Genomic DNA, 56,717 nt, shown 5'->3' on the forward strand with positions numbered 1-56,717 from the left:
GATTTCGCGCGGGAGATGAGCGCTCGCTCGAAGAGGTGTACCGGCGCTGGTCGCCGGTCGTTTACACACTCGCTCTCCGCTCGCTCGCGGACACCTCGGATGCCGAGGACGTCACCCAAAAGACCTTCGTCGCCGCCTGGACCGGACGCGAATCCTACGATCCCGCAAAGGCCGCCCTGGCAACGTGGATCATCACGATCGCAAAGCGCCGCATCGCCGACACGCACGAGGCTCGCGCCCGGGTCAGGCGCTTGCAGGAGCAGCTGGAACGGGTGACACATCCGGATCACCTGGTGGCCGCGCCATCCGTCGACCTGGCCGAAACTCTGCTCGTGGCGCAGGAGATCGAACGACTGGAACCGGATGCTCGGGCCGTCGTGCGACTCGCCTTCTTCGACGACCTCACCCACCAACAGATCTCAGCCAGACTCGATATGCCTGTAGGTACCGTGAAGAGCCACATCCGCCGAAGTCTGACCCGAATGCGCACCAGATTGGAGGCCGTCGATGTCGCACCGTGACCCGAACAATGAGTCGCACCTCGACCCTCACCTTGACCCCGAACAGCTCGCGCTGTTGGCGATGGGCGAACCGGTGGCTTCGGATGCGGATGAGGACCACATCGCGGCGTGTCCGGACTGCCAGCACGAACTCGGCGAGCTGCGCCACGCAGCCCTTGTCGGGCGATCGGCGATCGACGCCGGCGAGATGCTGACCCCGCCCGAGCGGGTGTGGGACGCGATCCGCGACGAGGTCGGTCTGTCGGCGCCGGATGCTGAGCCGGGCTTAGCCGCCCCTCGCACCGGACCGGCGCACGCCGCACCCCGACGGCGTCGTGGCGGACTGGCCACGGCCTGGGTGCTGGCGGCGTCGCTGGTCGTTGTCGCCGGTGTGGCTGTCGGCGGCTGGGCGATCGGGCAGCGCACGGCCGTGGTCGAGGTGGCCGCGGCATCCCTCGACGCATTCCCCGACCACCCGGGAGCCGTGGGTGCCGCCGTGCTGGAAGAGACGCCCGACGGCACGCGGATGGTGCGGGTCGAGCTCGAGGCAGATCGGGCGCCGGATTCGTACCGCGAGGTCTGGCTGATCACGAAAGATGCGTCGGCGCTGGTGAGTCTCGGAGTGCTCGATGGCACCGAGGGCACCTTCACGGTGCCGGCCGAGATCGATGTGTCGCAATATGTGCTGGTCGATGTGTCGAACGAGCCCGACGACGGCCAGCCCGGCCACTCCGGTGATTCGATCGTGCGCGGGGAGCTCGGTTTCCTCTAGACCGGGGACGGCCCGGAGGCTGTAAACTAGGGGAGTCCGGTTTTGGTGTGAGCCGAATCGGATGTGGTAATTAAACAGCGTGCGACAACGGCCCCTTCGCAAGAAGGACCATGGGGATGATCGGTTTCGACATCGCCTGCGAACCTGCGAGAAGCGGGCCGAGGATGCAGGGTTATCTCGTTAACGATCTCTGCAAAACCATAAGTGCCGAAACCAAGCGCACTGACTTCGCCCTCGCTGCCTAAGCGAGCCCGATAGTCCGTCAGACCGTGTGTGATCCCGACACGGACCCTGGCGTCATTTAGGGATCTTGCTGTGTGACGGCGCCTGAACGTCACGCGGGACTTTTCTCAGGCTGGGCTCGTCTACCTAGATGCTTGTGGCAAAGGTAGGAGCCGAGCAGAACGTCAGCACAAGCTACGCCCGTAGAAGGCGCAGAATCACAGTGATGGACGGGGGTTCGATTCCCCCCATCTCCACATTGGTCGTTGTCGCACGTTGGGGGGCCCGGCCTCCGCGCGCTTTATGCTCGCGGGGGCCGGGCCCCTTTTTTGTTTGGTCCGGCTCCGCTGTCACAGATCGACCTTCGCGAGCCAATACAGCGTCGATTTGAGACAGCCGAAGCACCCGACCGTCCTCATTGGAGGCCCGCCATGCCCGACCCGCGCCGCAAGCTCATCTCGACCGGCACCCTTTCGCTCGCGCCGGCCGACGCACCCGAGAAGTGGGCGGTCCGTGCGTCGGAGGATGCGCCCGCCGTTGAGGCGCGCTGGGGCGACTGGGTCCGTCTGGCCAAGCGAATTCTCGACGCTGACGCCCTGTCGCGCGAGCTCGAGGGGCGCGGCGACGCCTGGGATCTGGGTCACGCCGCGGGAGCAGCGGATGCCTCGGGCAGCGATACCCCGAATCCTTTCCGCTGACCAAGCCGGTATCGTCCCGCCTATGCGCATCGTGGTGTCGGGAACCCATGCGAGCGGCAAGAGCACCCTCATTTCAGACTTTGTGCTGAGACATCCGGAGTATGTCGTTCTGCCCGATCCGTTCGAGGGACTCGATGAAGCGGATGACGCGCCGAGCGCGAGTATTTTTGCGGCACAACTGCGCATCGTGGCCCAGCGACTTCATGAATTCGTGCCGGGCGAGAAGGTCATCGCGGAGCGTGGACCGATCGACTTTCTCGCCTACCTTCTGGCGACTGCCGAGCTGTCGGGTGTTCCCCTCAACGATGAGTTGCTCGACCGAGCGGTGCAGATGACGTCTGTGGCCCTGGCAAACGTTGATCTGCTGGTGCTGCTCCCGCTCACGGCGCGCGATGAAATCCACGTGGGCAGTGACGAGCACCTCGCGTTGCGGTCTGGGATGGATGAGGTGCTTCGGGAACTTGTCGACGATCCGGATGTCGTGGGTGAGCCGCCCGTGCTCACGGTCGAGATCGCGGGGGATCCCCATGCTCGGCTTGCGGCGCTGGAGGCGCTGGTGCTGCGGGGGTGAGCCGTGCGGGCTCGGGCTGGTCGGGTCTACATGATCAAAGGCTGCGGATACGCCTGAGTGGTTGACGAGCGCCGCGGCGGGGCCCGGGCGTTTCGTCTCGGCGCTGCGCGCCTCGCTCAACGGGCGGCGGCATCAGGCGGCATATAAGTCGCGGGCATAGCGTTGGCGTTCACGGATCCGGGTGCAGAGCCCCCGGCATCCGGGTCGCATATCCCGCGGCAGCACATCAGCAACACAAGGAGCACCACCATGCGCGCACTCATCCACTCGACCTTCGGCGAAGCCAGCGATGTCCTCGAGGTCGTTGAACGGTTGATTCCCGAGCCCAGCGCGGGTGAGGTGCGGGTGCGCACGGTGCTGTCGCCCATCCACAACCACGACCTGTGGACGATTCGCGGCACCTATGGCTTCAAGCCCGACCTGCCCGCTCTGGCGGGAACCGAGGCGCTCGGCGTCGTCGACTCGGTCGGCGAGGGCGTCGATCAACTGCAGATCGGGCAGCGTGTCGCCACGGGCGGCACCTTCGGTGTGTGGAGCGAGTACTTCGTGGCCAAGGCGTCCGGACTCGTTCCCGTGCCCGACTCGGTGAGCGACGAGACGGCCGCGCAGATGATCTCGATGCCGTTCAGCGCGCTCAGCCTGCTCGAATACCTCGATGTGCAGCCGGGCGAATGGATCGTGCAGAACACCGCCAACGGTTCGGTCGGCAAGCTCGTCGTGCAGTTTGCGGCGGCGCGTGGCGTGAACGTTCTCGGCCTGGTGCGGCGCGATGCGGGCGTCGACGAACTCGGTGCTCTCGGCATCCGGAACATCGTTTCGACCGAGAGCGCGGACTGGCGCGAACGTGTCGCAGAGATCCTGGGCGACGCGGCCCCGCGCGCGGCGGTCGACTCGGTCGGGGGATCGGCGGCCGGCGATCTGCTGTCACTGCTCGGCGAGGGCGGCACGCTCGTGTCGTTCGGAGCGATGGGGTCGGACAAGCTCGAGCTGTCGTCGGGCGACCTCATCTTCAAGCAGGCGACCGTCAAGGGATTCTGGGGCAGCAAGGTGAGCCAGTGGATGGATGCATCGAAGCGTGGCGCGCTCTTCGGCGAGCTCGTTGAGCGCATCGGATCCGGTGAGGTCACCTTGCCCGTGGGTGAGGTGTTCGAATTCACGGATGCTCGGGCCGCTGCGGCCGCGAGCGACCAGCCCGGGCGCGCGGGCAAGATCCTGCTGCGCTTCTGACGCGACGGCTGGTCCCTTCGACAGGCTCAGGGACCGGGGGAGCGGCTCGGCTGCCGTGGGGTGATATCCGAACGAGCGGGAAAGTACCTATACGCATAGGTTGGATATCACGGCGTGCACGCGGCAGGCCTGAATAAGGAGACCCACCTACATGGATCCGTTCCTGCTCATCGCGATCGCCGTCGGCGGCGGAATCGTCTTCGTCGTCCTGATCATCATGTTGATCCTGTTCCGGCACTGGTACCAGGTGCCGCGTGCCGACGAGGCCATCGTCATCGTCGGTAAGAAGGCCCGCGACAGCACCGAGGGCGAAGCCAACAAGATGACCGTGATCAGCGGTCGCGGCGCCCTCGTCAACAAGCTCACGCAGCGCTCCGACAGGGTCTCGTTGCGCTCGCGGCAAATCAAGTTCGAGCCGACCGCGCAGACGATCAACGGTGTCACGATCGACCTCACCGGCGTCGCGCTCGTCAAGATCGGCTCGACTCCCGACCAGGTGCGCCGCGCGGCCGAACGTTTCGCTTCGCAAGACGAGGCCATCGTCATCTTCACCACGGAGCAGCTCGAGGGTGCCCTGCGCGGTGTCGTCGCGAAGCTCACGGTCGAGCAGGTCATGCAGGACCGCCAGAAGCTCAGCGACGAGATCGCCGAGGGCATCTCGGGCGACCTGCTCGCGCAGGGCCTGGTGCTCGACTCGTTCGCGATTCAGGGCATCACCGACAAGAACAACTACATCTCGGCGCTCGGTGCGGTCGAGGTGCAGCGCGTGCGCCGTCAGGCGGACGTCGCCGAGATCGACGCCCAGCGCGAGGTCAAGAAGCGTCAGCTAGCCGCAGACGAGGCGAACCTGATCGAGCAGACCGCGCTCGACAAGAACAAGGCTGCCGCTCTCTCGGAGGTCGGTCGCGCCAACGCGCTCGCCGAGCAATCCGAGAACCTGGCGCGTGCCGAGGCCGAGCAGGGCGTCCTCTTGCAGGAGGCCAACAACACACAGGCTCGCCTCGACGCCGAGGTCAAGAAGGTCGCCGATGCCGACAAGTACAAGCAGCAGACGGATGCCGAAGCCCAGGCTTACCAGCAGCAGACCGCCGCTGACGCCGAGGCCTACAAGCGCCAGAAGAACGCCGAGGCCGAGCGCAAGGTCGCCCAGGAACGCGCGGATGCCGAGGCATACGCCGTGAACGCGCAGGCCCAGGCCCGCGAGGCAGCAGCATCCGCCGAAGCCGCCGCGGTTCGCGTGCAGGCCGAAGCCGACGCGCTCGCCGTGCGCGTTCAGGCCGAAGCCGAGTCCGAGTCGATTCGCCTGCGCGGTACCGCGACGGCCGAGGCCATCGCTGCGGAGGCCGAAGCGCTCCGTGAGAACCAAGACGCGATCCTCGCAAAGGAGATCATCGGGCAGCTGCCGCAACTCATGGCCGAGTTCGCCAAGGGTTACCAGAAGGTCGGCAACATCACGCTGATCGGTGGCGACACCGCCGGGACCCACATGGCGCGCGAGCAGTCGACGAGTCTGTCGGCGACCTTCGAGAGCGTGAAGGCCGCGACCGGTCTCGACCTGAGCGCGATCATTCAGGGACAGGCGCTCGGGCGAGGCATCGCGGAGGGCTCGGCGGCCGCGGCAGCCGCTCCCGCGACCGTCACCTCGGGATCCGACTCCGCCGGGGCCTGATCGCCGGGCGGACGGATCCCTTCCGGTGGACGACATCGAGCTGGCGCGGATTGGCGCAGGATCCGTCACGCTCCACGATGCCCGGCGCAAGGCGAGATGGACCGTCGATCTCGAGCCGTTCGAGATCGGCGTGTTCGCCGTGACCGAAGAGCAGATGGCGGAAATTCTGGGCGAGACATCCGTCCACCCGCGGCGGCCGGCGGTCGAGGTGAGCTGGCTGCGGGCCATCCGCTTCTGCAATGCAGCATCGGAGTGGGAGGGTCTCGATCCGGCGTACTCGTTCGAGGGACAGGATGTCTCGTGGCATGTTGATGCGGACGGCTACCGCCTGCCGACCGAGGCCGAGTGGGAGTTCGCGTGCCGCGCCGGCTCGACCGGCGCGCACTACGGGCCGCTCGCCGAGGTCGCCTGGACGAGCGGTGACGGAACGACGACACCGCAGAACGTCGGCGGCAAGCTGCCCAACCTGAACGGCCTGTTCGACACCCTCGGCAACGTCTGGGAGTGGTGCTGGGACCTGCTCGATCCCGGTCGTTATGGGGACTACCGTGTGTTCCGCGGCGGCGGTTACGCAGACGATGCATGGAGCGTGCGGGCCTCAACGCGACGGGGTGGGCCGCCGCGGGCGACGCACGAGGACGTGGGATTTCGCCTCGCTCGGGGCGGTTTCGACTCTGTCGATTCCGCGCAGGGGTGGTCGGCCGCCGTCGACCACGAGCGTGCGGATCTGGATGGGCCGCTGCCGTCAGGCTGGACACCGCTCGGCCGGTGAGCGGGCGGGCGTGTGCCGCACCTTATGAGTGTGGGCGGCCCGCGGCGTGCATCCGAAAGGAACAGTGGGGCCTGTGTGCCCTGATGTGGCCGAAAAGAGCCTCGGTGAGCGGGTCGTTCCTCTCAGATGTTCGGCCTGCCCGGCCAACGAACCTCGGAACGACTCACGTAGCGTGGAGAGATGAGCGGATATCGACGGCCGGACATCCCGGCGCGGACCTTCGTCGATGGCGCGGGAAGCGTGATCGCCTACGGATCGCGTTGGGGCGGCGGATCCCCGCCCGACGACACGTACTCGGTCATCAGCAATCCGGAGCGGTTCGCTCCTTTGCACGTTGTCACCGATGCCCTCATCGAGTGGCTCGCGGCCACCTATGACGTGACGGTTGAGGACGACCTCGCGCTCGCTGCCGAGCTGATGCATCCGCAGCCCGACGTCGTGCGCGCCGTGCGGGTGGCGCCTCGGGATGACGCATCCGCCGCCCTGGTCTTCGCCTTCACGGCCTTCCCCGGGGTGATCGTGCACGCCGGGCTGCTTCATGACTTCAGATTTCCGTCGTGTGGCTGCGATGCCTGCGACGAGATCTGGGCTCCATGCGCGGACGAATTGGAGGGGACCGTCGAGAGAGTCGTGGCGGGCGACTACAGCGAACGGATCCGGCGAGACACGGAGTTGGGGCTGCAGTATTCGCTGAGCGGGTCCGGTCCGGGAGGACGATCAGGCAGCACACGCTTTGAGGGCGAGCCCCTCGAGCGCATCGCCGCGGCGGAGAAGGTTTTGGCTCAGGCCTCCCGCTGGGCGCCGTGGCCGACGCGGCCCGTGTAGCCCCGTTGCGGGTCCGGCTCGCGTGGCTAAGTTCACCTAGCGTGGAGGGATGGAGGGAACTCGTGAACAGCAACGAGGTCGGCTCGGTTGTGCTCGTAGTGATCGGCGTGGTCATGGTCTCGGCCGGCGTGCTGATGATCTGGCTCGGGCGCAAGAGCCGCAACGGGACGCTGAACCGTAACCACATCGCCGGAGTGCGGACCGGCCTCACACTCTCGTCGGATGTCGCGTGGTACCCGGCTCAACGCGCAGCGGCCCGCAACACCGGGATTGCTGGGTGGGGCTCGATCGTCACCGGCGCAACCACCGTCGCGTTGAGCTTGTTCAGCCTGCCATTCAGCACCCGGATGCTGCTCGCTCTATGCCTCACGCTTGGCGGTGCAGCGTGGCTTCTCGGCTGGGCCATCGCGGGTGCGTTCGCGGCCCGACGCGCCGCTCGTGACGCGGTGGACACGCCCTGACTCGGACTCGCACAGCCGCCCCCATGGCGGGCGCGTAACCCGGGCTCGATCTGGCCGTGCGTAAATCTGAAAGGAATATCGGATATGGATGGCGCCGGATCTCCCGTGTGGGGCCTATTTTCGGTGGACGTTCCTTTCAGGTTTGCGCTGGCCGGGGCTGATCAGGGCAGATGTGGGCGTCTGGGGCTCCCGGGCGCACATCCGAGAGGATCGCTGGGGCTGCCGGGCGAACATCCGAGAGGAACGCCGGGGCTGCTGCCGCGCGTGAGGGGCCCAAGCCGGGCCGTCCAGGCAGGTCGCACCTCTCGCATGTTCGCCCTACGCGGGTATCGGCCCTTGAGTGGCAAGTTTGACCCTCACGTACGGCAGGAACTCGCGCGGGATCACCGCGGTCGCGACGAGGTCTGGTCCGAGACGCACCCCCACCGCATAGACGAATGGATCGGTATCGATTTCGTATGCGGGGGTGGCGCGTCCGTCGACGACGACGGATGCGCCGCGGTTGACCGACGCCTCGGTGGCCCGCCAGGAACCCTCGTGGGCGGGCCGACCCGCCTCCAGCCCCAGCTCTTCACGGAACCGGTTCATCAGGATGTGGTTCGTGTGATGTACCAGCTGGGCCTCGAGCGTCGTGTATTCGCTGTGGTCGCGGTACCAGGATGTCCGAACCGCCTCCCAGAGCAGCGGGTATCGCATCCGTTCGACCATCTCGAGCAGCCAGGCCGGCCGTGGCCACGGAGGATCAACGTCGAGTGAGGCCCGCGTCTGTTCATCGAGCTCGGCGAGGTTGACCGAGTCGTCGCGGTCGTCGGGGTTGCGCCAGAGCGTATAGCTGATGCTCACGGCATCGTGTGAATGGCCGCGGCTGCCGTCCGCCGCTTCTAGGCCGTATCCGTCCCAGTCCTCAAGAGCCGGCTGCACCACCAAGCCGATGACGGCGAAGGGAAGCTCGCGCACTCGAGCGGCATGTTCGCGGCGCGGGTCGGGGGCATCTTCGGGCAGGTGTCCAGTGATAGGCACCCTTCGAGACTCCGGGACCAGGCGCAGGCGCGCAAGGCCCAGCGCCAAGATCAGGCGGGCAGCTCGATGACGAGCAGCCCCTCCTTCGTGTCGGCGACGGCGACCCATCCGTCGCCGAAGAGGAATGTCATCCCGTAGCCGTCATCGTCGGTCGCGACGGTCGTATCGGGATTCTCGGTGATGTACACGCCCTCGGCCGATTCTTCGGCCACCCAACCGCCCTCGGTCAGTTCCGCCTGGGCCTCTTCGGCATCCGCCGGGTCGATACCGGACCAACCGTAGATCTGCACGCTGGCTGTGACGGCGCCGGCGGCGCCCCAGATACACCACAGTCCGTCGGCGATTTCGCGCGACCCGATGCGGAAGACATCCTCCTGTGGCTCCCAACCCGCCTCGACGAACGCGGCGACGACGTCGGGCGCGATGAGCGTTTCGCAGGTGAGGTCTTCGGGCCGCGCGACGGGCTCGATTGCGGTGGGCGTCGGCGTGGGGGTGGCGCTCGGGGCGGCACTGGGCGGCGGTGCGGATGGCGCAGCATCCGGTGTGGGAGCGCATCCGGACAGCACCAGTGCGGCCACGAGCGCCGCGGCGCCGAGGGCCGTGCGGGAACGGTGGAACGCGCGGGAACGAGTCATGGCGTCCAGATCAGGCACCCGGGGTGGGGGAGTGGACGAAATCGAGGAAGTCTTGGTGCAGGATGCCGTTGGTCGCCATCACGGAACGTGCTGAGAGTGTCTGCTCGCCCTCGAAAGACGTGACGCGCCCGCCGGCTTCGGTAACGATCGGCACGACGGCGGCGATGTCGTATTCCTGCACGCCAAACTCGGCGACGAACTCGAGGCGCCCCTCGGCCAGCAGCATGTAAGGCCAGACATCGCCGTACCCGCGGTCGCGCTTGACGCGACGGGTCAGCGCGATGAGCGCGTCGAGGTGCCCGGTCTCGTCCCATTGCGCGATGCTCTGGAAGCTCACGCTGGCCTCGTCGAGCGTTTCTATCGCCGATACGCGCAGTGCTCGCTCGCCCTCTTCGGGGGTGTTGGTCCAGGCTCCGAGACCCTCGGCGCCCCACCAGCGTCGGCCGATCGCGGGGATTCCGACCACGCCGACAACGGGAAGCCCATCGACCGCGAGAGCGATCAGGTTGCCCCACATCGGGATGCCGCGCACGTAGTTCGCGGTTCCGTCGATCGGGTCGATGATCCACTGGCGGCGGCTGTCGCCCGTCGTGCCGAACTCTTCGCCGAGGATTCCGTCACCTGGCCGCTCGTTGGCAAGGATGTCTCGGATCGCGCGTTCGGCGGCCAGATCCGCCTCGGACACGGGCGACGCATCGGGCTTCGTCTGCACGTCGAGGTCGACGGCGTCGAATCGTGCCATCGATGCCGAAGCCGCGGCATCCGCGAGTCGGAGGGCGAGGGAAAGGTCGTCGGCACGCGAGTAATCGGTGTGCGCGACGCCGGGGACGGGCGACGTGGGGGAAGTCACGGGCCCAGGATACCGGCGCTTGCCTGGACGATTCGCGAGTGACGTAACCGTGATGGTAATGTTGACCCTCGGTTCGCCCGGCTCCACCTGGGCGGACCTCTGCACCTCTAGCTCAATCGGCAGAGCAACTGACTCTTAATCAGTGGGTTCTCGGTTCAAGTCCGAGGGGGTGCACTGGGAAGCCTCTGAGATCTCGCCATCTCGGAGGCTTTTCTCATGCCCGGGCTCACCCGGCGGTGCTCGCTTACGGCCGGTCAGCGGGTATTTCATATCGGGGTCGGCGCGTCTTGCGTGTCATTCGGTCCGAGCCGATCGGGCCACGCGAGCTTTCCACTCCGTGACACGACTCGACCGACACACCGCTTGTGAAGGTATGAATCAGATAGCCGCGACGGCGCGGACGGAAAAGGGGAACCCATGAAGATCGCGCGATGGGATCACGCAGGCGCGATCGGCGAGGGGTTCGTCATCGACGACGCGGTCGTCGCGTTCCCGGAGGCGCACACGGTCGAGAGCGTTCTGAGTGAGGGCCTCGACCACGCGCATGAACTGTTCGCCCGTGCTCATCATGTTGGCGTGCCGCTTGCAGAGGTAACTCTGCAAGCGCCGTTGGTCCCGTCATCCGTCCGCGATTTCGCGACGTACGAGGAACACCTCGAAGGCATGACGGCGGATGCTGCGGGCCAGGGCCATGTGTCCGATGCCTGGTACGAGGCCCCGCGTTTTCGCTTCAGTAATCGCCACATGATCTTCGGTACGGGGGCGACGATCCGGCCGCCGGCGACCGAGCGGCTCGATTACGAGCTCGGTGTCGCGGCCGTGCTGGGTGGTGAGTCCGGAATGGATCTCACGCCGGAGGAAGCGGCCTCCCGGATCTTCGGATACGTGATCACCAACGACTGGTCGGCGCGAGACATCCAGTTCGCTGAGATGCAGGCACGACTGGGGCCCGTGAAGGGCAAAGACTTCGCCACCTCGATCGGCCCCTGGATCGTGACGGCCGACGAGGTCGCAACGCGGACGACGCCGGACGGATTCCTGGCGCTCCGCGCGGAGGCGTACGTGAACGGTGAGCTGACGGGGACGGACCTCGTCTCCAACATGGCCTGGACGTTCCCCGAACTCGTCGCGTACGCCGCTCGTGCGTCCCGGGTGCTGCCCGGAGATGTGTTGTGCGCTGGGGCGACGGGCAACGGCGGAAGCCTCGGCGAGCTGTGGGGTCTTGCCGGGGGAGCGCTCACCCCGCCACCGCTTCGACGCGGCGACGAGGTGGTTTTTCGCGTCGAGATGCTCGGCGAACTCTCGGGCACGGTCGGAGAGCCGTTCCCGGCGCGAACACTGCCTGCCGCGCGACGCCGGCCGAAACCTCGGGCTCGCGCGGTCTGAATCGCCCGGCTGGCGCGCGCGATCAGGGCTTGAGCAGGACCTTGATGGCGCGACGCTCGTCCATCGCGGCGTAGGCCTCGGCGACCTCGTCCAGAGGCAGGGTCAGGTCGAAGACGCGACCCGGCTGCAGACGGCCGTTCCAGACATCCGGCAACAGCTCTTCGATGTAGTTGCGAACGGGCGCGACGCCTCCACGCAGGGCGATGTTGGCGCCGAACAGGGCGCCGACCGGCACCGAGTTGCCCTCGGCGGGAACGCCCACGAACCCGACAGTGCCGCCGGGGCGGACGGTCGCGATGGCCTGGTCCATGCTCTCGGGGGTGCCGACGCACTCGAGAACGGCGTCGGGCCCGATGTCGTCGAACAGGGCCTTGGCGGCGGCGATGCCCTCTTCTCCGCGCTCGGCGATGACGTCGGTCGCGCCGAATTCGCGGCCGAGTGCCTGACGGGATGCGTGGCGCGACATGAGGACGATGCGCTCGGCGCCGAGCCGCTTCGAGGCGAGGACCGCGCAGAGGCCGACGGCGCCGTCACCGATCACGACGGCGGTGCTACCGGGGCCGACCCCGCCGGACAGTGCGGCGTGGTGACCGGTGCCGAAGACATCCGACAGCGTCAGAAGGTGGGGGATCAGATCCTCAGACGGATACTCGGGGGTCTTCACGAGGGTACCGTCGGCGTGCGGCACGCGGACGAACTCGCCCTGGGCGCCGTCGGCGAAGTCGCCGAAGTGATCGCGGGAGCCCCACCAGGAGTGCTCGAGGCACGAGGTCGAAACGCCGTTGCGGCAGTTCACGCACGTCATGTCGCAGTCGTAAAAGGGCGCAATGACGAAGTCACCAACGGCGACCTTCTCGACGTCGTCGCCGATCGCCTCGACCACGCCGACGAACTCGTGCCCGATGCGCGAGCCCGGTTTCGGGGCGCGAACGCCGCGGTAACTCCACAGGTCCGAGCCGCACACGCAGGCCGCGACCACGCGAACGATCGCGTCGCGACCGGTGCTGAGCACGGGGTCGGGCACCTCTTCGATTCGGACATCGCCGGCTGCATAGATCGTCGTGGCACGCATGATCTCAGCCTACGGCGCGTGCCATGGCGCGCGGCAGGTGCGGGATCCGTTCCGTCCGCACGACCCACGGCGGGACACGACGGCGAGCGGTGCCGATTGCCCGCGTGTGGGGACGGAAGTCGGGCGGATGGCACGCGCGCTCACGGCAATTGTCGGGTCAGCGCCCCGCGGCCGCGATGCGGGTTGAGAGCTGATGTGCGTGCGCCAACAACGTGCGGCCGAGACCGGCCAGGCGGTCCGGCCCGAAGCGGAACTCGACCCCGGTCAAGCTCAGCGCCCACTCCGGATGCCCCGCACGGTTGAACACCGCGGCGCCGATGCCCCAGCTGCCTTCGACGATCAGGCCCGGGTTGACGGCGTACCCGCGGTCGCGGGTCTCGGTCAGTCGGCTACGCAGGGGGCCGACCCGGTGCGTCGGACCCCACCGCCTCTCCAAGTCCGGATGGCGCTCGAGGTACGCATCCACGTCGTGCTCAGGCAGGAACGCCAGGATCGCCAGTCCCGCCGAGGCGACACCGAGCGGGAACCGAACCCCCTCGCTGAGGACGAAAGACCGGATGGGGAAGGCCCCTTCCTCGCGGAGCAGGCAGACCGTCTCGTCGGCCCGACGCACCGAGAGGAACGCGCTCTCTTCGGTCTTGACCGCGAGTGAGCGGACGATGTCGCGGGCGAGCGTGGTGATGTCGTATCGGGCCGCGGCCACGGTTCCCATCAGGTAGAGCTCGGGCCCCGGCATCCATCTCGCCGTCTGCGCGTCCTGATCGACGAGGCCCTCCGCCCGCAGCGCCGAAAGCAGCCGATGCGCCGTCGAGCGCGAGAGGTCCGCCTGGCGCGCGAGCTCGGCCGTCAAGCCACCGACGGCGCCCGCCGCCGTGACGAGGCGCAGGAGGTGTGCCGCGCGGCTGATCGCCTGCGCACCGGGTACGGCTCGGGTCTCCATAATGTGGACGGTAGCTGCGACGGCACCCACATCGCAAGTCATTGTTTGCCGTCGATCGGCCGGCAAGACAGGCTGGAAGAGGGTTCGAGGGACCGGATTCATCGGGCGCAATCCGTCCGGATTGTGGACACCGCGAATCCGACCTCGGGATCAACCCCCGGCGAACGTGCAACGAAGGAGTACGCGTGATCGACAAACAGGTGGCAACGGCGGCCCGCGCGGTCGTCGACATCCCGGATGGCGCTTCGCTCGCCGTCGGCGGCTTCGGGCTCTCGGGCAACCCCATCGCGCTCATCGAGGCGCTGCTCGCCCAGGGCACGACGGATCTCAGCATCGTCAGCAACAACTGCGGCGTGGACGACTGGGGGCTCGGGGTGCTGCTGAACGCCCGCCGCATCCGCAAGATGACGTCGTCGTACGTGGGTGAGAACAAGGAGTTCGAACGGCAGTTTCTCTCCGGTGAGCTCGAGCTCGAACTCACACCGCAGGGCACTCTTGCCGAAAAGCTCCGCGCGGGCGGCTCGGGCGTCGCGGCGTTCTACACGCAGACGGGCGTCGGCACCCAGGTTGCCGAAGGTGGGCTGCCGCGACGTTACGACGGATCGGGCGGCGTTTCGGTCGCGTCGCCGCCGAAAGATGTCCGCGTCTTCGACGTGGCGGGCGAACCGCGCGAACACGTCCTCGAAGAGGCGATCGTGACGGACTTCGCTCTCGTCCACGCTCTCCGCGGTGACCGGCACGGCAACCTGATCTTCAACAAGACGGCCCGCAACTTCAACCCGCTCGCGGCGATGGCGGGTCGCGTCTGCATCGCCCAGGTGGAAGAACTCGTCGAGCCCGGCGAACTCGACCCCGACCAGGTGCATCTGCCCGGGGTGTACGTGCACCGCATCGTCGAGGTCGGCACCGACATCGAAAAGCGCATCGAGCGTCGCACGGTGCGCGCCGGTTCGGAAGGGAACTGACATGGCCCTCGATCGCCTGCAGATGGCCGCGCGTGCCGCCGCCGAGCTGACGGATGGCTCGTACGTCAACCTCGGGATCGGCCTGCCGACCCTCATCCCCAACTACGTGCCGGATGGCGTCACGGTCGTCCTGCAGTCCGAGAACGGAATCCTCGGCGTCGGACCCTACCCGGTTGACGCAGATGTCGACCCCGACCTGATCAACGCCGGCAAAGAGACGGTGACGACGCTCCCTGGCTCGTCGTTCTTCGACTCCGCGACGAGCTTCGGCATGATCCGGGGCGGCAAGATCGACGTCGCCGTGCTCGGTGCGATGCAGGTCTCGAGCACAGGCGACCTGGCCAACTGGATGATTCCCGGCAAGATGGTCAAGGGACCGGGCGGTGCGATGGACTTGGTGCATGGTGCGGCGAAGGTCATCGTGCTGATGGAGCACGTGGCGAAGGACGGTTCGGCGAAGATCGTCGACGTGTGCTCGCTGCCCCTCACCGGGCGCGGCGTGGTCGACCGCATCATCACCGACCTGGCCGTGATCAATGTGACCCCCGACGGCCTCGTACTGGTGGAGGTGGCGCCCGGCGTGACGGTGGCCGAGGTGATCGCGGCGACCGAGCCGCCCCTGACGGTTTCGCCCGCACTGAAGGAGCACGCATGAGCGAGGCAGCGCACGAAGAGCAGCCCCACGACATCGTTATCGTCGCGGCCGCCCGCACCCCCCAGGGGCGGTTGAAGGGCCAGCTCGCGTCGTTCACCGCACCTCAGCTCGGTGGCTTCGCCATCCGCGGCGCGCTCGAGAGGGCGGGGATCGCGCCGGATGCCGTCGACGCCGTCGTCCTCGGACAGGTCCTGTCCGCCGGGTCGGGCCAGAACCCCGCACGCCAGGCCGCTCTCGCGGCGGGCATCGGGTGGGATGTGCCCGCGTCATCCGTCAACAAAGTCTGTCTGTCGGGTCTCACGGCGATCATCGACGCCGCGCGGATGATTCGCGTCGGCGACGCGGAGGTCGTGGTTGCCGGGGGCATGGAATCGATGACCCGCGCACCCCACCTGCTGATGGGTTCGCGTGACGGCTGGCAGTACGGCAGCGTCGAGGTGCTCGACCACATGGCCCTCGACGGATTGACCGACGCGTACGACGACGAGAGCATGGGTGCGTCGACCGAGCGCCACAACGAGCGGTTCGAGGTGACGCGCGAGCAGCAGGATGCCGCGTCCGCGCGGTCGCATCAGCGCGCGGCGGCCGCGACCGAGGCGGGCGTCTTCGTCGACGAGATCGTGCCGGTCGAGGTGCCGCAGCGGCGGGGGGACCCTGTGCTCGTGACGGCGGATGAAGGCATCCGTCCCGACACGACCGTCGAGACGCTCGGGCGGCTGCGACCCGCGTTCGCCGCGGGCGGGTCGATCACGGCCGGCAATTCGTCCCAGATTTCCGATGGCGCGGCCGCTGTTGTGCTCACGCACCGCGTTCACGCCGAGGCAAAGGGTTGGCCCGTGCTCGCCGTCGTCGGTGCGAGCGGCCAGGTCGCCGGGCCCGACAATTCTCTGCACGCGCAGCCCGCCCGGGCAATCGCGAAGGCGCTCGAGAAACAGGGACTGACCGCGGCCGACCTCGACATCGTCGAGATCAACGAGGCATTCGGTGCGGTCGTTGTGCGCTCGCAGGCCGAGCTGGGCCTCGGCGACGACGTCGTCAACGTCCACGGCGGCGGCATCGCGGTCGGTCACCCGATCGGCGCATCCGGCGCACGGCTCGTCGTGCACGCGGTGCATGAGCTCGGCCGGCGGGGGAGCGGCACCGCGGCTGTGGCGCTGTGCGGTGGTGGGGGCCAGGGCGAGGCGCTCATCCTCACGCGCTGAGCGGAGCGTCGGAAGCGCGGTGCGCGAGATCGCCCGTTGTTGCCGAGAGCGCCGGTTGGTGGCGCGCGACAAGAGGCGATCTCGGCGGTAGGCGGCGGGCTCGGTGGCACGAGAGGCGGGTGGGTAGTGTGCCGATGTGAGCAACGCAGGCACCGGCCCCGACATCCACCCCCTCCGCCCCTCCGACCACGACGAGTGGCTCGCCCTGTGGCAGGCGTACATCGCCTTCTACAAGGCATCCGTTCCCGATGACATCACCGAACTGACGTTCGAGCGCATCACGAGCGCGAATGTCGAGATTCACGGCGCGATCGCGCGGGATCAAACGGGTCGGGCAGTCGGTATCGTGCACTGGCTGACGCACCCGGCCACGTGGTCGCGCGTGCCGTACGTCTACCTCGAGGACCTGTACGTCGAGTCGGGGGTTCGCGGCGGCGGGATGGGGCGCGCCCTGATCGGTCATGTGGAGCAGTGGGCGCGCGGGCACGGTGCCGCCAAGGTGTACTGGCTCACCCACGACACGAACGCGACAGCGCGCGGGCTGTATGACCTTGTCGCAACACACACGGGCTTCGTCCACTACGAGATTCCGCTCGCCTGAGCCGGATGCGGGGCTGACTAATTGCGGATGCGCTTCTTCAGCAGCTTCGCCTCGTCGCCGTGCACGGGGGAATCGTCGGCTATCAAGTGGCCGCGGGATGCGCGCCGCTTGTCGACGATCGCGCCGATTGCGAGCGCTGCCGTGATTCCCCAACTGAGCCACGCCAGCGCCTCGCGCCAGGTGAACTCGCTGTCACGCGCACCGCGCAGCAGCGTGATGCCGCCGGTGACCGCAGAGATGAGGCCTGTGCCGAAGAGGTACTTGCGCATGTCCCCAACGCTACCGAAGGTCGGTGCGCCGCGCTCACGGTTGACATTTCGCCGCCGGTGCCCGCCGCATCCGTTCGCCCGTCTTCCCTCTGTGTCGCCCGTGCGCCGCGCCCTCCTGCCCCGAAACACCCCCATTGTCGCGAAACACCCGGGGTCGAGGGGTGTCTCGACGCACATTGGGTGTTTCGCCGAAGTAGGCGGGCGCAGGTGCGGGAAGGATGCTGGGGCCCGGTGCACATGGAGAGACGGATGCCTCGGGCCGGGCATCGTCGACGCGCCAGATACCCTGGAGGAAGCACGCATGCCCGTCCCGATGCTCGTGAGAGGCCCCCGTGACGACCGATCTGCCCGATCGCGCCGACTTCGTCGTCGTCGCTAATCGACTGCCCGTCGACCGCGCCGAGGATGGTGAATGGCGGCGCTCGCCGGGAGGACTCGTGACGGCCCTCGAGCCGATGATGCGCCGTGCCGATGGTGCGTGGGTGGGATGGCCGGGTCAAGCCGACCTCGAGCTGGAACCTTTCGAGTTCGAGGGCACGCACCTCGTGCCCATCGTGCTCAGTGCCGAGGACGTCGAGCTGTACTACGAGGGATTCTCGAACGACACGATCTGGCCGCTCTATCACGACGTGATCGCGGCGCCGCGCTACAGCCGGCTGTGGTGGGAGGCCTACGTCCGCGTCAACAAGCGCTTCGCCGAGGCCACCGCCGCCGTGTCCGCTGAGGGCGCGACGGTCTGGGTGCAGGACTACCAGCTGCAGCTCGTGCCCAAGATGCTGCGCGAGCTGCGCCCCGACCTGACGATCGGCTACTTCCATCACATCCCGTTCCCGGCATATGGGCTGTACTCGCAGCTGCCGTGGCGCAAACAGGTGCTCGAGGGTCTGCTCGGAGCGGATGTCATCGGGTTCCAGCGCGTCGCGGATGCCGGAAACTTCGCCCGCGCCGTGCGGCGCCAGCTTCGCTACGACACCAAGGCTTCGGGGATCTCGGTGCCCGTCGGTGACGGCCGCACCCGAATCGCCCTCGCGAAGGCCTTCCCGATCTCGATCGACGCCGAGTCCTACGCCGAGCTCGCGCGCTCGCCCGAGGTGCAGGCGCGGGCGATCGAGATCCGCGAGGGCCTCGGCAATCCGCGGAAGATCCTGCTGGGTGTCGATCGCCTGGACTACACGAAGGGCATCCGGCACCGGATGAAGGCGTTCGGCGAGCTTCTCACCGACGGCAAGCTCGACACGTCCGACGTGACGCTCGTGCAGGTCGCGAGCCCGAGCCGCGAGCGCGTCGTGGCGTACGCCCAATTGCGCGACGAGATCGAGCTGACGGTCGGGCGCATCAACGGCACGTTCGACACGATGGGCCACACGGCCATCCGTTATCTCCACCACGGCTATCCCCGTGAAGAGATGGTCGCGCTGTTCCTCGCCGCCGACGTCATGCTCGTCACGGCGCTTCGCGACGGAATGAACCTCGTCGCCAAGGAATATGTCGCCTCGCGCATCGACAATCGCGGCGTGCTCGTGCTGAGCGAGTTCGCCGGCGCGGCCGACGAGCTCGGCAGCGCCCTGCTCATCAACCCGCACGACATCGAGGGGCTCAAGGAGTCGATCATGCGCGCCGTCGAGATGCCCGGAGCGGAACAGGGACGCCGCATGCGTTCGCTCCGCCGCCGGGTGTTCGAGCACGATGTCGAGGCCTGGTCGCAGAGCTTCGTTGCGGCTCTCGATGCCGCGCGTCGTCGCGACCGGGGCCCGGCTCCGAGAGAGGTGGCACCCGCATGAGCATGGACTCAAGCGAGATGACGACCGACCTGACGGCAGCGCTCGAGCCGCTCGCCGCAACGCCCGTGCTGCTCGTCGCGCTGGACTTCGACGGCACACTCGCGCCCCTCATCGACGAACCGATGGCCGCTCGTGCACTGCCCGTGTCCAAAGAGGCGATTGCGAGCTTGGCGGCACTGCCCGACACGGTCGTCGCCTTCGTCTCGGGACGGATGCTGGCGGATCTGCGCGTCATCGGCGAGCACCGCGACGACTCACCGATCTATCTCGCCGGATCGCACGGCGCCGAATTCTGGTACCCCACGGGCGCCGCGGCAAACCACGTTCACGGGGGCGACACCGACACCGACGACGTGGATGCCGATGCCCTCCGTGCCGACGCCGACCTGATCGTCGCCGACATCGAGGGGGCGTGGATTGAGCACAAGGCCTTCGGTTTTGCGCTGCATTCCCGCATGAGCACCCCCGAGGACGCCGCGCGGGCGACGCGCGAGATCGACGCGCTCGTGGTCGAGCGGGCCCCGGACTGGCGTCGGCGGACGGGCCAGGACATCCTCGAGTTCTCATCGAGCCACGCCGGCAAGGATGTCGCGATCGCCGCGCTGCGCGAAGAGACCGGCGCGACAGCCGTGTTCTTCGCCGGCGACGACGTGACGGACGAGGACGCGATTGCTCACCTGAGCGACGGCGACCTGGGCGTGCGCGTCGGGCCGGGGGAGTCATCCGCTCGGTTGCGTGTTGCAGATGCCCAAGAACTCGCCGGAGTGTTGTCGACCCTCGCGCGGATGCGAGCAGCGCGGCGGGAATAGACTCGGGGGATGGCTCCGTACGACCCGTCTGACAGTTCCCCCGTCGATATCAAGCCCCGCTCGCGGGTCGTCACCGACGGCATCGAAGCGACCACCTCACGCGGAATGCTCCGCGGTGTCGGGATGGGCGACGCCGATTGGGAGAAGCCCCAGATCGGCATTGCGTCGAGCTGGAACGAGATCACGCCCTGCAACCTGAGCCTGGATCGACTCGCACAGGGCGCCAAGGAAGGGGTCCACGCGGGCGGGGGCTACCCACTGCAGTTCGGCACCATCTCGGTCTCGGACGGCATCTCGATGGGCCACGAGGGCATGCACTTCTCGCTCGTGTCGCGCGAGGTCATCGCCGACTCGGTCGAGACGGTCATGATGGCGGAGCGCCTTGACGGCAGCGTGCTGCTGGCGGGCTGCGACAAGTCGATCCCCGGGATGCTGATGGCCAGCGCCCGTCTCGACCTCTCGAGCGTGTTCCTCTACGCAGGTTCCATCGCACCGGGCTGGGTCAAGCTCAGCGACGGCACCGAGAAGGACATCACGATCATCGACTCGTTCGAGGCGGTCGGCGCGCGTCTCGCGGGCAAGATGAGCGACGAAGATCTCCACCGCATCGAGTGCGCCTTCGCTCCCGGTGAGGGCGCCTGCGGCGGGATGTACACGGCGAACACCATGGCTTCTGTCGCGGAGGCCCTCGGGCTCAGCCTTCCCGGATCCGCGGCGCCGCCCAGTGCAGACCGCCGGCGGGATTCGTTTGCGCATCGCTCCGGCGAGGCCGTCGTCAACCTGCTGCGCCTCGGCATCACGACCCGCGACATCCTCACGAAAGAAGCCTTCGAGAACGCGATCGCGCTCGCCATGGCCCTCGGCGGCTCGACGAACGTCGTGCTGCACCTGCTCGCGATCGCGCACGAGGCGGCCGTCGACGTGACGCTGCACGACTTCAACCGCATCGGCGACAAGGTTCCGCACGTCGCCGACATGAAGCCCTTCGGCAAATACGTCATGAACGATGTGGACCGCCATGGCGGCATCCCGGTCATCATGAAAGCGATGCTCGAGGAGGGCCTTCTGCACGGGGACGCCCTGACGGTCACCGGCAAGACGTTGGCCGAGAACATCCGCGACCTCGATCCGCGTCCGATCGACGGGACCGTCATCCACACCTTCGATGACCCCATCCATGCCACTGGCGGCATCACGATCCTGCACGGCTCCTTGGCCCCCGAGGGAGCGGTCGTGAAGACCGCTGGCTTCGATGCGGCGGTCTTCGAGGGTCCCGCGCGGGTCTTCGAGCGTGAGCGCGGGGCAATGGATGCGCTCGAGGCTGGCGAGATCAATCCTGGCGAGGTGCTCGTTATCCGTTACGAGGGCCCGAAGGGTGGCCCCGGAATGCGCGAAATGCTCGCGATCACCGCCGCCATCAAGGGGGCCGGGCTCGGAAAAGATGTACTACTCTTGACGGACGGACGATTCTCAGGCGGCACAACCGGCCTCTGCATCGGCCATATAGCACCCGAAGCAGTGGACGCAGGTCCCATTGCCTTCGTGCGCGATGGTGATCTGATACGGGTCGATATCGCAGCTCGCACTCTCGACCTACTCGTCGATGAGGCTGAGCTCAGCTCCCGCCGCTCTGGCTGGGAACCGCTGCCCCCGCGCTACACCCGAGGCGTTCTGGCGAAGTATTCCAAGCTCGTGCACTCCGCCGCGGAGGGCGCAGTTACGGGATAGCCCGCGTCCGACGGATGCGGCATTCGTCGGCCATCTGCCGGCGATTCATCACAGTCATTCCGATCGCAAGGATTCTCACCATGCCCGCCGAATCTGCCACGGCCATTCCCCGGCCGCCCGCTCGCACCGCGTCCGCGCCCGTGCTCACGGGTGCGCAGGCGGTCGTCCGCTCTCTCGAGCTGCTCGGCGTCACCGACGTCTTCGGTCTGCCGGGCGGAGCGATCCTGCCCGTCTACGACCCGCTCATGGACTCGACCGATCTGCGCCACATTCTCGTGCGCCACGAGCAGGGTGCTGGTCACGCCGCAGAGGGTTACGCCTCGGCATCCGGACGCATCGGTGTCGCCATCGCGACGTCGGGTCCGGGCGCGACCAACCTCGTCACCGCGATCGCCGACGCCTACATGGACTCGGTGCCGATCGTCTGCATCACCGGTCAGGTCTTCAGCACGCTGATGGGAACGGATGCATTCCAAGAGGCCGACATCGTGGGTATCACGATGCCGATCACGAAGCACTCGATCCTGGTCAAGAAGGCCGAAGACATCCCGGCCGCGATCGCCTCGGCGTTCGAAATCGCGGGCACCGGTCGTCCCGGTCCCGTGCTCGTCGACATCACGAAGGACGCCCAGCAGGCGGAGGCGCCGTTCATCTGGCCGCCGAAGATCGATCTGCCCGGCTATCGCCCGGTGACGAAGGCCCACGGCAAGCAGATCCAGGCCGCGGCCCAGCTGCTCGCGGCCGCGAAGAAGCCCGTGCTCTACGTCGGCGGTGGTGTGATTCGCTCCAAGGCGTCCGCCGAGTTGTTGCGCCTGGCCGAAGCGACGGGTGCGCCCGTCGTCACGACGCTCATGGCCCGCGGTGCGTTCCCCGACTCGCATCAGCAGCAGCTGGGCATGCCCGGCATGCACGGCACGGTTCCCGCGGTGCTCGCCCTGCAAGAGGCCGACCTGCTCGTCTCGCTCGGCGCGCGCTTCGATGACCGCGTGACCGGCAAGGCCGCGCTCTTCGCCCCGAACGCCAAGGTCGTGCACGTCGACATCGACCCGGCCGAGATCGGCAAGATCCGCGCCGCCGATGTTCCCATCGTGGGTGATCTGCGCGACGTGCTCGTCGACCTCGAGGGCGCCTACGCCGCCGCGGCGGCCGAGCTGACCCCCGACATCTCGGAGTGGTGGTCGTACCTCGACGGTCTGCGCGAAGAGTTCCCGCTCGGCTACGCGCCGACGACCGATGGCCTGATGGCGCCGCAGTACGTGATCCAGCGGATCGGAGAGCTGACCGGCCCCGAGGGCATCTATGCCTCGGGCGTGGGACAGCACCAGATGTGGTCGGCGCAGTTCATCAAGTACGAGCGGCCGAACGCCTGGCTGAACTCCGGCGGCGCCGGCACGATGGGCTACTCGGTTCCCGCCGCGATGGGCGCGAAGGTTGCCGAACCCGACCGTGTCGTGTGGGCGATCGACGGTGACGGATGCTTCCAGATGACCAATCAGGAGCTCGCGACCTGCACGATCAACAACATCCCGATCAAGGTCGCGATCATCAACAACTCCTCGCTCGGCATGGTGCGCCAGTGGCAGACGCTGTTCTACAACAGCCGCTACTCGCACACCGACCTGAACACGGGTCACGACACCATGCGGGTGCCGGACTTCGTCAAGCTCGCCGAAGCGTACGGATGCCTCGCCATCCGTGTAGAGAAGGAAGAAGACGTGGACGCGGCGATCAAGCTCGCGCTCGAGACGAACGATCGCCCCGTCGTGATCGACTTCGTCGTGAGCGCCGACTCGATGGTGTGGCCGATGGTGCCCCAGGGCGTCAGTAACAGCTTCGTCCAATACGCGAGAGAGCACTCGCCGGCCTTCGGACAGGAGGACTGACCGTGAGCAAGCACGTCCTGAGCCTCCTCGTGGAGGACAAGCCGGGTCTTCTGACGCGCGTCGCCGGCCTGTTCGCACGCCGTGGCTTCAACATCGAGTCCCTCGCCGTGGGCGTCACCGAGGTGCCGGGTCTGTCGCGCATCACGGTCGTCGTCGACGTCGAAGAACTGCCGCTCGAGCAGGTCACGAAGCAGCTCAACAAGTTGATCAACGTGATCAAGATCGTCGAGCTCGACTACTCGACATCCGTCCAGCGCGAGCACATGCTCGTCAAGGTGCGCGCCGATAACTCCACCCGCTCGAACGTCATCGAGGTCGTGAATCTCTTCCGCGCCTCGGTCGTGGACTACTCGACCGATGCGCTCGTGATCGAGGTGACCGGCGACCACGGCAAGATCGACGCGTTCCTGCGCGCCGTCGAGCCGTTCGGAGTCAAGGAGCTGGCCCAGTCGGGCTTGCTCGCGATCGGTCGCGGCGGCAAGAGCATCACCGAGCGCGTCCTCCGCGGCTGACCCTTTCGAGCGTTTCGTCTCGCTTCGCTCGCTCAACGACCAACACATACAAGGAGAAATACATCACCATGGCCGAGATCTTCTACGACTCCGACGCCGACCTCGCGCTCATCCAGGGCAAGAAGGTCGCGATCGTCGGCTACGGCTCCCAGGGACACGCGCACGCCCAGAACCTGCGCGACTCGGGTGTCGAGGTCGTCATCGCCCTCAAGGAGGGGTCGAAGTCGGCCCCCAAGGCCGAGGAAGACGGCTTCCCCGTCAAGTCGGTCGCCGAGGCCGCCGAGTGGGCCGACCTCATCATGATCCTCGCGCCCGACCAGCACCAGCGCGGCATCTACAAGAACGAGATCGCCCCGCACCTGACCGCGGGCAAGACCCTCGCGTTCGCGCACGGCTTCAACATCCGCTTCGGCTACATCGACGCCCCCGAGGGTGTCGACGTGATCCTCGTCGCGCCGAAGGCGCCCGGTCACACGGTGCGTCGCGAGTTCGTCGCGGGTCGCGGCATCCCCGACATCATCGCGGTGGAGCAGGATGCCTCGGGCCAGGCCTGGGACATCGCCAAGTCGTATGCCAAGGCGATCGGCGGAACCCGCGCCGGCGTCATCAAGACGACCTTCACGGAAGAGACCGAGACCGACCTGTTCGGTGAGCAGGCCGTGCTCTGCGGTGGTGTTTCGCAGCTCGTCCAGTACGGTTTCGAGACCCTGACCGAGGCAGGCTACCAGCCGCAGATCGCCTACTTCGAGGTGCTGCACGAGCTCAAGCTCATCGTCGACCTCATGTGGGAGGGCGGCATCGCCAAGCAGCGCTGGTCGGTCTCCGACACCGCCGAGTACGGCGACTACGTCTCGGGCCCCCGCGTGATCGACCCGCACGTCAAGGAGAACATGCAGGCCGTTCTCGGCGACATCCAGTCCGGCGCCTTTGCCGAGCGCTTCATCGGCGACCAGGATGCGGGAGCCCCCGAGTTCCTCGCGCTCCGCGAAAAGGGTGCCCAGCACCCCATCGAAGAGGTCGGCCGTGAGCTGCGCGCCCTCTTCGCATGGAAGCAGCAGGACGCCGACTACACCGAGGGCAGCGCTGCGCGCTGACCTCGGTGTATCAACCGGCGCTCAATTGTGATCGCTCTCGCGATCACCGAGGGCAGTGCCGCGCGCTGACCTCGGCCGCTGAGCACAGCTCGGCCCGATAGACCAGTCGTCCCACCAGGCTCGGCTGAGCCCGGCCGTCACGCCCCCGCAACCCGGGGTGTGGCGGCCGGGCCTTTTTTGTCCTCGCCGGACATCCGGGAGGTAGGACGTGCCCGGCAACCCGGAATATGGTCGATTTCCGCCAGCTTCGATGGATTGTCCCTCTGAGATGTCCGGAGCTCGTCACGCACGCCGACACGACTCGTCGCCCGGGAGGCGGAAGCGGTGGTACTGGTTGATCGTCGCTTAGCGTGGATTTATGCGCGTTCTCGACCATGATCCGAACCCTGCCCCGTGGCGGGTCAAGTCGGTCTTAGCCCGTCTGGTCCTGGCGGCGGCCCTCGTACTGGGGATGGGAGTCGGGGGAGCGGCGACGCCGGCCGCAGCATACGACGAAGGCACGATCGTCGCCCTGGCGAACGAGGCGCGCGCCCAGAACGGCCTCGGCGGGCTGGTCCGCAACGGTTCGCTCGACGCGGTCGCGCTGAACTGGGCGAATCAGATGGCGGCGAGCGGGACGCTGTCGCACAACCCGTCGGTCGGATCGCAGATCCCCGGCGGATGGCGCGGCTGGGGCGAGAACGTCGCCCAGGGCTACAACAGCGGACCTGCCGCGCACAGCGGTTGGATGAACTCGTCGGGGCACCGTGCGAACATCCTCGGCAACTTCACCGACATCGGAACCGCGCTCATTCAGGCGAACGGAACGACGTGGGCCGTGCAGGTATTCGCGAACTATCCCGGCAGCGGGCTGCCGGCCCCGGCTCCGGCTCCGGCTCCGGCCGCGCCGGCCCCTGCGCCCGCGGCGCCAGCCCCAGCGCCCGCGGCACCAGCGCCGGCACCCGCGGCCCCGGCGCCCGCTCCGGTGCCCGCGTCGCCCGCCGATTCCGCGGCGGGCGACGCCGCCGCATCTGCCGACACCGCCCCCGATGCCGCGGCGGACGGCTCAGAGCCCGCCCCCTCGGGGACCCCCGCGGAGTCCGCGGCGCCCATGACGCCATCGCCCGCGCCGTCCCCGAAGCATGGGGCGAGCACGGCGCCGAACTCGCTGGCGACGCCCGGGCCCGAAGCATCCGAGAGCACTCCGATTGCCTCCGCCGGTCCCTGGGTGGCCGCGGGCATGCTCGCGCTGGTGGCTATCGGGGTCGCGCTCTGGCCCTGGGTCGCAACCCGGGTCCGCCGCCGCGGCCCCGGCGCGGGTGCATAGTTCCCGTCCGTTCACAAGGGGATGAATTCTGCGGGATACTCTGGGGGCATGCCGCGACGCGACGAGGAAGCCCTGAGCTGGGACGGCGACGACGACCCGACACTCGACACGGGGACCACTGCCGCCAAGGATGCTGCCGCCGAGGATGACGCCGCCTCCGATTCGGCATCACTGCCCGACGGCTGGACGCCGGTCGGCCGGGGTAGCGGGAGCGTGACGCACAGCGCGCCCGCGGCTCACACCCCTCCGCCCCAGCCCGCAGCTGATACGAATGGCGTCGGCACTGCCGCACGCACCTCGCGGACAGAGACGAGAGCTGCCGAAGAAGCGGCGCCCGAAGCATCCGAAGACTTCGCCTCGGGTGTCGAAGAGCCAGAGCCCGCGGGACTCGGCACCGCGGCACTCGTTTCGATCGGCGTACTCGGTGGCGTGTACCTGCTGTTCGCGATCGGCTGGCTCGTCGGTGGCCTGCGCCTGCAGATCCGGTACCAGTTGCTCGTGGGGAGCGGGACGTATCAGGCAGCGCTGTGGCTCGCCGCCGCGGCGCCCATCATCTGGTTCGCGACCACGATGTTCGCGACGCGAAAGTCGAGCCCCTGGCTGCGCTGGCTGTGGCTCGGTGTCGGCGTGCTTTTGCTCATCCCTTGGCCATTCCTCATGATCGGAGCGGTGGCACGATGACGGATGCATCACTCGGCACGCGCAGGACGCCGACCTGGATTCTGGCGGTCGTCGGTGGGTTCTTCGGACTGATCTATGCCGGCGCCGCCTGGCTCGCGATATCGACGACGATCCTGCTCGCCCCCCTCAACGCGCTCGGCTGGTTCATCTGGATCTTCGCGATCCTGTTCCCCGTGATCGCCTTCGCGGTTTCGTTCGCGCTCAGCTACCGCAGGGGCGTGGCGGTCTACGCACTCGTGCTTCTCGCGGGGCTCGGGCTCGTCGCGGTTTTCTGGCTCAACGTCATTTCGTACACGAGCCTGAACACGTCCGCGGTGGTCGGCTGAGGCATCCGCTTCGTCTCCGGCCTTAGTCACCGCGGCCCACGACGCGTGTGACGCGCACGAGGCTCGTGCCCGGAGCCGATAGGCTTTTTCTCGCCTCGCCCCGTTGTATCGCAGGCGTGCGGCGCGGCCCACAAGACTCCCGCGCGCTGAGCACGGGGTCACAGAACCGCAATGCGCCGCGCGCAGACAACACCGCGTGCGAGCGCGCAACACAGCGCAACACGAAGGAACACCGTGACGAAGCCCGTCGTCCTGCTCGCCGAAGAACTTTCGCCCGCCACCATCGACGCGCTCGGTCCGGAGTTCGACATCCGCCACGTCGACGGCACCGACCGCCCGGCGTTGCTTGCCGCCCTCGCCGACGCGAGCGCCGTGCTGGTGCGCTCGGCAACGCAGATCGACGCCGAGGCCCTCGCGGCAGCGCCCGTGCTGAAGGTCGTGGCGCGGGCCGGTGTCGGGCTCGACAACGTTGACATCAAGGCCGCCACCACGGCCGGTGTCATGGTTGTCAACGCGCCGACCTCGAACATCGTGTCAGCCGCGGAGCTGACCGTGGGACACATCCTGAGCCTTGCCCGAAACATCCCGGCGGCGCACGCGTCGCTCGCCGAGGGGCAGTGGAAGCGCAGCAGCTTTACGGGTACCGAGCTGTACGAGAAGACGGTCGGCATCATCGGCCTCGGACGCATCGGTGCCCTGATCGCGGCCCGCCTGCAGGCGTTCGACATGCGCGTCGTCGCCTACGACCCGTACGTCACCCCCGCGCGCGCCCAGCAGTTGCACGTCGAGCTGCTGCCGTTCGAAGAACTGCTGCGCACGAGCGACTTCATCACGATCCACATGCCGAAGACGCCCGAGACCACGGGCATGATCGGCGACGCCGAGCTGGCCATGATGAAAGACACAGCGTACGTCGTCAACGTCGCCCGCGGCGGACTGATCGACGAGGACGCCCTGTTCCGGGCGCTCTCGGCCGGCATCATCGCCGGTGCGGGTCTCGATGTCTTCGTCGACGAGCCGCCGAAGAACTCGCCGCTGCTCGCGCTGCCGAACGTCGTCGTCACCCCGCACCTGGGTGCCTCGACCGACGAGGCGCAAGAGAAGGCCGGCGTCTCGGTCGCACGCTCGGTCAAGCTCGCCCTCGAGGGCGACCTGGTTCCGGATGCGGTCAACGTGGCCGGTGGCGTGATCGATCCGTTCGTCCGCCCCGGCATCGCGCTCGTCGAGAAGCTCGGTCAGGTGTTCAGCGGCATGTCGCACGCGGCGCTCACGAACCTCGACATCGAGGTGCGAGGCGAGCTCGCGGCATACGACGTCAGCGTCTACAAGCTCGCAGCGCTCAAGGGGATCTTCACGAGCATCGTCAGCGAGAACGTCTCGTACGTCAACGCGCCCCTGTTCGCCGAGCAGCGCGGCATCGAGACGCGCCTGATCGTCGACCCGGTCAGCGAGGACTACCGAAACATCACGACGCTCCGCGGAACGCTCGCGGACGGCACCGTGCTGACGGTATCGGGCACCCTGTCGGGCACCCGCATGGTCGAGAAGATCGTCGGGTTCAACGACTACGAGATCGAGGTGCCGATCGCTCAGCACCACATCGTCATGCTGTACACCGATCGCCCGGGGATCGTCGCGATCTATGGTCAGAAGTTCGGTGATGCCGGCATCAACATCGCGGGGCTGCAGGTCGCGCGCAGCCAGCGTGGTGCGCAGCTGTCGGTGCTGACCGTGGACTCACGGGTGCCCGAGGAACTACTCGACGAGGTGCGCGAGGCGATCCAGGCCGACCTGCTCGTGCAGCTGGAGATCACCGAGGTCTGAGCGATTCCCCACCCACGCGAGGGTGCCCGTTCCAACGCCCGAGGGTGCCCGTTTCGTCACGCGAGGGTGCCTGTCCCAACGCCCGAGGGTGGCTGTTTTTGCGCCTGAGGGTGCCTGTGCTGACGCTCATCGCCGGTAAATGGGCACTCTCGCGTGATGAAAAGGCCACTCTCGCGGGATGAAGAGGGCACCTTCGCGCCGGAAAAAGGGCACCTTCGCGCCGGAAAACGGGCACCCTCGCGCCGGAAAGCGGGCACCCTCGGGCTGAGCCCGGCTCAGGCGCGGGCGGACGCCTCGACCAGGGCGATCAGAGCGTCCATCTCGGTGCCGCGGGGGACCGGGCCCGGGATGTTGCCGCCCTCGAGCGCGTTGTTGAAGTAGAGGCCATCGCTCACGAGCATCACGAGGTCGAGGGATGCCGCATCCTTCGTATGCGGGCGGAGCGCGTCGCCCCAGCGTTCGCGCACGCGACGGAGCGCCGCGCTGGCTGAGGCATTCCCGCCCTGCGCGAGCCGAGACGTGGCGAGGATGGCCCGGTCGAGCGGATCGTTCTCCATCACCGACGTCCTCAAGAAGTACGCGATAGGTCCTTCGTCGGCGTCCATCATGGCTTCGATATCAGCCGTGACCAGGGCGTCGAGGCGTTCGATGACGCCGGACTCGAGGGCGTCCTTCGACGAGAAGTGATAGAGCAGCCCGCCCTTCGACACTCCGGCGGCGCGCGATGTGGCGTCCATCGTGGCGGATCTCTCGCCCTCGTCGATCAGGATCGCCTCGAACGCATCGAGCACGCTTTCTCGGGCTCGCGGGGGACGACTCATGCGCTCGATCGTACCCAGTGTGTGCCCAGCGGGATTCCGTGCATGTCTGTTACTATACCGGCTGGACGGTTTACTAATGGAACGGATCATGGCTACACAGACTTACTCGGCGAAGCGGACGTCGACGGCACCCCACGCAACGAGCGAAAAGGCGGGACCCCGCGCGTGGGCCGCGCTTGCCGTGCTCATGCTGCCGGTGCTGCTCGTATCGGTCGACAACACGGTGCTGAGCTTCGCGCTGCCGCAGATCGCGCTCGACCTCGAGCCGACGAGCGCGCAGCAGCTGTGGATCGTGGATGCCTACCCGCTCGTTCTGGCCGGCCTGCTCGTCACGATGGGGTCGCTCGGCGATCGCTTCGGGCGCCGACGGCTGCTTTTGATCGGTGCGACCGGTTTCGGTGTGCTCTCGATCGCCGCCGCGTTTGCACCCTCGGCCGAACTGCTCATCGCCGCGCGCGCGGGCATCGGATTCTTCGGTGCCATGCTCATGCCGGCGACCCTGTCGCTGCTGCGCACGATCTTCCGCGACCGTGAACAGCGTCGCCTCGCGATCGCGGTTTGGGCGGCCGGCTTCAGCGCCGGAATGGCCCTGGGCCCGATCGTCGGCGGATTCCTGCTCGAGCACTTCGCGTGGGGTTCGGTGTTCCTCCTCGCCGTGCCCGTGCTGCTGCCGCTGCTCGTGCTCGCGCCGATTCTCGTGCCCGAGAGCCGCGACCCGCACCCGGGCCGTATCGACATCCTGAGCATCGTCCTGTCGCTCGGCGCCATGGTGCCGTTCGTCGCCGCGATCAAGTCGCTCGCCGTCGAAGGTTTCGCGGGACCCGCGCTGCCGTTGGCGGGTGTCGGGTTGGTGCTCGCGGTGCTGTTCGTCCGCCGGCAGCTGCGCCTCGAGACGCCCCTGCTCGACATGTCGCTGTTCCGGCGCGGCGCGTTCAGCGGAGCCATCCTCGTCAACCTGCTGAGCGTCATCGGCCTGGTCGGCTTCCTCTACTTCGTCGCGCAGCACCTGCAGCTGGTCCTGGGCCTCAGCCCGATGAACGCGGGTATCGCCCTGCTTCCGGGCCTGGCGGTCATGGTGACGGCCGGCCTCGGCGTCGTGCCGCTCGCCCGCCGTCTCGCCCCGCGTGTTCTCGTTCCCGCGGCCCTCGGCCTCTCGGTGCTCGGCTACCTGATCGTCGCTCTCACCGCGGGCGACGGCTCGCTCGCGATGCTCACCGTGGCGTTCATGTCGCTCGGTGCGGGTATCGGCATGGCCGAGACGGTCTCGAACGAGCTCATCCTCTGGAACGCGCCCCCGGCCAAGGCGGGTGCGGCATCCGCCGTGTCCGAGACGGCCTACGAGCTCGGCGCGGTGCTCGGCACGGTGATCATGGGAGGCATCCTGACCGCGTACTACCGCGCGAACCTGCTGCTGCCCCCGGGCCTTACGCAGGACGCCGCGGATGCCTCGCGCGAGACGCTCGCGGGCGCCATGGCCTCGGCCGAGGGACTGCCCGAGCCGATCGCCGACGGCCTGCGCACCGCGGCCGCGCACGCGTTCGACGGCGGCGTCGTCATCACCTCGCTCATCGGCGCGCTCCTGATCGTGATCGCCGCGGTGATCGCGGCCACTACCCTGGGAGGGTCCCGACCCACCGCACCCCAGGAGCATTTGAGCAATGACGCGCGTCGTGAAGCTGGCACTCATACCCGGTGACGGGATCGGACCCGAGGTCGTCGGCGAGGCCGAGAAGGTCCTCGACGCGGCCGTCGCGGGAACGGACGTCTCGTTCGAGAAGACGCATTTCTCGCTGGGCGCCGCGCGGTTCCTCGAGACCGGCGACACCCTGACCGACGACGACCTGGGCAGCATCGCGGCGCACGACGCGATCCTGTTGGGCGCCGTCGGGGGAGTGCCCGGCGACCCGCGCCTGAAGAACGCCAACATCGAGCGCGGGTTGTTGCTCAAGCTCCGGTTCGAGCTCGACCACTACGTCAACCTGCGTCCGTCGAAGTTCTACCCGAGCGTTCCCGGACCGCTGGCGGATGCCGGTGGGATCGACTTCGTCGTCGTGCGCGAGGGTACCGAGGGGCCCTACGTCGGCAACGGTGGGTCGCTGCGCACCGGAACGCCGCACGAGGTCGCGACCGAGGTGTCCGTCAACACCGCGTTCGGCATCGAGCGGGTGGTTCGGTACGCGTTCGATCTGGCCGAGAAGCGGTCGAAGAAGGTCACCTGGGTGCACAAGACGAATGTGCTCGTCTACGCCGGGTCGATCTGGCAGCGGGTCGTCGCGGCGGTTGCGGCGGAGCATCCGGATGTCGCCGTAGACTACCTGCACGTCGACGCGGCAACGATCTTCCTGGTCACGAACCCGTCCCGCTTCGATGTGATCGTCACCGACAACCTCTTCGGCGACATTTTGACCGACCTGGCCGGTGCGATCACCGGCGGCATCGGTCTCGCCGCATCCGGGAACATCAACCCCGAGGGTGCGCTCCCGTCGATGTTCGAGCCCGTCCACGGATCGGCGCCCGACATCGCGGGGCAGCAGAAGGCCGATCCGACGGCGGCGATCCTGTCGGTGGCCCTGCTGCTCGAACACCTCGGCCTGGCCGAGGCGGCCGATCGCGTGACCCGCGCGGTCGAGGCCGACATCGCGGACCGCGACGGCGGACCCCGCACCACAAGCGCCATCGGCGACGCGATCGCGGCTCGCCTGTAGCCTGAGAGCTTCGGGATACCCGGCCAGCTCTCGCGATTTTCTCTCGGTGATCACGCGCCGACCCATCTTCGATCGGCAGGACTGACATGACCCTTATCGACAACCCCGGCACGGGCGCCGACCGCGACGCCGGACTCGCGCCCCTGCAGTTCTTGGTTCAGCGGAACCTCCAGGCCAAGAACGACGCCCAGCGCGCGCAGATTCTCGAGAACCCCGGCTTCGGTACGCACTTCACCGACCACATGGTCGACGTGTGCTGGTCGGTCGGCGGAGGCTGGCACCGCCCGCGCGTCCAGCCCTACGGCCCGATCAGCCTCGACCCGGCAGCCGCCGTGTTGCACTACGGGCAAGAGATCTTCGAGGGCATCAAGGCATACCGGCACGCGGATGGCTCGATCCACACGTTCCGACCCGACCAGAACGGTCGGCGGCTGCAGCGGTCGGCGCGCCGCCTCGCTCTGCCCGAGCTGCCTGTCTCGTACTTCATCCAGTCGCTGCAGGAGCTGATCAAGGTCGACGGTGCGTGGGTTCCGGATGCCGCAGACCAGAGCCTGTATCTCCGGCCCTTCATGTTCGCGAAAGAGGCGTTCCTCGGCGTTCGCCCCGCCAACAAGGTCAACTACTACGTCATCGCCTCGCCGGCGGGCGCGTACTTCTCGGGCGGCGTGAAGCCGGTCACGATCTGGCTGTCGGAGGACTACGCGCGCGCGGGCAAGGGCGGTACGGGCGCGGCCAAGACCGGTGGCAACTACGCCGCGAGCCTGCTGCCGCAGGCCGAGGCGTACGAGAACGGCTGCGACCAGGTCGTGTTCCTCGACCAAGACGGCAACGTCGAAGAGCTCGGCGGCATGAACGTCGTCTTCGTCTACAAGGACGGCACGGTCGTGACGCCCATGTCGGACTCGATCCTCGAGGGCATCACGCGCGACTCGATCCTGCAGCTCGCCGAAGACCGGGGCCACAAGGTTCAGGGGCGGGCGGTCTCACTCGCCGAATGGCGTGAGGGCGTGGCATCCGGCGACATCGTCGAGGTCTTCGCGTGCGGCACGGCCGCGGTGGTCACCCCGATCGGAGGGCTCAAGGGTCGCACCTTCTTCGACGAGCAGCCGACCGGATCGCTCGCGCTGTCACTGCGCGAAGAGCTGACCGACATCCAGTACGGCCGCCGCGAGGACAAGCACGGCTGGATGCTGCGCCTCGACGCCTGAGCCTGCGGTCGGGTTCGTTCGAATTCAGGAGAACGTGCGGAGACAGGACGATTCGTCGTGGATTTTCCTGTTCTCGCGCGTTTTCCTGTCTGGGCGCGTTCAGGGGACCGTCACTGAGCGTGCCGATCGTTGAGCTTGTCGAAACGACCTGTGCGTGGCGGTCGTTGAGCTTGTCGAAACGACCTGTGCGTGGCGGTCGTTGAGCTTGTCGAAACGACCTGCGTGTGCCGGTCGTTCAGCTTGTCGGAACGACTTGCGTGTGGCTGCTCCCTTCGACAGGCTCAGGGAGCGCGGGGATGCGTCGGGCGTGGCTAGGCTGATCGGGTGAAGATCGTACGGTTCAGCCACGAAGAGTCCATCCGCTACGGCATCGTAGACGGGACCGATCTGGTCGTGCTCGAGGGCGACCCCATGTTCGCCGGCTTCGGCACGACGGGGGAGCGCGTACCGCTCGGCGAGGTGTCGTTGCTGGCGCCCGTGATCCCGCGCTCGAAGGTCGTGTGTGTCGGCAAGAACTACCACGACCACGCGGCCGAGATGGGCGGCGAGGCTCCGGCCGAACCCCTGCTTTTCCTGAAGCCCAACACCGCCGTGGTCGGACCGGGCGACGCCATCGTGCGCCCGCCGCAGTCGACCCGAACGGACTTCGAGGGTGAACTCGCCGTCGTGATCGGGCGTATCGCGAAGAATGTGCCCGCGGCATCCGCTCTCGACTACGTCTTCGGGTACACGCTCGGCAACGACGTGACCGCCCGCGACCTCCAGAAGAGCGACGGGCAGTGGACACGCGCCAAGGGTTTCGACACGTTCTGCCCGCTCGGCCCCGCGATCGAGACGGACTTCGACGCGGCCGCCGCCACGCTGCAGACGCGCGTGAACGGCGAGATCAAGCAGTCGGCGCCCCTGACCGACATGATCCACTCGGTGCCGGACATCATCGCCTACGCCTCTGCCGTGTTCACTCTGCTTCCGGGTGACGTCATCCTCACGGGCACGCCCGCCGGCATCGGCCCGGTCGTCGCGGGTGATGTCGTCGAGGTCGAGATCTCGGGGCTCGGCGTGCTGCGCAACCCCGTGCGCGACGCGTAGGTCGACATGACAGCCGCGGCCGCGCTTCCCACCGATATCGGGGCGGTTCAGCGCCGCACCGTGCTGGTGCTGGCGTCGGGACAGGTGCTCGGCGGCCTCGCCCTCGGCGCGACGATCTCGCTCGGGGCGCTACTCGCTGCGGACATCTCGGGCGATGACTCGCTCTCGGGTCTCGCGACCGCGTCGCTGACGCTCGGGTCCGCCGCCCTCGCCGTGCCCATGGCGGCTCTCGCGCGGCGTCGCGGCCGTCGCATCTCGCTGTCGGCGGGCATGCTCATCGCGCTGGCAGGCGTTGCGGTCGTCATCACCGCGGCGGGACTTCGGATGTTTCCGCTGCTGCTGGTCGGATTCGTGCTGGTGGGTTCGGGAACCGCGGCGAACCTCCAGTCGCGGTTCGCGGCCGCCGACCTCGCCACGGACGCCACGCGTGGCCGCGACCTGTCGCTCGTGGTGTGGGCGACGACGATCGGTGCGGTGCTCGGGCCGAACCTCGTCGGGCCCGGAGAGTCGATCGGGGCAGCGCTCGGCATGCCCCCGCTGACCGGGCCCTACGTCTTCACGATCGGGGCACAGCTGCTCGCGATCGCGCTGTATCTGCTGGCCCTCCGGCCGGACCCGCTCCTCCTCGCCGCACGGCTCCGGGATGCCCTGACCGGCGATGCGCGCACCCGGGCCGTGATGCATCCGGATCGTCCTGTGCTGGCGCGCTTCGCGATCTTCGCGGTTGCGGCGAGTCACGGCGTGATGGTCGCGGTCATGGCGATGACTCCCGTGCACCTGCTGCACCACGGCGCGACGCTGACGGTGATCGGTCTGACGATCAGCCTGCACATTGCGGGGATGTATGCGTTGAGCCCGGTATTCGGCATCCTCGCCGACAGGCTCGGACGCCTGCCGACGATCGCGATCGGGCAGGCGCTGCTCTTGGCATCGCTGCTCACGGCGTGGCTCTGGTCCGAGGTTTCCGTCGCGGTAACAGTGTCGCTGATCCTGCTCGGCCTCGGCTGGAGTGCCTCGACCGTCTCCGGCTCGGCGCTGCTGACCGAGGCGACCGCCGAGCCCCTGCGCACGCGCCGGCAGGGCCGGAGCGACCTGGCGATGAACCTCGTCGGGGCTGCGGGCGCCGTCGGTGCGGGTGTCGTGCTCGGCTGGATCGGCTACAGCGGGCTCGCACTCGTCGCCATCGTCGCGGTCGCGGCCGTCGTGGTCGGGCTTGTTCTGGTGTGGCGGGAGCCGCGGCGCCACCCGGCCTGAGGCATCCGCGCGTTCGTAATTCAGTCTTTTGGGTCGTCTGGCTCGAGATTTTCCGCGGAAATTTGGGCGACGGGCCTTGAGCGCAGCGCGCAGAGACTGAATACCGAACACAAGACGGCGCCGAGTCGGAGGCGCTTGACCGGGAGGGGCTACGGCCGCCCCCCGAGTAGGCTGGGGTCGCCATGTCTGACGCCACCGCTTCCGCCCTGTATCCCACCACGACCGCTACGGGAGCAGACGTGCGCGTGCGCTTCTGCCCCTCACCGACGGGCCTGCCGCACGTCGGTCTGGTCCGCACCGCGCTGTTCAACTGGGGCTACGCGCGCCACCACGGCGGCAAGATGATCTTCCGCATCGAAGACACGGATGCCGCGCGCGACAGCGAAGAGAGCTACGCACAGCTGCTCGACGCGCTGCGGTGGCTGAAGATCGACTGGGACGAGGGCGTCGAGGTCGGGGGACCGCACGCGCCCTACCGTCAGTCGCAGCGGCACGAGCTCTACCGCGAGGTGCTCGACAAGCTGATCGCTGCGGGCGCCGTGTACGAAAGTTTCTCGAACGCCGAAGAGATCGACGCGCGGAATGAGGCCAACGGCCGCGCCAAGCAACTCGGGTACGACAACTACGACCGGAACCTCACGGACGAGCAGAAGGCCGCGTTCCGTGCCGAGGGTCGCGAGCCCGCCTGGCGCCTGCGCGTGCCCGACGCGGACGTCACCTACGAGGACCTGATCCGCGGCGAGGTCACCTTCCCGGCAGGGTCGTTCCCGGACTTCGTGATCGTCCGGGCCGGAGGCATCCCGCTCTACACGTTCGTCAACCCGGTCGACGATGCGCTGATGGGCATCACGCACGTGCTGCGCGGCGAAGACCTGATGCCCTCGACGGCGCGTCAGCTCTCGCTCTACCGTGCGCTGATCGATGCCGGCGTGACGACGTTCATCCCGCGCTTCGGGCACATGCCGCTCGTGCTGGGCGACGGCAACAAGAAGCTCTCCAAGCGCGACCCCCGCGCCGACCTGTTCCTGCAGCGCGAGAAGGGGTTCATCCCCGAGGGACTTCTGAACTACCTGGCGCTCCTCGGTTGGTCGATCGCCCACGATCGCGACATCTTCTCGCTCGACGAGTTCGTGGCCGCGTTCGACATCGTGAACGTCAACCCGAACCCGGCCCGGTTCGATCAGAAGAAGGCCGAGTCGATCAACGGCGACCACATCCGGATGCTCGAGCCCGCCGATTTCGCGGAGCGCATCCTGCCCTACCTGGCGTCGGCGGGACTCATCTCGACGCCACCCACGGCCCGCGAGCAGGAGCTGATCGAGGCATCCGCTCCTCTCGTGCAGGAGCGGATCCCGCTGCTCGGCGACGTGCCCGGGATGCTCGGGTTCCTGTTCGTCGACGAGGTCGCGTACGACGACGATGCGCTCGCGGGTCTGCCCGAGAACGCGAACGAGGTGCTGGTCGCGTCGGTCGGGGCTCTGGAGCTCGTGCCGGAATCGGAGTTCCGGGCCGCCGCCATCCAGGAGGCACTGAATTCCGCTCTCGTCGAGGGACTCGGCCTCAAGCCGCGCGTCGCCTTCGGCCCGCCCCGTGTGGCTCTGACGGGGCGTCGCGTGTCGCCGCCGCTGTTCGAATCGATGGAGATGCTCGGCAAGGCCGAGTCGATCCGCCGCCTCGGCGGGCTCGTAGAGCACCGCACGAGCTAGGGCGGTTTGGAAGGGCCCTCGCGGTCGTCTAGACTGGATCGTCGGCACGGTTTCGATCGTGACCGGTGGGGTATGGTGTAATTGGCAACACGGCGGTTTCTGGTTCCGTTGTTCTTGGTTCGAGTCCAGGTACCCCAGCAAGCAAGGCCCTCGATTTTCGGGGGTCTTTTTTGTTTCGTGGGTGTCGCACGCCGACTGTGCTGGCTGCCTCCGTCATGTGGGGCAGCGCCGGTGCTCTGGGGCAGGATCCTCCGTGCCCCAGAGTGCGGAAGCTGCCCCACTTAGCGGCAGACAGGTGGAAGAGGACGGATATCTCGCCTGGCCGAGCGCGCGTCAGCGCACCGCCCGAGCGGACCTCAGAGCTCCGGGCCGAGCACGGCGTCCAGCAGACGCTCCGCATCGCTGGTCGCGCTCGGCTCGCGGCTCAGCGCCCGCAGCAGCACGGCTCCGATGAGGGCCTCGGCGAGTTGCTCGACGGGTGCGCCCTCGGGCAGGTTGGGCACGGTTCCGATCGCGCGCGACAACCGGCCCGACACGGACTCCGAGCCCGACAGGCTGTCGCGCAGCCGGCGCCCGATCTCGGCGTGCTCCGCGGCCGCCGCGATCAACGAGCGCAGGATCGTCTCGCCCTGGGCAGATTCGAGGAGCGCGAAGACCTCGCCGAGCCAGACGGTGAGATCGCGGCGGATGTCGCCGGTATCGGGCAGCAGCAGTCGCCCGTCGAGCAGCTTGCCCTCGAGGAGACACTCCGCGACGACCGCGCCCTTCGAGGGCCACCAGCGGTAGATCGTCTGCTTGCCGACGCCGGCGCGGGCGGCGATGCCCTCCATGGTCAGGTGGTCGTAGCCGCGCTCGGCCAGGAGCCCGGCCGCGGCGTCGAGGATCGCGAGGCGCGCGGCTTCGCTCCGGACGGGGCCGCTCCGGGGAAGCGTCATGATCGGTCCTCAGGTTAGACGAGACGGTCCGTGTTATCTTATCGGTGCCGATCGATGCGGAGCGGGCCCCATCGATGGGGCACGCCTCCGCGAATCTGAGGGAGAGTCGTGGCCGAACTGTTGCACCGTCTGGGATCGTTTGCCGCTCGACGGGCCTGGACCGTCATCGTCAGCTGGTTCGTGATCCTCGGCATCGCCGTCGGCGGCTTCCTCGTCGGGTTCGCGGGCCTGAGTTCGAGCTTCGACATCCCCGGAACGGCGTCGGGCGACGTCATCGCCGAGCTCGAGGAGCAGCTGCCCGACTTCAGCGGCGCCTCGGGCATCGTGGTGTTCCACACCGAGGACGACGGCGCATTCACCGACGAGCAGCGCGCCGACATCGCGGAGCTCGCGGAATTGGGCCGCGACCTCCCCGACGTGTCGGACGTGATCGATCCCTTCGCGACCGATCAGCAGCTCGCCGACCAGCGCCAGCAGGTGGAGGACGGCCGGACCCAGCTCACGGATGCGCGAGAGCAGGCGGAGGCGGGTCAGGAACAGCTCGAAGCCGGTCAGACGCAGCTCGACGCGGGACAGACGCAGCTCGATGCCGCGCGGGCTCAACTCGAGGCCGCGGGATTGCCGACGACCGCGCTCGATGCTCAGCAGGCCGAACTGGACGCGCAGCAGAGCATCATCGATGACCAGCGTCAGGAGCTGACGGACGGCCTGGCCACGATCGATGAGAACGAGGCCGAGCTCGAACGCGGTGCCGAACTGCTCTCGTTCGCCGACGGCATCCGCGTCGTTTCGGAAGACGGAGCCACCGCGATTGTCAACGTGCAGTTCTCCGAGCCGCGGCTCGAACTCGCACAGGAGTCGAAGGATGCCGTGATCGAGCACTTCGCGTCCGAGCCGATCGAGGGTGTCGAGGTGGCCTTCTCGACCGACATCTCGCAGGGTGTGCCCGAGATCCTGGGTGTGGGCGAAGTCGTCGGCGTCGCCGTTGCCGCGATCGTCCTGGTCGTGGTGCTCGGATCGCTCCTCGCCGCCGCATTCCCGATCGTGACCGCGCTGGTCGGCGTGGCGATCGGTGCCATGGCAACGCTGGCATTCTCAGGCGTCGTGCAGATGGCATCCGTGACCCCGATCCTCGGCGTGATGCTCGGGCTTGCGGTGGGCATCGACTACTCGCTCTTCATCATCTATCGACACAGGCGGCAGCTGCTCGAGGGCGCAGACGTCCACGAGTCGATCGGACTGGCCAACGGCACCGCCGGCAACGCCGTCGTGTTCGCGGGGGCGACCGTCATCGTCGCGCTGCTGGCGCTCAACATCACGGGTGTTCCTTTCCTCGGTGTCATGGGAACCGCGGGCGCCGTGAGCGTCGCGGTGGCCGTGCTCATCGCGGTGTCGCTGACCCCTGCGCTGTTGGGGCTCGCGAAGTACCGGATCCTGAGCAAGCGGGCTGTGGAGCGTGCGCGCGCGGCGAATCCGGATGCTGTGGCCGAACGATCCCGGTCCGTCCGGCCCATGTCGACGCTGCGTGCCGTGCTCACCGTCGTCGTCGCGACCATCGCGCTGCTCGTCGTTGCGATTCCGGCGCTGTCGATGCGTCTCGGCCTGCCCGACGGTGGGTCGGAGGCGGCGGACTCGTCGGCCTACCGCGCCTTCACGCTCACCGACGAAGCTTTCGGGGCCGGTGCCAACGGTCCGTTGCTGGTCACGGCATCCCTCCCGGCCGGGCTCGACGATGCCGGGGCCCTCGATGCGCAGTTGCTCGTGGCCCGCGAACTCGCCGCGCAGGAGGACGTCGTTTCGGTCGCGCCCGTCGCGCTGTCGGACGACAACCGCCTCACCGCCTTCCAGGTCATTCCCGCCGAGGGGCCGAGCAGCGTCTCGACCGAGACGCTCGTGCGTGAGTTGCGCGACCTCCCCACGATCGACGGCGACATCACTCTCGGTGTCGCCGGGCAGGCCGCGATCAACATCGACATCTCGGAGGGCCTGGCGGATGTCCTTCCGCTCTACCTGCTCGTGGTGGTCGGCCTGTCGTTCCTGATCATGATGATGGTGTTTCGCTCGCTCCTCGTGCCGCTGATCGCGACCGCTGGATTCGTGCTGTCCCTCTTCGCCACGTATGGCGCCGTGACCGCGGTCTTCCAATGGGGATGGCTCGGCGAGCTTCTCGGGGTTCATAACCCGGGACCCATCCTGAGCTTCCTCCCCGTGATCCTCGTCGGCATCCTGTTCGGCCTCGCGATGGACTATCAGCTCTTCCTCGCATCCGGCATGCGCGAGGCCTGGGCGCACGGGGCCCCCGCGCGGCTCGCGGTGGCACAGGGGTTCCGCGCCGGGCGGACGGTCGTGACGGCGGCGGCCCTCATCATGGTCGCGGTGTTCTCGGGCTTCATCACCTCGGAGTCGGTCATCATCAAATCGATGGGCCTGGGGCTTGCCCTCGGCGTGCTGTTCGACGCGTTCATCGTGCGGATGCTGCTGATGCCCGCGCTCATGCACCTGCTCGGTCAGTCGGCCTGGTGGTTGCCGCGCTGGCTCGATCGCATCGTGCCGAACGTCGATGTGGAGGGCTCGGCCCTCGAGCGCAGGCATCCGGTGCATCACGCGGCTGACGCCGGTCACTGAGCCCTCGGCCGCTGGGCCCACCCGGCCGCTGAGCCCGGTCGGTCGCGACCTGTTGTGCCAACGCGAGCGGACGCAACACGCCGTGTGTCGTCGAATGGTGCGGCGTGTTGCGTCCGTTCGCGGGGACGCGCGGGCGTCGAGCCCGTCGACCACCGCTAACGGGCGCGGCTGAGGACCCGACGGATTCGTATGACGTGAATCGTGGCGGTGGGAGGCGGTCGCTCATTAGAGTGTGCATTCTCGGGGTCATGCGCCCTGAGGCATTCGTGATCACCGCCCGCCGGGAACGCCTGGGGCTCTTCGGCCTGACGGAGCGGATCATCTACCTCGGCTTTCTCGCGTGGTTCGTCCTGCTGGGAGTGCTCGCGCTTTCTTGAAGACGGCCGCGTCGGACCGACCGCGTTCCATCTACCTAGGGCATGCGGGTTAGCACGCCCTCGCGGTCCACCCGCAGCTCGCTCGTGAGGTCGAGCCCGTCCAAGAACGCCCGGTCGTGGCTGACGACGATCAGCGCGCCGCGATAGGAACCGAGCGCCTCGATCAACTGACCGACGCTCGGGATGTCGAGGTTATTGGTCGGCTCGTCGAGCACGAGTAGCTGAGCCGGGGGACTGGCGAGCAACACCGTCGCCAGCGCGGCACGGAATCGTTCGCCGCCCGACAGCGACCCCGCCGGCCGGTCGACGCTCGATCCGCGCAGCAAGAGCCGGGCGAGCTTGTTGCGGAGTTCACCCGGGGTCGCACCCGGTGCGGCACGCCCGACGTTCTGCAGCACGGAGGCCGCGTCATCCAGCCCATCGAGGCGCTGGGAGAGATATCCGATCTGCTCGACCATCGCCTCGGCGCGCGGATGGTTGGGCTGGGGCGCCGGAGCATCGCCGATGAGCTGACGGAGCAGCGTGGTCTTGCCGACTCCGTTCGCACCCGTCAGAGCGATGCGCTCGGGCCCCTGCACGAGCACCTCACGCCCGTCACTCCCAACCAGGCGGGCGATACGCCGCGTCCGCGGCACGCCGGGGTCGGGTAGTTGGATCGAGATGCGGTCGTCCTCGCGTACCCGCGAGCCCGCCGCATCGACCGCCTCGCGCGCGCTCTGAATCTTGTCGTCGAGGATGCCGCGCCGGTTGCCCTGCGCCTTCTCGGCGGAGTTGCGGCGGTCGTTCACGACTGCCTTAACATACTTGCGGTTCGAGGCATCCTTCCGGCCCTGCCGCTCGCTGTGCGCGATCTTCTCCTCGGCTTGCACGCGCTGCCGCTTCTCGGTCTTGAGGGTCTGCTCGGCCGCTCGGAGGGCGCGCTCGGCCGCCTCCTGCTCGGCCTCGACGTGCTCCCGATAGGCGCTGTAGGGGCCCCCGTAGACCGAGAGGGACCCGGCGCGCAGTTCGGCCGTGCTGTCCATGAGCTCGAGCAGGGCTGTGTCGTGGCTCACGACGATGAGGGTGCCGCGCCATCCGCTGACCAGCTCGTACGCGCGCTCGCGCGCTTCGCCGTCGAGATTGTTGGTCGGCTCGTCGAGCAGGGCGATGTCGGCGCGGCGCAGTGAGACGTCGACGAGCGCAGTCAGCATCGTCTCTCCGCCCGACAGTGTGTTGGCGGCACGGTCGAGGTCTTCGACGTTGATCCCCGCGGCAGCGAGTGCCGCGATCGATCGTGCCTCGACATCCCAATCGTCGCCGACCAGATCGAACAGGTGCTGCTCGATCGTGCCGCCCTCGATCGCGCGGATAGCATCGCGGATGTCTCGCACACCCAGCAGGTCGGCGACGGTGTTGTGTGGTCTGAGTGTCAGGTTCTGCGGCAGATAGTCGACGACGCCGTTGGCCGTGACGCTACCGCCCGTCGGCGAGAGGTCTCCCGCGATGATGCGCAGGAGCGTGGACTTGCCGACGCCGTTCAGGCCGACGAGGCCCGTCCGGCCGCGGTCGAAGGCGCCCGAGACGTGATCGATGGCGGGGGAGCCATCCGGCCAGGCGAAGGTGAGGTCGTGAAGCACGACGGAAGGACGAAAAGCGGGCATGCGGATCTCCGGGTTGTGTCAGGGGTGCTGACACGAGAGACGCAAGGGTGCGCGAGTCGGTCAGCGATGTACGCCGGAACCGATACCCGCCATGACCCGTCCTTCGATTCGCTCCTTCTCACACACGGCCGGAGTGCCGCAGGAGCGCGGAAGCCAGTATGCCACACACGTCGCGGTCCGGACGCGGGCAACGGATGCCGCAGGTCCCACCCGCGATACCGTCGCCGTCAAGCCCCTCGCGTGAGGGCACGGTCAGAGCGAAGGTGAACACATGAACACTCAGGATGACAAGTTCGACGGACCCGCCGGCAAGCCGAGCCAGGCCGAGGGCGCTGATCCCGACCGGCCCGAAGGGTCGCAAGCATCGGAGCCGCTGCCGGCCGAGGGGCACCCCTCTCCCGCAGACGGCGGCGAACTCGACGAATAAGGTCGGGGTTCCGGCACGCGCCGACGCGCGAACGGACGCAACACGCCGTGCCGCTCCGCGCGAGACGGCGTGTTGCGTCCGTTCGAGGTGAGGGGAAACCGGATGTGCGGCGTTGCGTCGAGGTGAGGGGAAACCGGATGTGCGGCGTTGCGGTCGGGAGTGGACCCCGGCTACATCGCGGCGCCGGTGTAGGAGTACTTCACGAAGACCTCCGACGCGATGCCGACTTCGTCGAGCACGCCCTGTACGGCGGTCAGCATGTACCTCGAGTCCCACCCCATGTACAAAAACGTCGACTCGTCGAGCGCATCCCACTGCCCGTTCCACGCCTGCTCGGGATAGAGCGGGCCACCGCGTCGGGCGCTGAAGGCAACGACGTGCTCGCGACCGTCGGCCCAGAGGCGCTTGAAGATGCGGTTGAAGAGGTACTTGATGTCGTAGACCTCCCAGTGCTCGCCGCGGTACTCGACGTACTCGAACTCGCGCTCCCACCCGCGCGGCCAGCCGCGGCGGCGCACCGCGTCGAGGATCGGCGTGAGCCCGTCATCGTCGATAGCGATCACCTGCGGTCGCGCCCAGATGTCGACGAACGCCTCGGTCAGCGCCGCGGTGCGGGCGGTGATCGCGGCGGTACCCCACGCGGGTGTGTCCGCGATCGCCGTCGTGAGCGCCAGACGGCTCTTCGGATAGAGCGCGTCGCGCTTTTCGGGGAAGGATGCGTCGAACCCGCGCTCGGCGAGGCCCGTCTCGATCAGCGTCAGGTTGCCGAGGGTCGGGGCGAGGGCGCGGTGGCTGTTCTGCTCGTCCTCGGTGTAGTCGGCCCAGGCGCGTTCGCCATCGCCCGTCCAGGTATCGGCGGGGGCGAGAGGGAAGACGTGCTCGATCTCCAGCCCGTCGCCGTCGAGCCCACCCGCGCTCTCGACACCCGCCAGTCGCCCAAGGACGTAGGCGGCGTGGGGGAGAGCGCCGTACTTGAGCTCGACGCGGACGCGCTCGTTGGACGGCATGATCCGCGCGATCGCCCGGACCAAGGCATCCGGTCCGTCCTCTCGAGCGCGGCAGAGGCGGGCGACCAGCCGATCGTTCGACAGGCCCGAGATCGTGCGGCGCAGAAGGAGCGACTGGATGTTCTCGAGCGTCGCGATCAGTTCGGCGCGGTCGGTCACGCCGAGCGCGTAGTCGCGGTACGCGCGCATGACGAGCGGATACATGCCGCGCCCGAAGGTGTTGACATATCCCAGCTGGCGGCCGATTTCGGCATCCGGTTCCTGCGACGGATCGAGCAGGATGCGGTAGATGTCGGAGTAGTCGCGCCACTCTGCGGCATCCGTCCGGAGAGTGTCGAGGTCCATGCGGGGGAAGCGTTGACGGAAGGCGTCGTACACGCTCCGCTCGCCCGCGACGGCGACCTCGCGGCCCGTCGTCATGACGAGCAAGTGGCGCCAGAAGCTCGCGATCGCCTCACCCGTGTTGCGCTCGATCGGGACCCAGTAGGCATCCTCGATCTCGCTCTGTTGGGCGTGCGAGAGGCCCATGAGCACGTAGTTGTGGATCAGCTCGTGGTCGCGCAGCGGCTCGCCCGTGGAGTTCAGGCTCTCGAAGATCTGCTGCGCGTTCGCGCCCGACCCGAGCGTGATGGCGACGTGCTCGAGCTTTTGGAGTCCGCGCCAGATGCGGGGAACCTCGTCGCGGCGGACCTGGCTGCGGAAGAACGCGTAGTTGTCGTCGAATCGCGACTCGCGGTAGGCGTCCTCGGTCTCGGGATGCTCGGTTCCGCCAGGGTCGAGAACGACGCTCTCGAACACGCGGGCCCACGCGCTGTTCGGACGCAGCTTGGTGCGGGTGGGCTGGGTGCGGTCGGGATCGTCGGCGCGCACGAGCACGCGCTCGAGCTCGGCCGCGAGGGCGGGGTCGTCGTCCTTGACGGTGTGGTGCAGGGCCGCGACGAGCAGCATGAGCGTCGTGATGCGCTGCTGTCCGTCGATCAGCACGAGCTCGCCCGCGGTGCCGGAGGCATCCGGATCCGCGGCTGCGGTCGAGAGGATGGAGCCGATGAAGTGCATGCTGCGGTCGTCGAGGTCGGCGACGGCACGGATGTCGCCGAGCAGCTGCTCGCACCCGCCGATGTCCCAGCGGTACTGGCGCTGGTAGACGGGGACGACGATCGTGGTGTCGGGCGCCGACAGCCAGGCGACCGTGTTGACCGCGACCGCGTCGACGTTGGTGGCACTGCCCATGTCTTGCTTCGCCCCCTGATGCCTCGGAACCGCGGGGGCGAACCACCCGCGCGGTCCAGTCTAGGCATCCGTTCCACCCGCTCCGTTATTCACGGCCGGGCCTCCGGGGCGCGTTCAGGGGCCGGAGGTAGGCTTGCCTAAGTTGGGCCTGTTAAAACGTGCTGGCCCTCTGACGAAAGGCATGTCACCTTATGGGTTACATCAAATCCGCAGCGCTCGAAGAGACCGGCTATGTGGTGCTCGACTCCTACAACCAGGAGCTCGACCCCAAAGAATGGCTCGACATCGAGTACAACGACTGGAAGTCCTCGGGCGACACGCGCTTTGCGCCCCTGGCCAGCGCCTTCGGCGACATCGAGTGCAACGGCTTCTGGAACCACAAGCCGCCGCGCACCGACAAGGACGGCGTCTGGATCGACTCGCAGACCGAGAAGGCGCCCAACCTCACGCGTCGCGCCATGGAGCCGGGTGCGAACGTCGGCCGCTGCCGCGTGATCGAGCTGCAGCCGAACACCTACGCCGACTGCCTCTACAACCTGCACCAGGACGACAACAACCGTCTGAACCCGGATGGCACGGGCTGGGTCGTCCGCGGATTCTTCAACCTCACCGACGACAAGACGAGCTACTTCGTGCTGCGCGACAACCGCACCGACCCCGAGGGTGAGGTGCGCATCGCCCTGCCTGCCGGCGCTCAGCTGATCGTCGACACGCAGCGTCTGTGGCACGCCGCCACCCACCCGGGCACTGAGCCGCGCTACTGCCTGATCACCTCGTGGACGTCGGGCCCCGAGCTCGACGCCTACATCGAGAAGTACAACGGCAAGCCGCACGTGCCGAACTTCGAGGTTCCGCAGGACGAGCTCGACGCAGGTCAAGCCGAGCAGACTCGCCGCCTCGCGGCGCGCGCCGCGTTCTACGCCGCGAAGGGTCAGGCCGAGAAGGTCGCGATGAGCGAGGCCTGAGCCCCGCGCATCCGTTCTGCCGCGCCGAAACACCCCTCGCGCGACGAAACACCCCTCGGCATCGGGTTTCTCGATGCACGAGGGGTGTTTCGCTGTCCGGTGCCGGTGCCGGTGCCGGTGCCGGTGCCGGTGCCGTGTCCGGTGCCGGCGGACGGGGGACGGGCGGGACCGGATGCAGGGGGCCGGGCCTACTCGTAGCGGAGGGACTCGACCGGGTCGGCGCTCGCAGCCCGAGCGGCCGGTAGCGTGCCTGCCAGGAACGCGATCCCCATTACGATCAGGATGACCGTCGCGATCGAGATCGGGTCGAACGCCAGCAGTGTCAGGCCCGGCAGATCCGCGAGGAGTGTGTCTGCGAGCGCCGAACTGAGCGCGGTGCCGACGAGGATCGCGACGGCGGCTCCGATCGCGCTGCCGAGGAATCCGAGGAACACCGCCTCGAGGCTGAACAGGCTGAAGACGCGCCCCGAGCCCATGCCCATGGCCTTCATGAGTCCGATCTCACGCGTCCGCTCCTGCACCGACATGTAGAGGGTGTTGACGATGCCGAAGCTCGCCGCGAGGAGCGCGATGATCGCGAACGCGTTCAGCACGAGCACGATGCCGTCGATGATCGCGGTGAAGGTTCCGAGCTGATCCGCAACGGTTGTTCCGGTGTATCCCTCGGCCTCGAGCCGCTGTTTCAGGGCGTCGATCTCTTCGGTCGTGGCGTCCGGGTCGAAGAAGACGCTCGCCTGCGCGAACCGCTCCTGTTCGGCGGCGGGCACCCCGATGTTCTGGAAGTCGACCAGTGCGTCGGTCAGCGCCTGGTTGGGCGTCACCGTCGTCGTCGGGGCCGCGAACGCCTGGTCGGCGACGCCGGTGACGGTCGCCTCGACCGTGTGGGACTGACGTTCGGCATCCGTGATCCCGAACGTCACGGTCTGCCCGATCGCCGACTCTGCGTCGTCGAAGCCCAGGGGTTCGATCAGCGAGAGGGGGAGGGTGACCTCGGGCGCGCTCGAGGAGTCGTCCGGTTCCGAACCGGCCGCCAACTGGATGGTCTGGCCCGCAACCAAGCGACCGACGCCCGTGACGTACGGGGTGCCGTCGCCGTACTGGACGTAGTCGGCGTTGACCGAGATCGTTGGCTCGACGCTAAGGACCCCGTCGATCGCGGCCAGCGCGTCGAGGTCTGTCTGGTCGAGAGCGACGACGGTGCTGCCCGGCGCGGCGGTCGGCCCTGCGGCGATCGCGTCGGGGTTGTATTCGATCGGCCCGCCGCCGGCCGCCACGCCCGCCCCCGAGGGTTGGGTGACCGTCATGACATCCGTCGCGCCGATCGAGCTGACGGTGTCGTCGATGTAGCGATTGATGCCGGTGCCGAGCCCGTTGGTCAGGACAAGCGTGAACGCTCCGACGAAGATCGCCAGGATCGTGAGGGTCGTCCGCACCTTCGAGCGGAAGGTCTGCGAGATGGCTGTGGTGATGAGGTCTGAGGTCTTCATGCCGCCACCGCCTCGTCCGCGACGATCAGGCCGTCTCGGATCAGGATGCGCCGGTCACAACGCGCCGCCAGGTCTTCGTCGTGCGTCACGACGATCAGCGTGATGCCGTGCTCACGGTTGAGTCCGAACAGGATGTCTTCGACGACCGCGCCGGTGGCGGTGTCGAGGTTTCCGGTCGGTTCGTCGGCGAAGATGACGCGCGGGTCGTTGACCAGGGCCCGGGCGATGACGGTGCGCTGCTTCTGACCGCCCGACAGGTCGAGGGCCTTGTTGCGGGCCTTGTCGTCGAGCTCCAGCTGAGCGAGCGCTGCATGCCCACGTCGCTTTCGCTCGCGGCGCCCGACCCCGGCGATCTTCATCGGCAGCATGACGTTATCGAGCACGGTCGTGCCGGACGTGAGGAAGAACTGCTGGAACACGAACCCGAACGTGCGGTTGCGCGTGCGGTTGAGAGCCCGCCCCCGCAGGGTGCGGGTGTCGGTGCCCTCGAGGTCGATGCGTCCGCTCGTCGGCTGATCGAGAAGCGCGAGCAGGTGCATGAGGGTCGATTTGCCCGACCCGCTCTTGCCGACGATCGCGACGCTCTCACCGGCGCGAATGTCGAGGCTGACACCGCGCAGGGCATCGAAGCGGTTGGCGCCGCGTCCGTAGGACTTGTGGACGTCGGTGACCGAAATCAGCGGGGCGGTCATGTGTGCGCCCTTCGGGTGTATGAAGTCATATCCCCAGAGTCGCCGGGCCCGGTGGGCGGCGCGTCACCCGAGCGGATGCATCCGTCTACCGCGTTCGCGGTACGGGCCCTGCCACGAGGGGACGACGCGTGCGGCGCTCGCGCGCGGCACACTGGTCTCATGAGACCCATGGAGTCCGACGGGCCGTGGGCGATCCCGCATCGCCACCCACCCGCGTGGGTGGGCGATCTCGTCGCGGCCGCATTGATCGTGGTGGCCGCGCTCGTGCCGTTTCCGGCTCACGAGTTCCGCCCCGATAGCCCGCTCGTCGTGGTCGTCGCCCTGCTGCCGGCGGTGCTGCTGCCACTGAGACGGCGCTGGCCGTTGTCCGTCCTCGTCGCCTGCCTGGGGTGCTACGGCATCGCGGCGCTGCTCGGAACCATCGCCCCCGGGATCGTGCTCGCTGCCGCGATCGCGATGTTCGGCGTTGCGAACCGTTCGACCCGGCGACGGACTCTCATCACGATGGCGGTGGCGGTGCCCGGTATCGTCTTGCTCAGCGTGCTCGCCGCGATCGGCGACGTCTTCGACCCCCGTACCTTCCAGTTCGCCTTCGTGATGGCGTTCGCAGCAGCGGCGGGCGACGCTACCCGCTCGCGCCGCGAGTACATCAGCGAGATGACGGAGCGGGCTCTGCGCGCCGAGAAGACCCGCGAGGCCGAGGCACAGCGTCAGATCACCGAAGAGCGCTTGCGCATCGCGCGTGACTTGCACGATGCCGTCGCGCATCAGATCTCGGTCATCAGTTTGAACGCGGGCGTGGCATCGACGTCGCTCGAGACGCGTCCCGAGAAGACGCGCGAGGCGCTCGCGAACATCCGCTCCGCATCGCGTAGCGTGCTCGCCGAGATCGGCGATCTGCTCGAGATGCTGCGGGCCGACGAGGGCGGCGACGACGAGACATCCGTTCGTCCCCCGCAGCCGGGACTCGAGCGCCTGGACGACCTGGTCGCGCGTTTCCAGGAGACCGGCCTCGAGGTGGGGGTGCGGCGCGAGGGAGACCTGACGGTTGTGCCGACGCCGCTTCAGCGCATCGCGTACCGCGTCGTGCAAGAAGGCCTGACGAATGCGCACAAGCATGGCGCCCTGCACCGCGCTCATGTTCTGCTCGAGGCGGCGCCAGAGGCGATGCTGGTCGTCGTGACGAACCCCATCCGCGATGACCAGCCCCGGGAATTCGAAGCACGATCGGGGCACGGGCTCACCGGTCTGCGCGAGCGGGTCGCGGCGGTCCGCGGTTCGGTTCAGGCTGGCTCTACACCCGGCGGGTACCGGCTCGCGGCGAGCCTGCCCCTCGCGAAGCATCCAGAGGACGGCGCAGAGTGACAACGGTTCTGATCGTGGACGACCAATCGCTCATCCGTTCGGCGGTGCGCGACCTGCTCGAGAATGCCGAAGACATCACGGTCGCGGGGGAGGCGGCCGACGGCGCCGTGGCCATCGCGAAGTCGGCCGAGCTGCGACCCGACGTGGTGCTGATGGACATCCGGATGCCCCAGGTCGACGGCATCGCTGCGACCGAGGCGATCTGCTCCGACCCGGCGCTCGCCGAGACGCGCGTGCTGATCCTGACGACCTTCGAAGAGGACGAGTATTTGGTCGCGGCCCTGCGGGCGGGGGCGAGCGGGTTCATCGGCAAGGGGGCGGAGCCGGACGAGATCGTCCGCGCGGTGCGTGCGATCCATGCCGGCGATGCACTGCTCTCGCCCGCGGCTACGCGCAGCCTGATCACGCGCTATGTGCTGCCGACTCGCGCACCGGCCGTCGGGGTGATGCCGCCCGAGTTCGAACACCTGACCGAGCGCGAGCGCGAGGTGCTGCTGCTCGTGGCGCGTGGCCGATCCAACCAGGACATCGCGGACGAGTTGTTCATCTCACCCCACACGGCGAAGACCCACGTCAACCGCATCATGACGAAGCTGTACGCCCACGATCGGGCCCAGCTCGTGATCATCGCGTACGAGAGCGGACTCCTGGCTCCTGGGGCCTGAGGCAGTCGCCCTCAGCGAAACACCCGTCGTGCGTCGAAACACCCCGTGGCATCGGCTGTCTCGACGCACGAGAGGTGTCTCGCTGTGCGGGCGCGGGATAGGGGCGGTAAGGGCCCGTCCCCTCTGCGGACGCCGATAATGGAGACATGACGCCCCAGGCGCCGAGCGGCAACGATGCCGAACTCGACGAGCGCGATGCCGACCCCACGCGAGGTGACGCTGAGCTGCGGGAGTTGCGGCTGCGGGCGTACGGTCCCGATGCCGACATCGAGTCGGACCCGGCAGCGCTAGCGCGCCTGCGTGAACTCGAGGGGGTGCGTCGCGCAGTCCCGGCGGCATCCTCGCCGGGAACCGCGTCCGCCGCGACGTCTGGGCCATCCGGGTCGTCGGTTCCACCGCGCCCGCCGCTCCCGGTATCACCGCTCGTCGCGGGGGAGCCCGGTTCGCTCCCGGTCGACGATCGGAATTCGGATGCCTCGGCCGCCGCGATGGCCGCTACGCCGGCCTCTGCGCCGGCCACCCCCGGTGACGCCAGCACGCCCCGTGCCCGCTCCTGGGCGCGGCGCCTCGCTCGCTGGTCGCGCAACCCGCGCGCCATCGCGGTGGCGGCCGTCGCGCTCGTCGTGGTGCTCGCGCTCGCGATCGTGCCGGGACTGTTCACCGATCGACCCGATGCCTTGCTCCGCGTCGATCCCGGTTACGCCGATGAGCAGCTGAGTACCGAGTACCGGCTCTTCCTGCGTCAGATCGGTGCCGATATGGACGACTTCATGCGGTTCGAGGACTTCGCGGGCCTGCAGGTGTGGGGCACGCCCACGGACGCGCCGGTGCGGTGCGTTCTGGTGTCGGACGGCCCGCAAGACGTTCGCGCGCTCAGCTGCATCCCGCGCGGGCTCGATCCGGTCGCCGACATGATGGTCTACCCCGGATCGCCCGTCCCCGGCGACCTCGAAGAGCGCTACCCCGATGCCGGTGCCGGCACGGCGGTGCGATTCACCCTGAGTGGTGACAGCGTCGAGGTCCGTGTGGTTCTGGCCGACTCCGAGCTCGAACTCTCGTAGCGCCCGCCGCGACGATTGCTCGCCTGGCACTCGTAGGGTTCGCCACAGGATCGCTCGCCTGGCACTCGTTGCGGTGTGGGGCGCCCTGTGACCGCACCTACTGCCAGGCGAGCGGGGCATGGCCACGGGGCACGGGACTCGGGACATGGGCCTCGGCAGGCGAACCCGGCGCGCCCGGGTGGCGACCCCGCAGGCGCACTCCTGTTGCGAATACCTCTTGTTTTATGTTGTTTTGAGTTGTACTGTGTGGGAAACATCGCCGAACCAATGGGGGTCGACTCGCATGTATGCAACGGAGCGCCAGGTCGCGATCGAGCACCAGCTCTCGCAGCAGGGCCGAGTTTCTGTGGTCGACCTCGCCCGCACCTTCGACGTCACCACCGAGACCGTTCGTCGTGACCTCGATGCGCTGGAGCGTGCCGGAGCCCTTCGCCGTGTGCACGGGGGAGCGGTGGCGCTGGATCGCACGAGCACGGCCGAGATCGCCGTCGCCGAACGCGGCCTGCAGCGTGGTGCCGAGAAGGCCGATATCGCCACCCGCGCCCTCGCCGCAATTCCCACCGGTTTTCGTGGCTCGGTCTTCGTCGACGCGGGCACGACCACGGCTGCCTTCGCCCGTGCCCTCGGCGATCACCTGCGTGCGGTCGGCGCGACGGCCGAGGTCGTCACGCACTCCGTCCCCATCGCGGCCGAACTCGGTGCGCGCGGAGATCTCGCACTCTCCGTCATCGGCGGGCGCGTCCGTGGACTGACCGCCGCCGCGGTCGGATCGTCGACCGTCCGCGCGATCGAGTCTCTGCGCCCCGACGTCGCGATCATCGGCACCAACGGTCTCGCGACGCCGTTCGGCCTCAGCACCCCCGACCCCGAAGAAGCGGCGGTCAAGCAGGCCATCGTCGAGTCGGCCCGCCGGGTGATCGTCCTCGCTGACTCGAGCAAAGCAGGTCAGGAGTACCTCGTGAGGTTTGGCCGACTCGAAGACATCGACGTGGTCGTGACGGATGCGCCGCTGCCCGAAGACCTCGCCGATGCCCTCGCGGTTGCGGGCGCGGAGGTGTGGCTGTCGTGATCGTCACCCTGACCGCCCATCCGGCTCTCGACCGCTCGATCGCCCTCGACGCCGCGCTCCGACCGGGCGACGTGCAGTCCGGCACGCCGGGACGAGAGGATGCCGGGGGCAAGGGCATCAACGTCGCCCGGGCCATCAAGGCCGCGGGTCATGAGGCGCTGGCGGTTCTGCCGCTCGCGTCCGAGGATCCGTACGCGGCGATCCTCGCGGCGACCGGTACCTGCGCCTATGTCGTGCCGATCGAGGGCCACGCTCGCGTCAACCTCACCCTGACCGATCCGACGGGTGAGACGACGAAGATCAACCTGCCGGGTGCCGTGCTCTCGCCCGATGAGGCCGCGCAGATGATCCAGACCGTTGCCGCGGCCTGCGACGGAGCCGAGTGGCTCGTGCTCGCGGGCTCGCTCCCGCCGGGTGTGGCGGATGACTTCTACGTCGACGTGATCGATGCGGTGCGCGAGCGATGGGGAGCGCATTCCCCGCGCATCGCCGTCGACACGTCCGGCCCGGCCCTCGCGGCCGTCGTCGAGCGCGGCCGCCCCGACCTCATCAAGCCGAACGAGGACGAACTCGCCGAGCTCGCCGCCGTGGCGCTCGAGACGATGGGCGACGCATCGGATCTGATCCACCGGGTCGTGGAGCTTGCGCGATCGTTCGTGCCGGAGCGGGTCGGTGCCGCCCTGGTGACCCTCGGTGGTGACGGTGCCGTGCTGATCGACGCCGACGGCGCATGGGCCGGAACCCCGCCGCCCGTCACGCTCGTCAGCACGGTCGGCGCGGGCGACAGCTCGCTCGCCGGATTCGTGCTGGGCGACGTCGACGGGCTCGACGCGGCCGGGCGATTGCGCCGGGCGATCCAGTACGGAGCGGCCGCGGCATCCCTCCCCGGCTCGCAAGCACCCACCCCCGCAGATCTGCCCACGGGACACGTCGACATCGCTCGAATCAATGTCGTCGCGTGGTGTCCCGAGCCCCCCGAACAGCACTCTTCGTACTACCGGCCATAGGAGGTCACGCAATGTCAGAAGCAGGAATGTCCGCAGCGGGCACGCCACACGAAGGCCCGCCCACCATCACGCCCGAGCTCGTCAGCCTGGACGTCGACCTCGGGCTCGACAAGGCCGCGGTCATTCGCGCCCTCGCCGAGCGTGTCGCCGCGCAGGGTCGCGCGAGCGACGCCGGTGCGCTGTTCGACGCCGCCTGGGCCCGCGAGCAGACGGATGAGACGGGTCTGCCGGGCGGAATCGCGATCCCGCACGCCAAGACCGCCGCGGTCACCGTTCCCTCGCTCGCCTTCGCGCGCCTGGCCCCGGGTGTCGACTTCGGCGCCGAGGACGGCCCCGCCGACCTGGTGTTCCTGATCGCCGCGCCCGCGGATGCCGCCGAGGCGCACCTGGCCGTGCTGTCGAAGCTGGCGCGCAACCTCATGCAGGACGACTTCACCTCGGCGCTGCGTGCCGCAAAGACCGATGCCGAGGTCGTTTCGATCGTTCGTGTCGCGATCGGAGAAGAGGATGCCCCGGCCCCGGCTGTTGCACCCTCCGCCACTGATGCGGCCCCGATCGCCGAGCCCGCGGTCGTCTCTCCGGTCACGCCCGAGCACGGTCCCCGCCCGCGCATAGTCGCGGTCACGGCCTGTGCGACGGGCATCGCCCACACCTACATGGCAGCAGACGCCCTGACGGCCGCGGGCCAGAAGGCCGACATCGAGGTGATCGTCGAGCCGCAGGGTTCGAGCGGTTACAAGGCCATCGACCCCGCGATCATCGCCGGGGCCGACGCCGTGATCTTCGCGGTCGACGTCGACGTGCGTGAACCGCAGCGGTTCGCCGGCAAGCCGGTCATCCGCACGACGGTCAAGCGCGGCATCGACCACGCCGACGCTCTCGTCGCCGAGGCTGTGGCCGCGGCATCCGATCCCACCGCCGACCGTGTCCCGGCATCGAACGCCGACGGCTCGACCGCGACGGCGAGCACCAACACCGCCAACGAGTCGGTCGGGGCGCGCATCAAGCGGTGGCTGCTCACCGGTGTGAGCTACATGATCCCGTTCGTCGCGGGTGGCGGTCTGCTGATCGCGCTCGGGTTCTTGCTCGCCGGATACGAGGTGACCGACTTCGCGGCGACCGTCATCATCGACAACTCGATCGTCGACCTTCCCGAGGGTGGGCTCGGCCAGTATCTCGGGTCCGTTGCCTTCATGATCGGTGCGACCTCGATGGGCTTCCTCGTGCCTGTGCTCGCGGGCTTCATCGCCTTCGCGATCGCCGACCGGCCGGGTATCGCACCCGGTTTCGTCGCCGGTGCCGTCGCCGTGCTGATGGGCGCCGGCTTCATCGGTGGAATGGTCGGCGGCGTGCTCGCCGGCTTCATCGCCTGGTGGATCGGACGCATCCCCGCCCCGCGCTGGCTGCGTGGCCTGATGCCCGTCGTGATCATCCCGCTGGTCGGGTCGATCTTCGCCTCGGGTCTGATGGTGCTGCTGCTCGGTCGTCCGATCGCGCAGCTCGTCATCTGGCTGTCGGACTGGCTGAACAGCCTGACCGGTGCCTCGGCGATCGGCCTCGGAATCATCCTCGGCCTCATGATGTGCTTCGACCTCGGTGGCCCGGTCAACAAGGTCGCGTACACGTTCGCGACGGCCGGTCTTGCCGCGGCATCCACGAGCGACATCTACTCGGCCCCGTACCTCATCATGGGAGCGGTCATGTGTGCCGGAATGGTGCCCCCGCTCGCGATGGCGCTCGCCTCGACCGTGCTCGCACGCCGCAGGTTCTCGCAGGTCGAGCGTGAGAACGGCAAGGCGGCCTGGCTGCTCGGCGCCGCGTTCATCAGCGAGGGTGCGATCCCGTTCGCCGCGGTCGACCCGCTGCGCGTCATCCCGGCCTCGATGCTCGGTGGCGCGGTCACGGGTGCACTCAGCATGGCGTTCGGCGTCTCGTCTCTCGCCCCGCACGGTGGCATCTTCGTCTTCTTCGCCATCAACCCGATCTGGGGCTTCCTGATCGCGCTGATCGCTGGCACCGTCGTCGCCGCGTTCGCGGTCGTCGGGCTGAAGACGTGGGTCCGCAAGCGCGAGCCCGTGGACGAGGTCGCCCCGGCCTGAGCGGTTCCCGTCGCCGCCTAGCGTTCC

At 68.2% G+C, this 56,717-nt stretch carries 52 protein-coding genes, 2 tRNA genes and 1 other RNA gene (1 of these 55 only partly in view); 43 read left to right on the top strand and 12 right to left on the bottom strand.

Annotated features, from left to right (window positions below; translation table 11 throughout):
* From CGU34_RS08320 to CGU34_RS08365, 10 genes are all read left to right on the top strand, one after another.
* Positions 1 to 521: the 3' portion of an RNA polymerase sigma factor gene (locus tag CGU34_RS08320; RefSeq protein ID WP_332870611.1), read on the top strand. Its footprint begins 88 nt before the window's first position; 521 of the gene's 609 nt are visible here — the last part of the coding sequence; its start codon lies beyond the left edge, outside the window; the stop codon is at positions 519 to 521.
* Positions 508 to 1,272 carry an anti-sigma factor gene (locus CGU34_RS08325; RefSeq protein WP_100813824.1) on the top strand — a complete coding sequence of 255 codons (765 nt, stop codon included), beginning with the start codon at positions 508 to 510 and terminating at the stop codon, positions 1,270 to 1,272. Before CGU34_RS08320 ends, CGU34_RS08325 begins: the two co-directional genes overlap by 14 nt.
* A gap of 112 nt (positions 1,273 to 1,384) precedes the next feature.
* Positions 1,385 to 1,754: a transfer-messenger RNA gene (gene ssrA / locus CGU34_RS08330) on the top strand.
* A gap of 171 nt (positions 1,755 to 1,925) precedes the next feature.
* Entirely contained in the window at positions 1,926 to 2,192 is a 267-nt protein-coding gene (locus tag CGU34_RS08335; protein WP_100813825.1) for a hypothetical protein, read from the top strand.
* Positions 2,193 to 2,214: 22 nt separating this feature from the next.
* On the top strand, positions 2,215 to 2,763 hold the full coding sequence (locus CGU34_RS08340; protein WP_100813826.1) for a hypothetical protein: 549 nt from the start codon (positions 2,215 to 2,217) through the stop codon (positions 2,761 to 2,763).
* Between the two features lie 249 nt (positions 2,764 to 3,012).
* The gene (locus tag CGU34_RS08345) at positions 3,013 to 3,990 is read left to right on the top strand and encodes a zinc-binding dehydrogenase (RefSeq protein ID WP_100813827.1); all 978 of its coding nucleotides are present in this window, start codon (positions 3,013 to 3,015) and stop codon (positions 3,988 to 3,990) included.
* Positions 3,991 to 4,141: 151 nt separating this feature from the next.
* Entirely contained in the window at positions 4,142 to 5,659 is a 1,518-nt protein-coding gene (locus tag CGU34_RS08350) for an SPFH domain-containing protein (RefSeq protein ID WP_100813828.1), read from the top strand.
* Between the two features lie 25 nt (positions 5,660 to 5,684).
* Positions 5,685 to 6,431 (top strand): formylglycine-generating enzyme family protein, encoded by a 747-nt coding sequence (locus tag CGU34_RS08355; RefSeq protein ID WP_100813829.1) that lies wholly within the window; start codon positions 5,685 to 5,687, stop codon positions 6,429 to 6,431.
* A 180-nt stretch (positions 6,432 to 6,611) separates the two neighbouring features.
* Entirely contained in the window at positions 6,612 to 7,256 is a 645-nt protein-coding gene (locus CGU34_RS08360) for a DUF6226 family protein (protein ID WP_100813830.1), read from the top strand.
* A gap of 62 nt (positions 7,257 to 7,318) precedes the next feature.
* A complete protein-coding gene (locus tag CGU34_RS08365) occupies positions 7,319 to 7,717 on the top strand; it encodes an SdpI family protein (protein ID WP_100813831.1) in 399 nt (132 codons plus the stop codon).
* A gap of 318 nt (positions 7,718 to 8,035) precedes the next feature.
* On the opposite strand, the gene CGU34_RS08370 is transcribed toward CGU34_RS08365, so the two are convergent.
* Genes CGU34_RS08370 through CGU34_RS08385 form a run of 3 tightly spaced genes read right to left on the bottom strand, consistent with a single transcriptional unit; the run spans position 8,036 to position 10,222 of the window.
* On the bottom strand, positions 8,036 to 8,737 hold the full coding sequence (locus tag CGU34_RS08370) for a hypothetical protein (protein WP_157811260.1): 702 nt from the start codon (positions 8,735 to 8,737) through the stop codon (positions 8,036 to 8,038).
* 50 nt (positions 8,738 to 8,787) lie between these two features.
* Positions 8,788 to 9,372 (bottom strand): hypothetical protein, encoded by a 585-nt coding sequence (locus CGU34_RS16955; protein ID WP_157811261.1) that lies wholly within the window; start codon positions 9,370 to 9,372, stop codon positions 8,788 to 8,790.
* Between the two features lie 10 nt (positions 9,373 to 9,382).
* Positions 9,383 to 10,222: an inositol monophosphatase family protein gene (locus tag CGU34_RS08385; RefSeq protein WP_232711603.1), complete on the bottom strand. Its 840-nt coding sequence runs from the start codon at positions 10,220 to 10,222 to the stop codon at positions 9,383 to 9,385.
* 101 nt (positions 10,223 to 10,323) lie between these two features.
* Between CGU34_RS08385 and CGU34_RS08390 the strand changes: the two genes are divergently transcribed.
* Both CGU34_RS08390 and CGU34_RS08395 read left to right on the top strand, forming a co-directional pair.
* Positions 10,324 to 10,396 (top strand) — tRNA-Lys (locus CGU34_RS08390).
* 243 nt (positions 10,397 to 10,639) lie between these two features.
* Entirely contained in the window at positions 10,640 to 11,608 is a 969-nt protein-coding gene (locus CGU34_RS08395; protein WP_036297625.1) for a fumarylacetoacetate hydrolase family protein, read from the top strand.
* A gap of 22 nt (positions 11,609 to 11,630) precedes the next feature.
* On the opposite strand, the gene CGU34_RS08400 is transcribed toward CGU34_RS08395, so the two are convergent.
* Both CGU34_RS08400 and CGU34_RS08405 read right to left on the bottom strand, forming a co-directional pair.
* Positions 11,631 to 12,680, bottom strand: coding sequence for a zinc-dependent alcohol dehydrogenase family protein (locus CGU34_RS08400; RefSeq protein WP_036297627.1), 1,050 nt, complete (start codon positions 12,678 to 12,680; stop codon positions 11,631 to 11,633).
* A gap of 157 nt (positions 12,681 to 12,837) precedes the next feature.
* On the bottom strand, positions 12,838 to 13,620 hold the full coding sequence (locus CGU34_RS08405) for an IclR family transcriptional regulator (RefSeq protein ID WP_100813835.1): 783 nt from the start codon (positions 13,618 to 13,620) through the stop codon (positions 12,838 to 12,840).
* 185 nt (positions 13,621 to 13,805) lie between these two features.
* Between CGU34_RS08405 and CGU34_RS08410 the strand changes: the two genes are divergently transcribed.
* From CGU34_RS08410 to CGU34_RS08425, 4 genes are all read left to right on the top strand, one after another.
* Positions 13,806 to 14,585 (top strand): CoA transferase subunit A, encoded by a 780-nt coding sequence (locus CGU34_RS08410; RefSeq protein WP_100813836.1) that lies wholly within the window; start codon positions 13,806 to 13,808, stop codon positions 14,583 to 14,585.
* A gap of 1 nt (position 14,586) precedes the next feature.
* On the top strand, positions 14,587 to 15,240 hold the full coding sequence (locus tag CGU34_RS08415; protein WP_198517722.1) for a 3-oxoacid CoA-transferase subunit B: 654 nt from the start codon (positions 14,587 to 14,589) through the stop codon (positions 15,238 to 15,240).
* Entirely contained in the window at positions 15,237 to 16,442 is a 1,206-nt protein-coding gene (locus CGU34_RS08420) for an acetyl-CoA C-acetyltransferase (protein ID WP_100813837.1), read from the top strand. Before CGU34_RS08415 ends, CGU34_RS08420 begins: the two co-directional genes overlap by 4 nt.
* A gap of 136 nt (positions 16,443 to 16,578) precedes the next feature.
* The gene (locus tag CGU34_RS08425) at positions 16,579 to 17,043 is read left to right on the top strand and encodes a GNAT family N-acetyltransferase (RefSeq protein WP_081766308.1); all 465 of its coding nucleotides are present in this window, start codon (positions 16,579 to 16,581) and stop codon (positions 17,041 to 17,043) included.
* A gap of 17 nt (positions 17,044 to 17,060) precedes the next feature.
* Here the strand turns inward: CGU34_RS08425 and CGU34_RS08430 are convergent, their stop codons facing one another.
* The gene (locus tag CGU34_RS08430) at positions 17,061 to 17,312 is read right to left on the bottom strand and encodes a hypothetical protein (RefSeq protein ID WP_036298564.1); all 252 of its coding nucleotides are present in this window, start codon (positions 17,310 to 17,312) and stop codon (positions 17,061 to 17,063) included.
* 332 nt (positions 17,313 to 17,644) lie between these two features.
* On the opposite strand from CGU34_RS08430, the gene CGU34_RS08435 reads away from it, so the two are divergent.
* From CGU34_RS08435 to serA, 10 genes are all read left to right on the top strand, one after another.
* A complete protein-coding gene (locus CGU34_RS08435; protein ID WP_051513491.1) occupies positions 17,645 to 19,093 on the top strand; it encodes an alpha,alpha-trehalose-phosphate synthase (UDP-forming) in 1,449 nt (482 codons plus the stop codon).
* A complete protein-coding gene (otsB, locus tag CGU34_RS08440) occupies positions 19,090 to 19,902 on the top strand; it encodes a trehalose-phosphatase (protein ID WP_232711604.1) in 813 nt (270 codons plus the stop codon). The genes CGU34_RS08435 and otsB overlap by 4 nt, the downstream gene beginning before the upstream one ends.
* A gap of 9 nt (positions 19,903 to 19,911) precedes the next feature.
* Positions 19,912 to 21,630, top strand: a complete 1,719-nt coding sequence (gene ilvD, locus CGU34_RS08445) for a dihydroxy-acid dehydratase (RefSeq protein WP_100813838.1) — start codon at positions 19,912 to 19,914, stop codon at positions 21,628 to 21,630.
* 80 nt (positions 21,631 to 21,710) lie between these two features.
* Entirely contained in the window at positions 21,711 to 23,513 is a 1,803-nt protein-coding gene (locus CGU34_RS08450; RefSeq protein ID WP_100813839.1) for an acetolactate synthase large subunit, read from the top strand.
* Between the two features lie 2 nt (positions 23,514 to 23,515).
* Positions 23,516 to 24,025 carry an acetolactate synthase small subunit gene (gene ilvN, locus CGU34_RS08455; protein WP_036296958.1) on the top strand — a complete coding sequence of 170 codons (510 nt, stop codon included), beginning with the start codon at positions 23,516 to 23,518 and terminating at the stop codon, positions 24,023 to 24,025.
* A gap of 68 nt (positions 24,026 to 24,093) precedes the next feature.
* The gene (ilvC, locus tag CGU34_RS08460; protein WP_100813840.1) at positions 24,094 to 25,119 is read left to right on the top strand and encodes a ketol-acid reductoisomerase; all 1,026 of its coding nucleotides are present in this window, start codon (positions 24,094 to 24,096) and stop codon (positions 25,117 to 25,119) included.
* Between the two features lie 358 nt (positions 25,120 to 25,477).
* Complete coding sequence (locus tag CGU34_RS17525; protein WP_100813841.1) at positions 25,478 to 26,425, top strand: CAP domain-containing protein; 948 nt, start codon at positions 25,478 to 25,480, stop codon at positions 26,423 to 26,425.
* Positions 26,426 to 26,473: 48 nt separating this feature from the next.
* Complete coding sequence (locus CGU34_RS08470; protein ID WP_100813842.1) at positions 26,474 to 27,106, top strand: DNA polymerase III subunit gamma/tau; 633 nt, start codon at positions 26,474 to 26,476, stop codon at positions 27,104 to 27,106.
* The gene (locus CGU34_RS08475) at positions 27,103 to 27,432 is read left to right on the top strand and encodes a hypothetical protein (RefSeq protein ID WP_036300300.1); all 330 of its coding nucleotides are present in this window, start codon (positions 27,103 to 27,105) and stop codon (positions 27,430 to 27,432) included. Before CGU34_RS08470 ends, CGU34_RS08475 begins: the two co-directional genes overlap by 4 nt.
* 234 nt (positions 27,433 to 27,666) lie before the next feature.
* Positions 27,667 to 29,256: a phosphoglycerate dehydrogenase gene (serA, locus tag CGU34_RS08480; protein ID WP_036300301.1), complete on the top strand. Its 1,590-nt coding sequence runs from the start codon at positions 27,667 to 27,669 to the stop codon at positions 29,254 to 29,256.
* A 275-nt stretch (positions 29,257 to 29,531) separates the two neighbouring features.
* Here the strand turns inward: serA and CGU34_RS08485 are convergent, their stop codons facing one another.
* A complete protein-coding gene (locus tag CGU34_RS08485) occupies positions 29,532 to 30,077 on the bottom strand; it encodes a TetR/AcrR family transcriptional regulator (protein ID WP_100813843.1) in 546 nt (181 codons plus the stop codon).
* Positions 30,078 to 30,165: 88 nt separating this feature from the next.
* On the opposite strand from CGU34_RS08485, the gene CGU34_RS08490 reads away from it, so the two are divergent.
* The 7 genes from CGU34_RS08490 (at position 30,166) to CGU34_RS08520 (ending at position 38,177) form a co-directional block, all read left to right on the top strand.
* Positions 30,166 to 31,773 carry an MFS transporter gene (locus tag CGU34_RS08490; RefSeq protein WP_100813952.1) on the top strand — a complete coding sequence of 536 codons (1,608 nt, stop codon included), beginning with the start codon at positions 30,166 to 30,168 and terminating at the stop codon, positions 31,771 to 31,773.
* The gene (locus CGU34_RS08495; RefSeq protein ID WP_100813844.1) at positions 31,736 to 32,782 is read left to right on the top strand and encodes a 3-isopropylmalate dehydrogenase; all 1,047 of its coding nucleotides are present in this window, start codon (positions 31,736 to 31,738) and stop codon (positions 32,780 to 32,782) included. Before CGU34_RS08490 ends, CGU34_RS08495 begins: the two co-directional genes overlap by 38 nt.
* An 86-nt stretch (positions 32,783 to 32,868) precedes the next feature.
* The gene (locus CGU34_RS08500; protein WP_051512817.1) at positions 32,869 to 33,990 is read left to right on the top strand and encodes a branched-chain amino acid aminotransferase; all 1,122 of its coding nucleotides are present in this window, start codon (positions 32,869 to 32,871) and stop codon (positions 33,988 to 33,990) included.
* A 324-nt stretch (positions 33,991 to 34,314) separates the two neighbouring features.
* Entirely contained in the window at positions 34,315 to 35,079 is a 765-nt protein-coding gene (locus CGU34_RS08505; RefSeq protein WP_036294138.1) for a fumarylacetoacetate hydrolase family protein, read from the top strand.
* 6 nt (positions 35,080 to 35,085) lie between these two features.
* The gene (locus tag CGU34_RS08510; RefSeq protein WP_036294135.1) at positions 35,086 to 36,333 is read left to right on the top strand and encodes an MFS transporter; all 1,248 of its coding nucleotides are present in this window, start codon (positions 35,086 to 35,088) and stop codon (positions 36,331 to 36,333) included.
* Positions 36,334 to 36,515: 182 nt separating this feature from the next.
* A complete protein-coding gene (gene gltX / locus CGU34_RS08515; protein WP_100813845.1) occupies positions 36,516 to 38,039 on the top strand; it encodes a glutamate--tRNA ligase in 1,524 nt (507 codons plus the stop codon).
* Between the two features lie 66 nt (positions 38,040 to 38,105).
* Positions 38,106 to 38,177: transfer RNA gene (locus tag CGU34_RS08520), tRNA-Gln, on the top strand.
* Positions 38,178 to 38,395: 218 nt separating this feature from the next.
* Here CGU34_RS08520 and CGU34_RS08525 read toward each other — a convergent pair.
* On the bottom strand, positions 38,396 to 38,974 hold the full coding sequence (locus tag CGU34_RS08525; protein ID WP_100813846.1) for a TetR/AcrR family transcriptional regulator: 579 nt from the start codon (positions 38,972 to 38,974) through the stop codon (positions 38,396 to 38,398).
* Between the two features lie 108 nt (positions 38,975 to 39,082).
* Between CGU34_RS08525 and CGU34_RS08530 the strand changes: the two genes are divergently transcribed.
* Together CGU34_RS08530 and CGU34_RS17530 are read left to right on the top strand one after the other, a co-directional pair.
* Entirely contained in the window at positions 39,083 to 41,599 is a 2,517-nt protein-coding gene (locus tag CGU34_RS08530; protein ID WP_100813847.1) for an MMPL family transporter, read from the top strand.
* Positions 41,600 to 41,847: 248 nt separating this feature from the next.
* Positions 41,848 to 41,976, top strand: a complete 129-nt coding sequence (locus tag CGU34_RS17530; RefSeq protein WP_269800297.1) for a hypothetical protein — start codon at positions 41,848 to 41,850, stop codon at positions 41,974 to 41,976.
* Between the two features lie 35 nt (positions 41,977 to 42,011).
* On the opposite strand, the gene CGU34_RS08535 is transcribed toward CGU34_RS17530, so the two are convergent.
* The gene (locus CGU34_RS08535; protein ID WP_100813848.1) at positions 42,012 to 43,616 is read right to left on the bottom strand and encodes an ABC-F family ATP-binding cassette domain-containing protein; all 1,605 of its coding nucleotides are present in this window, start codon (positions 43,614 to 43,616) and stop codon (positions 42,012 to 42,014) included.
* 271 nt (positions 43,617 to 43,887) lie between these two features.
* On the opposite strand from CGU34_RS08535, the gene CGU34_RS16960 reads away from it, so the two are divergent.
* Positions 43,888 to 44,043, top strand: a complete 156-nt coding sequence (locus CGU34_RS16960) for a hypothetical protein (RefSeq protein WP_157811262.1) — start codon at positions 43,888 to 43,890, stop codon at positions 44,041 to 44,043.
* 170 nt (positions 44,044 to 44,213) lie between these two features.
* Here the strand turns inward: CGU34_RS16960 and CGU34_RS08540 are convergent, their stop codons facing one another.
* Positions 44,214 to 46,280, bottom strand: coding sequence for a DUF262 domain-containing protein (locus CGU34_RS08540; RefSeq protein WP_100813849.1), 2,067 nt, complete (start codon positions 46,278 to 46,280; stop codon positions 44,214 to 44,216).
* Positions 46,281 to 46,471: 191 nt separating this feature from the next.
* Here CGU34_RS08540 and CGU34_RS08545 point away from each other — a divergent pair, with 191 nt between their 5' ends.
* Complete coding sequence (locus CGU34_RS08545; protein ID WP_100813850.1) at positions 46,472 to 47,245, top strand: hypothetical protein; 774 nt, start codon at positions 46,472 to 46,474, stop codon at positions 47,243 to 47,245.
* Positions 47,246 to 47,433: 188 nt separating this feature from the next.
* On the opposite strand, the gene CGU34_RS08550 is transcribed toward CGU34_RS08545, so the two are convergent.
* Together CGU34_RS08550 and CGU34_RS08555 are read right to left on the bottom strand one after the other, a co-directional pair.
* Positions 47,434 to 48,732: an ABC transporter permease gene (locus CGU34_RS08550; protein WP_100813851.1), complete on the bottom strand. Its 1,299-nt coding sequence runs from the start codon at positions 48,730 to 48,732 to the stop codon at positions 47,434 to 47,436.
* A complete protein-coding gene (locus CGU34_RS08555) occupies positions 48,729 to 49,424 on the bottom strand; it encodes an ABC transporter ATP-binding protein (protein WP_051514169.1) in 696 nt (231 codons plus the stop codon). Before CGU34_RS08555 ends, CGU34_RS08550 begins: the two co-directional genes overlap by 4 nt.
* A 159-nt stretch (positions 49,425 to 49,583) precedes the next feature.
* Here CGU34_RS08555 and CGU34_RS08560 point away from each other — a divergent pair, with 159 nt between their 5' ends.
* The 6 genes from CGU34_RS08560 to CGU34_RS08585 all read left to right on the top strand — a co-directional run bounded on the left by CGU34_RS08560 (position 49,584) and on the right by CGU34_RS08585 (position 56,690).
* On the top strand, positions 49,584 to 50,789 hold the full coding sequence (locus tag CGU34_RS08560) for a histidine kinase (protein WP_157811263.1): 1,206 nt from the start codon (positions 49,584 to 49,586) through the stop codon (positions 50,787 to 50,789).
* Positions 50,786 to 51,454 carry a response regulator transcription factor gene (locus CGU34_RS08565; protein WP_100813853.1) on the top strand — a complete coding sequence of 223 codons (669 nt, stop codon included), beginning with the start codon at positions 50,786 to 50,788 and terminating at the stop codon, positions 51,452 to 51,454. Before CGU34_RS08560 ends, CGU34_RS08565 begins: the two co-directional genes overlap by 4 nt.
* A 146-nt stretch (positions 51,455 to 51,600) precedes the next feature.
* The gene (locus CGU34_RS08570; RefSeq protein WP_100813854.1) at positions 51,601 to 52,515 is read left to right on the top strand and encodes a hypothetical protein; all 915 of its coding nucleotides are present in this window, start codon (positions 51,601 to 51,603) and stop codon (positions 52,513 to 52,515) included.
* Positions 52,516 to 52,798: 283 nt separating this feature from the next.
* Entirely contained in the window at positions 52,799 to 53,584 is a 786-nt protein-coding gene (locus CGU34_RS08575; RefSeq protein WP_100813855.1) for a DeoR/GlpR family DNA-binding transcription regulator, read from the top strand.
* On the top strand, positions 53,581 to 54,591 hold the full coding sequence (locus CGU34_RS08580; protein ID WP_100813953.1) for a 1-phosphofructokinase family hexose kinase: 1,011 nt from the start codon (positions 53,581 to 53,583) through the stop codon (positions 54,589 to 54,591). Before CGU34_RS08575 ends, CGU34_RS08580 begins: the two co-directional genes overlap by 4 nt.
* Positions 54,592 to 54,602: 11 nt before the next feature.
* On the top strand, positions 54,603 to 56,690 hold the full coding sequence (locus tag CGU34_RS08585) for a PTS fructose transporter subunit IIABC (protein ID WP_232711605.1): 2,088 nt from the start codon (positions 54,603 to 54,605) through the stop codon (positions 56,688 to 56,690).
* Positions 56,691 to 56,717 lie beyond the last annotated feature (27 nt).

Origin of the sequence: Microbacterium lacus (assembly GCF_002812805.1) — a bacterium.
Lineage (GTDB): Bacteria > Actinomycetota > Actinomycetes > Actinomycetales > Microbacteriaceae > Microbacterium > Microbacterium lacus_A.

What these genes read in the sequence shown, in the direction of transcription:
- CGU34_RS08325 (WP_100813824.1), top strand. Translation starts at nt 508, where the DNA reads ATGTCGCACCGTGACCCGAACAATGAGTCGCACCTCGACCCTCACCTT.
- CGU34_RS08335 (WP_100813825.1), top strand. Translation starts at nt 1,926, where the DNA reads ATGCCCGACCCGCGCCGCAAGCTCATCTCGACCGGCACCCTTTCGCTC.
- CGU34_RS08340 (WP_100813826.1), top strand. Translation starts at nt 2,215, where the DNA reads ATGCGCATCGTGGTGTCGGGAACCCATGCGAGCGGCAAGAGCACCCTC.
- CGU34_RS08345 (WP_100813827.1), top strand. Translation starts at nt 3,013, where the DNA reads ATGCGCGCACTCATCCACTCGACCTTCGGCGAAGCCAGCGATGTCCTC.
- CGU34_RS08350 (WP_100813828.1), top strand. Translation starts at nt 4,142, where the DNA reads ATGGATCCGTTCCTGCTCATCGCGATCGCCGTCGGCGGCGGAATCGTC.
- CGU34_RS08360 (WP_100813830.1), top strand. Translation starts at nt 6,612, where the DNA reads ATGAGCGGATATCGACGGCCGGACATCCCGGCGCGGACCTTCGTCGAT.
- CGU34_RS16955 (WP_157811261.1), bottom strand. Translation starts at nt 9,372, where the DNA reads ATGACTCGTTCCCGCGCGTTCCACCGTTCCCGCACGGCCCTCGGCGCC.
- CGU34_RS08395 (WP_036297625.1), top strand. Translation starts at nt 10,640, where the DNA reads ATGAAGATCGCGCGATGGGATCACGCAGGCGCGATCGGCGAGGGGTTC.
- CGU34_RS08400 (WP_036297627.1), bottom strand. Translation starts at nt 12,680, where the DNA reads ATGCGTGCCACGACGATCTATGCAGCCGGCGATGTCCGAATCGAAGAG.
- CGU34_RS08405 (WP_100813835.1), bottom strand. Translation starts at nt 13,620, where the DNA reads ATGGAGACCCGAGCCGTACCCGGTGCGCAGGCGATCAGCCGCGCGGCA.
- CGU34_RS08415 (WP_198517722.1), top strand. Translation starts at nt 14,587, where the DNA reads ATGGCCCTCGATCGCCTGCAGATGGCCGCGCGTGCCGCCGCCGAGCTG.
- CGU34_RS08420 (WP_100813837.1), top strand. Translation starts at nt 15,237, where the DNA reads ATGAGCGAGGCAGCGCACGAAGAGCAGCCCCACGACATCGTTATCGTC.
- CGU34_RS08430 (WP_036298564.1), bottom strand. Translation starts at nt 17,312, where the DNA reads ATGCGCAAGTACCTCTTCGGCACAGGCCTCATCTCTGCGGTCACCGGC.
- otsB (WP_232711604.1), top strand. Translation starts at nt 19,090, where the DNA reads ATGAGCATGGACTCAAGCGAGATGACGACCGACCTGACGGCAGCGCTC.
- ilvD (WP_100813838.1), top strand. Translation starts at nt 19,912, where the DNA reads ATGGCTCCGTACGACCCGTCTGACAGTTCCCCCGTCGATATCAAGCCC.
- CGU34_RS08450 (WP_100813839.1), top strand. Translation starts at nt 21,711, where the DNA reads ATGCCCGCCGAATCTGCCACGGCCATTCCCCGGCCGCCCGCTCGCACC.
- ilvC (WP_100813840.1), top strand. Translation starts at nt 24,094, where the DNA reads ATGGCCGAGATCTTCTACGACTCCGACGCCGACCTCGCGCTCATCCAG.
- CGU34_RS17525 (WP_100813841.1), top strand. Translation starts at nt 25,478, where the DNA reads ATGCGCGTTCTCGACCATGATCCGAACCCTGCCCCGTGGCGGGTCAAG.
- CGU34_RS08470 (WP_100813842.1), top strand. Translation starts at nt 26,474, where the DNA reads ATGCCGCGACGCGACGAGGAAGCCCTGAGCTGGGACGGCGACGACGAC.
- CGU34_RS08475 (WP_036300300.1), top strand. Translation starts at nt 27,103, where the DNA reads ATGACGGATGCATCACTCGGCACGCGCAGGACGCCGACCTGGATTCTG.
- CGU34_RS08485 (WP_100813843.1), bottom strand. Translation starts at nt 30,077, where the DNA reads ATGAGTCGTCCCCCGCGAGCCCGAGAAAGCGTGCTCGATGCGTTCGAG.
- CGU34_RS08490 (WP_100813952.1), top strand. Translation starts at nt 30,166, where the DNA reads ATGGCTACACAGACTTACTCGGCGAAGCGGACGTCGACGGCACCCCAC.
- CGU34_RS08495 (WP_100813844.1), top strand. Translation starts at nt 31,736, where the DNA reads ATGACGCGCGTCGTGAAGCTGGCACTCATACCCGGTGACGGGATCGGA.
- CGU34_RS08500 (WP_051512817.1), top strand. Translation starts at nt 32,869, where the DNA reads ATGACCCTTATCGACAACCCCGGCACGGGCGCCGACCGCGACGCCGGA.
- CGU34_RS08510 (WP_036294135.1), top strand. Translation starts at nt 35,086, where the DNA reads ATGACAGCCGCGGCCGCGCTTCCCACCGATATCGGGGCGGTTCAGCGC.
- gltX (WP_100813845.1), top strand. Translation starts at nt 36,516, where the DNA reads ATGTCTGACGCCACCGCTTCCGCCCTGTATCCCACCACGACCGCTACG.
- CGU34_RS08525 (WP_100813846.1), bottom strand. Translation starts at nt 38,974, where the DNA reads ATGACGCTTCCCCGGAGCGGCCCCGTCCGGAGCGAAGCCGCGCGCCTC.
- CGU34_RS17530 (WP_269800297.1), top strand. Translation starts at nt 41,848, where the DNA reads ATGCGCCCTGAGGCATTCGTGATCACCGCCCGCCGGGAACGCCTGGGG.
- CGU34_RS08535 (WP_100813848.1), bottom strand. Translation starts at nt 43,616, where the DNA reads ATGCCCGCTTTTCGTCCTTCCGTCGTGCTTCACGACCTCACCTTCGCC.
- CGU34_RS16960 (WP_157811262.1), top strand. Translation starts at nt 43,888, where the DNA reads ATGAACACTCAGGATGACAAGTTCGACGGACCCGCCGGCAAGCCGAGC.
- CGU34_RS08540 (WP_100813849.1), bottom strand. Translation starts at nt 46,280, where the DNA reads ATGGGCAGTGCCACCAACGTCGACGCGGTCGCGGTCAACACGGTCGCC.
- CGU34_RS08545 (WP_100813850.1), top strand. Translation starts at nt 46,472, where the DNA reads ATGGGTTACATCAAATCCGCAGCGCTCGAAGAGACCGGCTATGTGGTG.
- CGU34_RS08550 (WP_100813851.1), bottom strand. Translation starts at nt 48,732, where the DNA reads ATGAAGACCTCAGACCTCATCACCACAGCCATCTCGCAGACCTTCCGC.
- CGU34_RS08555 (WP_051514169.1), bottom strand. Translation starts at nt 49,424, where the DNA reads ATGACCGCCCCGCTGATTTCGGTCACCGACGTCCACAAGTCCTACGGA.
- CGU34_RS08560 (WP_157811263.1), top strand. Translation starts at nt 49,584, where the DNA reads ATGAGACCCATGGAGTCCGACGGGCCGTGGGCGATCCCGCATCGCCAC.
- CGU34_RS08570 (WP_100813854.1), top strand. Translation starts at nt 51,601, where the DNA reads ATGACGCCCCAGGCGCCGAGCGGCAACGATGCCGAACTCGACGAGCGC.
- CGU34_RS08575 (WP_100813855.1), top strand. Translation starts at nt 52,799, where the DNA reads ATGTATGCAACGGAGCGCCAGGTCGCGATCGAGCACCAGCTCTCGCAG.
- CGU34_RS08585 (WP_232711605.1), top strand. Translation starts at nt 54,603, where the DNA reads ATGTCAGAAGCAGGAATGTCCGCAGCGGGCACGCCACACGAAGGCCCG.